This window comes from Nocardia sp. NPDC059195 (assembly GCF_042754695.1).
Lineage (GTDB): Bacteria > Actinomycetota > Actinomycetes > Mycobacteriales > Mycobacteriaceae > Nocardia.
Map to the genome: position 1 here is coordinate 1 of NZ_JBHZBG010000037.1, position 56,736 is coordinate 56,736.

Sequence of the window (56,736 nt, forward strand, 5' to 3'; positions counted from 1 at the left end):
CACACTATTGAGTTCTCAAAGAACACACGCACACACTTCTACCCACAACATCTAGTAGGGGTTTCGGTGAGGCAAGGGTTCAAACTTAGCTCAGAGAACCAGCCGGAAGCAAATCCGATCCGAGTTCCTCTGAACACATGATCAGTCAGGCGCTCAACGTCCTACCTCGTGTCTCAACCGCTGGGCGGCTGAGTCGGTGTCCGTGTCGCTCTGACTCGAATAAAGTTACGTGCCGACCAACACGAAGTCAAATCGCCTGGACAATCCGGCGTTTCCCCAGGAAAAGACGAACAACGCCGCTCCGATGACCGGGGCGGCGTTGTCGGATGGATCAGGACAGCTCAGGCGTTCGGTCGCCAGGTGGCCACTGCCCAGATCACCACGATGTCGACGGCGATGATCAGGATCGACCACCACGGGTAGTAGGGCAGCCACAGGAAATTGGCGATGATCGACAGTGCCGCGATCACCATCGCTGATACCCGGCCCCAAGTCTGGCCGGCCAGCAGGCCGATCGCGATGATCACCGCGAGCGCGCCGAGCACGATGTGCCACCAGCCCCAGCTGGTGAGGTCGAACTGGTAGGTGTACTCCGGTCCGACGACGATGAGATCGTCGTTGGCGACCGCGGAGATTCCCTGGAAGATCTGCAGGACACCGACCACCGCCAGCAGGATGCCAGCGCCGATGGAGGTTCCTGCCGCGATCCCGTCGCGCAGGTGGTGCTGATTCGTGTCTGTCATCGCTGGGCCTTTCCCGTCAGGTCAACGCCACGTGCCACCACGGCACACGACAACGGTAGGAACCCGACGAGCCGCGCGCCTCACCCGTTGCGGGTGAACTCCCCTACCCGCCGCGACACCGGTCGCAGGGTTTTGCCGAGGTCGGTACGCAGGGTGATCAGCGCGTCGAGCAGGTAGTTCTGCCTGACCTGCCACGGATGACGGTCGCCCTGACGGGGAAACGCGGCGATCGAGCGCAGGACATAGCCGGCGTTCAGGTCGAGCAAGGGGCGTTCGGCGAGCGCACCCTGGGGTTCGGGGACGACCGCGGCACTGCCGGTGCGGTCGAGGTGGGTGAGGACTTTGCAGACCAGACGGGAGGTGAGGTCGGCGCGCAGTGTCCATGACGCGTTGGTGTAGCCGACGCAGATGGCGAAGTTGGGCAGGCCGGTGAGCATGGCGCCCTGCCAGACGAACTGGTCGGCCAAGGGCACGGGGGTGCCGTCGACCGAGGGCGCGATGCCACCGAAGGCCAGCAGGCGCAGGCCCGTGGCGGTGACCACGATGTCGGCGGGCAGCGTCTGCCCCGATACCAGGCGAACCCCAGCGGGGACGAAGGCGTCGATATTGTCGGTGACCACCGAGGCCTTGCCCTTTTTCATCGCCTTGAAGAAGTCCGCGTCGGGGGCGGCGCACAGGCGCTGGTCCCACGGGTCGTAGTCGGGGGTGAAGTGTTCGGCGACGAGCTTGTCGTCTTTGAGGATGCGCGTGGTGAGGTCGGTGAGCAGTTTGCGCGCGGCGGCGGGGCGACGGCGGCAGAACTGGTAGAAACCGATGTTGAACAGGATGTTCTTGGTCCGGATCAGCCGATGGGCGAGACCGGCGGGGAGCAGTTTGCGGATCTTGTCGGCCTGCTTGTCGCGGCCGGGAACTGCGCTGATCCAGGTGGGGCTGCGCTGCAGCATGGTGACGTGCGCGGCGTCGGCGGCGAGGTTGGGCACCAGGGTGACAGCGGTGGCCCCGCTGCCGATCACGACGATCCGCTTGTCGCGGGTGTCGAGGTCGGCGGGCCAGAACTGCGGATGCACCACGGTGCCCGCGAAGTCTTCCTGGCCACCGAACTCGGGGGCGTGCGGCTGCTGATAGTCGTAGTAGCCGGCGCAGGTGTAGAGGAAACCGCAGGTCAGGGTGCTCAGTTCGGGGCCGTCGGGGCCCTCGTGGGCGATGGTGAGTTGCCAGCGGGCCTGCGCCGATGACCAATCCGCGCCGATCACCCGGGAACCGAAGCGGACGCGCCGGTCGATGCCGTTCTCCTGCGCGGTCTCGCGGATGTAATCCAGGATGGCGGCGCCATCGGCGATGGAACGCGCCGCGCGCCACGGCTTGAACGGGTAGCCGAGGGTGAACATGTCCGAATCCGAGCGGATGCCCGGGTAACGGAACAGGTCCCAGGTGCCGCCGAGGTCGGCGCGCGCCTCGAGGATGGCGTAGCTGCGATGCGGGTGCTCGGTCTGCAGCCGGTAAGCGGCCCCGATGCCGGACAACCCGGCGCCGACGATGACTACGTCGAGGTGTTCGGGGGCAACGGCGGTGTCGGTCATGGGCTCCAGTGTGCCTGGCCTACGACCGCGGCAGAAGGCCGCGTGCCTGGTCGATCGCGGGACCGCGGCCACCGCCGAGATTTCGGTATCGTCGGTGCCGTGTCGATCTTTCGGCGTGCGGGATGGTTGCTCGTCGGCGCACTGGTCACCGTGCTGGCTGCCGCGTTCGCTGGATGGCCGGTCTTCGTGCACCCCCAGATCGACCCGTTGCGGCCCGCTGACGTGATCGTGGTGCTCGGCGGCACCGCCTACGAACGGTTCGACCTCGGCATCGAACTCGCCGAGCGCGGCCTTGCCCCCGAGGTGCTGATCTCACAGTCCACCGGAGCCGACGATCCGGTGATGGACAAGTACTGCGGCGGCCGATTCGCCTTCCGTGTCTCGTGTTTCGTGCCCGACCCGTGGACCACCGACGGTGAGGCACGCGAAATCGTCCGGCGCGCAAAGATTTACGGGTGGCGCCACATCATCGTAGTCACGTTCACGCCGCATGTGTCGCGCGCCAGATACATCGTCGAGAAGTGCTATGACGGCGAGATCACCATGGTCGCCAGCCCGTCGGACTCCGGTCTGGAGTTCTGGTCGTGGATGTATGTGCGCCAATCCGCCGGGTACATCAGAGCTTTCGTCAATCAGCATTGCGAGACCGACTGACACACGGTGGTCCGGCTCCTACAGTGAGACCAGCGGTGCCTCCACCGACACTGTCCATCGCCGTCATCTATCCGACGGCGCACACCGCACTTCGGGGGCAGCGCTGGTGAGAGGACCGCCGATGCTTGTCGAGGATCTGCGCACTGCCGGAGACGACGCGCTGCGCACCCAGATCTGCGTCATCGGGTCGGGCCCAGCGGGCCTGACGGTGGCTACCGAACTCGCCGCCGCCGGACTACAGGTACTGGTGCTGGAGAGTGGTGGTCACGAGATCACCGCGGACGAAACAGCATTCGCCGCGATAGAGAGCGTCGGCGCTCCGCGCGCGGAGCAACACCGGATCGCGGGCAACCGGGTGCTCGGCGGGAGCTCACACACCTGGGCCGGACGCTGCGGTGTGCTCGACGACCTCGACTTCGCCAATCGGCCCTGGGTCACCCGGTCCGGCTGGCCGATCGACACGGGTGCGCTGCGGCCCTACGCCGAACGGGCGGCCGCGCATGCCGGGCTCGGGCACGGCACCGGCTTCACCGAGCACGAGTTCTGGCCGCTGTCCGGACGGCAGGCACCCGCTGACGCGCTCGACACCGGCTCGTTGCGCCCCTACTTCTGGCAGATCAGCCGCGACCCGGCCAACCGGTTCGACTGCAAGCGGTGGGGTCCGCACGTGCGTGACATCGTCGCGCCGACCGCGCGGGTGCTGGTGAACGCGACGGTGACCCATATCGACACCGATGCGACCGGCGCGCATGTGAATTCGGTCGAGGTGACAGGTGCGGGTGGGCGCGTGCGCACCGTCGAGGCGCGGATGTTCGTGCTGGCCGCGGGTGGGATCGCCACGCCACGGCTGCTGCTGGCCTCGCGGCGGACCGTCGCCGGTGGGATCGGGAATCGGTACGACCAGGTCGGGCGGTACCTGATGGATCATCGCTGCGGGGTGGTCGCGACGCTGCGCCCCGCCGACGCCGGGGCGGCGCTGGACCGGTTCGGCAAGTACGTGGTCAAGAGCGCGCGGGGTCGGCACACCTTTCTGCACGGGTTGGCGTTGTCGCCCGCGCTGCAACGGCACGAGTCGCTGGTGAACTGTGCGCTGTGGTTGCAGGAGGTCACCGCCGACGACGATCCGTGGGAGTCGGTGAAGCGGGTGCTGCGCGGGCGAGTGCGGTGGCAGGACGTGCGAATCATGATGTCCGACACCGGCCTTCTGCTCGACGGTGCGCGACGCAGGCTGATCGACGGTGTCGGGATTCCGCATCGGCTGGCCGGTGTCGAGGTGCGGGCGATGGTGGAGCAGACCCCGGACGCGGACAGCCGGGTTCGGCTTTCGACGCGGACCGATCCGGTGGGAATGCCACTGCCGCAGGTGGATTGGCGGATCAGCGAGCAGGAGGATCGGACGGTGCGGCGGGCTACGGCGTTGCTCGTCGGCGAATTCGCCCGGCTCGGATTGCCCGCGCCGCAGGTGGTTCCCTCGGCCCTGCCCGACAGCACCGACCCCTTACCGTTCACCGACTGGGCGCATCCCAGTGGCACCACCCGGATGTCGGCCGATCCGCGGCACGGGGTCGTGGACCAGCACTGCCGGGTGCACGGAGTGGACAACCTCTACATCGCGGGTAGTTCGGTGTTTCCGACGAACGGGCACGTCAATCCGACGCTGACCGTGATCGCGCTCGCGGTGCGCTTGGCCGACACGCTGCGCGCCGGGCTGTCGGCCACTCCGAACCCGACGGCGGGTCGATGAGCTGAGCGAATGCAGGCTCGTCGACAACCGAACGATGATGTGCCGGTGCCCGACCGAGCTGAACCTACCGGACACGCTCTCGGCGAACCACTGACCCCTCAGCACCCCCTATCGAGCTGGCCGTGCCCGACTCGCCGTCGGTGAACCGCTGATCCCGCCGTGCCCGATTAAGCTGGGCCGGTGCCGGACCCGTCATCGACCAGCCATCCTCACGAACCCCATACCGAGGGCCTTGCGACGCGGTTGAACTGGCTGCGCGCCGGGGTGCTCGGCGCGAACGACGGCATCGTCTCCACCGCGGGGCTGGTCGTCGGTGTCGCCGCGACCACGAACGATGCCCAGACGATCCTCACTGCGGGTATCGCGGGACTGGTCGCGGGTGCGATCTCGATGGCCGCGGGCGAATACGTGTCGGTGAGCACCCAGCGGGATTCGGAGAAGGCGCTGCTGGCCAAGGAACGCCGCGAACTGGCCGACGAACCCGATTTCGAACTGGCCGAACTGGCCGGGATCTACGAGAAGAAGGGGCTCAGCCCGGCCACCGCCCGCACGGTGGCCGCCGAGCTCACCGCCCACGACGCGTTCACCGCGCACGCCGAGGCCGAACTGGGCATCGACCCGCGCTCGCTCACCAACCCGTGGGCGGCCGCGATCTCCTCGGCGATCTCGTTCACCTGCGGTGCGCTGCTGCCGTTGCTGGCGATCGTGCTGCCGCCCACCGAATGGCGGGTGCCGGTGACCTTCGCCGCGGTGCTGATCGCCCTCGCGATCACCGGCTCGGTGAGCGCGCGCCTCGGCGGTGGCAATCGCGCCCGCGCGGTGCTGCGCGTGGTCGTCGGTGGGGCGCTGGCGATGGCGATCACCTACGGGATCGGTGCGCTCACCGATTCCATGACCGGCTGAACCGCCGCTCATCGATCGATTCGACCTGCCCACAATGGCCTGGTCCGCGGGGGGTCAGTGCGTCGGGCCGAGGTCGAGGCGCCGGGTGACCCGGTCGACAACGTCCGGGGGCATGCCGGGTTCGCGGCGGGCAGCCTGGGCTTCGCGGCGGCCTGCTTCGGTGACGGCGGCGCGCACCGCGCGCATCTGGGAGGCGAAGGTGCGTTCCTTGTCCAGAGCCGCTTTCGCGTCGGCGTCCGCCGCTTCGGGATCGGCCTTGGCGGACAGGCGACGCAGCAGCGCCTTGAGGTCCTCGTAAACGTCTTCGGGGAGATTGTCGCGGGCGGCGATCGCCTTGAGTTCGGTGAGTTCGGCATTCACCACCCGGGTCCAGAGCGCCTGTTCGACGGCGCGTTCCTGCCGGGTGTCGGCGTGCACACCAGTGAGGCGCACCACCAGCGGGAGCGTCGGGCCCTGGACGAGCAGGGTGAACAGTACGACCCCGAACGCGATGAACAGGATTTCCGAGCGGGCCGGGAAGTCGGCGCCGGTGTCGAGGGTGAACGGCACGGCCAGCGCCAGCGCCACCGTCGCGACTCCGCGCATACCGGCCCACCAGGTGACGATCACCTCGCGCCAGGTGAACGGTTCGTCGGTGTAGGGCAGTTTGCTGCTGATCGCCCAGGTGGCCATCAGCCAGACCAGGCGCAATCCCACGACGACCGCGATCACCGCGACGGTGACCCCGGCCAGCCCCGGCCAATTGTGTCCGGTGGTTTCGATCACCACCCGCAGTTCCAGCCCGATCAGGGCGAACGCGAAACCGGTGATGAGCATTTCGGTGATGTCCCAGAACGAGTCGGCGACCAGGCGATAGTCACGGTCGCCGATTTCGGTGACGGCATCGGTGAGGTACAGCGCGCAGACCAGCACGGCGAGCACCGCCGAGCCCTCCCAGTGTTCGGCGATGCCGTAGGCGGCGAAGGGCAGCAGCAGGCTCAGGGCGACTTGGGCGGTGGCGGTGTCGAGGATCGTGGTGAGTTTGCTGCCGAGCCAGCCGAGCACCAGTCCGACGACAACCCCGACCACCGCGGCGATCGCGAAGTCAGCGAGCGCGTGCCACGGGCTGAACAGGCCGGTCATGACCACCTGGATACCGACGGTGTAGATCACGATCGCGGTGACATCGTTGAACAGGCCTTCGCCGCCCAGGGTGACGATCAGTCGGCGTGGCAGGCCGAGGCGGCCCGCCATCGAGGTGGCCGCCACCGGGTCGGGCGGCGCGACAAGGGCGCCGAGCACCACGGCCGCGGCGACGGCGGTGCCAGGACTCCAGGCCTGGAAGACCGCGGCGACCGCGATCGCGGTGGCGATCACCAGGCCGACTGCGCGCAACGCGATGGTCTGCCAGTTCTCCGCGAACTGCCGCCACGAGGTGCGGCGGGCGGCGGCGTAGAGCAGGGGCGGCAGGACCAGGGGCAGGATCAGCTCGGGCGGGATGTGCAGGGTCGGCACGGCCGGAATCAGGGCGAGCAGGCAGCCGAACAGGGTCATCAGGATCGAGGGCGCGAGACCGATGCGCGCTCCGAGCGGTTCGGCGAGCACGGCCGCGAGCAGGATCACCAGAGTCAGTACCAACTGGTCCATAGCTGACCAGTCTCACCGACATCGGTGACGCGCGGGGATCGACCCGCCGCCGGTCAGGGCTGCGTCCGGCGGACACGACTCACCTGCGCCGACTGCGCCGGACCGGCCAGCTCCACTCACCCGTGTCGACCGCGCAAATGGCCGACTCGGCTTACCACCGTCGACTGCACTGGATGTCTGGTCCGAACGTGATTCACCGCGACATCGACGGCGCGGTGTGATCGAGAGTCACAGCTCAGGGTAGGACGGCTACCGCCGGCGGGAGCAGAATCGGCGGGAGGGGGAACGGGAGTTGCAGAACCGGGGGCGGGGGCGGCGGTGGGGGTGGCGCTGGGGCTGGTTCGGGTTCGAAGACAGGTGGTGGTTCGACAGGCGGGGGCGGCGGCTCGTAGGCGGGCGGCTCGTAGACCGGAGGCGGCGGCGGGGGCTCGAAGGCAGGTGGCGGCGGTGCCTCGACAGGCACGGGCTCAGGGGCCGGTTCGGGTCCGGGCGGCGGGGGTGGTGGCGGCGGGGGTGGCGCGGGAACCGGTGCTGGAGGCTGGACATCGGGAGTGGTCACCGTGCATTGCCATTTGCCGTCGTCGTGGACGCGCCAGTGCGCGGTGATGCCACCGGCCGAGCAGTTTCCGCCGATCCGGCGGGCGGGCCACGGTGGCGCGAATTCCTTGGCTTCGGAGGCTTGTTGATCGGCGCCGGCGATCGGGGGTCCGTTGGCATCGGATCCCATCGGGTTCACCGACGGGTTGTCGTCACCCTGGTCGGCGCGCAGCACCAGACCGAGCGCGACCACCAGCGCGAGGATCGCGGCGAGTACCGCCGCGATCGCGATCATTCGAGTACTGCTGCCGGTCCGTGTTTCGGGACCCTCGCTGCTCTCTGCCATCGCACCGCCTCCGCCGCGGACCAGGTCCCCCGTCCAGCACGCTACCGCAAGGTTGCTCGCAGACCACCGATCTCGGCCGAACAACTACTGGCCAGGGCAGATACCTATATACGATGGTTGCCAGATATTTACTTGATCGCGACCCGCACCTTCACAGCGTCGGCGTCGGTGTTGTGCAGTGCCTGGGCGATCAGCGCGTTCAGATCGAGCTGCGGAGCGGTCGCGGTGACCGATTCGGTGAGTGGGCGCAGCCCGGGCAGCAAGGCCGAGAGCTCGGGGCCGAGCTCGTTCAGCTTGGCGGTGAGCTGCTCGAGCAGCGGCACCAGACCGCCGTCGCGCAGGTATATCTGCGGATCGCCGCCGCTGGCCCGGCCCACCGCCTCGACGAACTGATCGAGCACCTTGCTCAGGCGGATGAACTCGGGCGCTGCCGCGGAGGTGGCAGGTCCCGCCCAGCCGATGTCGCCGGATACGTATTCGAAGTTGTTCTGTAGTTGGCCGATCGCCGGGGCGCGGCTCATGAGCGCCGCGGCGAGCAGGTCGCCCGCCCTGGCCAGCTCGGGGACCACATTCTCGGTGCCGACCATCGCCGTGCCGAGCGTGTCGACCAGGGAGCCGACAACCGCGGGATCGAGCTGCTCGACGGTCTTGGTGACCAACCGCGCGACCTCGGGGATCGACATCGGGGTGCGCACGTTCTCCCCGGTCAGGCGCTGCCCGTCGGTGAGATAGGGCCCGTTGGCGTCGCGCGGTACGAACTGCACGTACGGCTCGCCGAGCGCGGACAGATGCTCGATGGTGACGACGCTGCTCATCGGCACCTTGTGGTCGGCGCCGAACCGGAAGCCGACCTGCACGCGGCCGCTCGCCGAGGTGTCGACCCCGGTGACCTCGCCGATCTCGATACCGGTGAGCAGGATCGGCGAACCGACGCTGAGGCCACCGGAATTCGCGATCTCGATCGAGGCCGCGGTGTAGTCGGCGAGCGGGTCGACGCGCACCACCCCGAAGGTCAGGTAGCTCGCGCCGAGCGCGGTGATGACGGCGATGCCGCCGAGGGAGGCCAGTGCACCGATCTTCATCGCACCATTCCGATCATCCGTAGCGCGGTGACGATCTGCGCCAGCTGGTCTTCCTCGGACACCTCGACACCGGTGACGTTCACCTTCGGTCCGCGCTCGGCGAAGGGAATGATCTTGTCGCGCAGCAGCGCGGTGAGCAGCGCCATGTTGGTCGAGGAGCGCAGGTCGGCCGAGCCGCCGGTGGCCAGCGGCAGGAACGCGTTCGCGGCGGCATCACCGGAGCTCGCGATCGGGGCCAGCCAAGTGAGCGAGGAACCGACCGGGCCCAGTGCCTCGAAGATCTTCATGGTCTTGGCGATCGAGTCCTGTGAGTCCGTGAGCGAAGCCACGGCCGCGGGGGTGAGGATGTTCGTCAGCGCGGTTTCGGTCTCGTCGTGCAAGATCGCCGCATTGCGGGACAATCCGTTGACCAGCAGGTCGACTTTGTCCAGATTCGCGGCCAGGTCGGCGGCGTCAGCGCCCATCACGGCTGAGATGCGCGCGGTTTCCCTTGGATCCTGTGGCATCACCGCGTTGATCCGGCCGAGCATCTCCTGCAGCTGACCGATCGCCCCACCCTGGACGAACAGGGCCATGGTGGCCATCGTGTCTTCCAGTTGCACAGGCGGTTTCGTGCGTTCGATCGGGATCGTGCCGCCGTCGCGCAGCAGCTCACCGAAGCCGTCCTTGGGGGTGGTGAGCGAGAGGTGGATGTCGCCGAGGATGGTGTCCTGGCGCAGTTCGGCGATGGACTTCGCCGGCAACGCGACTGTGTCGAGGATGTCGGCCTCGACGATGACGTAACCGCCGCGGCCCGCGGGGGCGTCGGCGGGCTGGACCACCCGCACACCGTCGACGATGCCGATCTCGGCGCCGTTGGCGATCACCTTGGACTTGGCGGGCAGGTTCAGCGCGCTGCTGAACTCGATCTGCACGCGGTAGGTCGAACCGCTGACAGTCGAGCCGGGCACCGGCACCTCGGCGGGGTCGAAACCACAGCCGCCGACCGCTAGCCCGGCCGCGACCACGAGGGCTATAACACTGTGCCGCAACATCTTTCGGGGGTTCATCGAGCACCTGCCATTCCCAGCACAACCTGCACGAGATTCACATCGGCCAGTCCCTGCGCCGGATCGGGGCACTGTCCCGGAATCAGCGCGTTCACCGCGGTACACACCTGGTCGGCCTCGCCGCTCGGCAGTGCGACCTTCGGCGGCGCGTAGGTGATCGCGGTGCCGCCCGCGGGATCGGTGGCGCTGCGGAACGCCGAGGCGAGCGCGGGCATCTTCGCCACGATCTCGCTCAGGGATCCGACGTTGGCGCGCAACAGCTTCACCAGCGGGACCGCGTCGTCGAGCGCGCCGATCAGCGGGTCGCCGAGGATGATGGCGATGTCGTTGAGCATCGGCAACACCTCGCTGAGACCGTCGAACAGCGAGGTGGCCGGGATGAGCAGGTCGTCGGAGGCCATGTTCAGCAGTGGCGCCAGCCGGACGAGCATCGTCTGCAGGTCACCCCAGTTGGCGGCGACTTTGTTCGACACCGAGGCGAACGCGTCGAAAAGACCGGCGAGATGACCGATATCGGCGTCGGGCTTGTTCATCGCCGAACCGAGAGTGTGGATGAGTTCGTTGATCGTCGGGCCGGTGCCCTCGGTTGCCCGGTTCAGCGAGGACAAACCGTCGGACAGGACGCTGGGCTGACCTGCGGCACCGCCGGCGAGCTGATCGGACAGGCTCGCCAGCGCCGTGAGTGTTTCGGTGATGCTCTTGGGAGTCAGCGTTTTGGTGAGGCAGCCGCCGTCGAGCGGGGGCGCGGTCTTGCCGGTGGTGAGCACCGCCAGATTGCGGTCCGCCGCGATCGAATACGCGACCGTGGTCGCGGAAGCGTCGGAGTAGACCGGGAATTCGGCGTCGACCTCGAATTCGACCCGCACCTTGGCGCCCTCGTTGCGCACCGCGGTCACCTCGCCGACGTTCATGCCGCGCATGGTGACGTGATTGCCAGGGTAGAGGCCGATCGCGTCGGGCATGAGCGCGCAATAGGATTCGGTCTTCTTCATCGGATCGAAGGCGACGAAGTAGCCGCCGGTCACCAGCGCGACGAGCACCGCGACACCGGCGATCGACATGAACGCCTGGGATCCGAGCAGTCGTTTCAGCATCAGCACGCCTTCCCGGGCAGCGGTACGCACACGCGGGCGCTGGACTGGTCGACCACGACACCGGCTTCGGGGGTCGCCAGCTGCGACAACTTGGTCTGCAGCTCGTGGACAGTCCCGATCACCGGCTCGAGTCGGCCGCTGAGTTCCCCCAGTCGCGGCAGCGCGTCGGCCAGCGCCTGCGCCTGCGGTTTCAGCGTGGACTCCCAGCTCGGGGCCAGGGCGGCCAGACGATTCACCACCGAGGTGAGCAACCGAATCGCTTCGGCCAGTTCGGCCTTCTTGCTCAGCAGCAGGTCTTCGAGGAGGTTGACGTTGTCCATCAACCTGCCCAGATCGGTCTTGGCGCCGTCGTACATGGTGACGTACTCGTCGACGACCGCGATCGACTTCGACACCTGGGTGCGCTGACGATCGAGCATGTCGACGTACTTGCCGACGGTGTCCAGCGTGGTGCGCAGCGCCTCCGGCGAGGTCTCGATCGCGGAGTTCGCGGCGGCCAGGTTGTTGCGCACGGTATCGCCGTCGACGGCGGCCAGCGGCGCGGTCGCATCCTGGAAGGTCTCGATCAGGCTGTAGGGCAAGCGAATTCGATCGGAAGGAATCGCCTTGTCGCCCAGGGGTGCCGAACCGGCCGGGTAGAGCGCGACGTAGTGGCCGCCGACCACGGTGAGCATGCGGACATCGAGCGAGGACTTGTCCCCGACGAACACCTCGTCGTTCACGGTGAACTGCATGAGCACCTTGTCGGGCTGCAGTTCCAGGGAGGTGACGCTGCCGACCGAGATGCCGGCCAGACGCACGTCGTCGCCCTCGCGCACCGACTGCGCTTCGCTGAGCTCGGCGGTGTAGGTGTGCTTGCCCAGCGGCACCACGTAGACCACGCCCGCGGCGATGATGAACAGCACGACCAGGCTCAGGCCGATGATCCCCATCCGCAGTTCCCGTGCGCGTTTGCTCGGTTCGTCGAGGATCGGCCGATTACCGGCGAAGAGCCCGGTCAACTTCGTCAGCGGTTGCATACGGTCACCTTCTGTCCGGCGATCAGCACCCGCAGCGGCGCGGGCACCTCGGCGGCACCGTTGCTGCAGTGCGGCGTGAAGTCGGCGAAGCCGCGCGCGAGCGAGGCGTCGACCGTGGCCAGCAGACCGGGGAGCTTTCCGAACACCTCGACAGCTTCCTGTGGATTCGGGAAAAGCCCGCGGATCATCGCGTCGACATCGGCGCCGCCGCCTTCGACCAGGCCGAGCGAGGCGAGCAACCGGTCCACCGGTGCCAGCACCGAGGGCGCTGTCATCGCGAACTGCGCGACGCCACCGATATTGCGCTGCATCGCCTCGAAGACATCAGTGAGCCGGGCCAGCAGCGGTACCAGGTGTCCGACCCGCCCGCCGTGGCGATCGGACAGTTCGGACAGGTTGTGGATCAGCGTGCTGATCACCTGCTGGCGGTCATCGGCATAGCTCGCGAGCTGGTCGATCGCGGTCAGGGCGGGGCCGAGGCCGGTGCCGTCACCCTCGATCACGGCGAGCATGCTCGCGGTGAACTGGTTGATCGCTTCCGGCGACAGCGTGGCGAGCACCGGCTTGAGGCCGCTGAACAGGCTCGTCACGTCGAAGGACGGGACGGTCATGTTCGCGCCGATCCGCGCGCCCGCGGCGATCGGCGTGCCCGGATCGGGCGCCTGCTGCAGGTCGATATAGCGCTGGCCGGTGAGGTTCTGGTACCGGATGGCCAGCTTGGAGTTGTCGTAGATCGGGGTGTCGGTCTTCACGGTGATCGCGACCTTGGCCTTGTCGCCCTCGAGGCTGATCTTCTCGATCTTGCCCACCTGCACGCCGAACATCCGCACGTCGTTGCCGACCTTGAGACCGTTGGCATCGGTGAACAACGCGTCGTGGGCGTTGGTGTCGCCGTCGACCGGACGCTTGATCAGGGTGAACACGAACCCGAGGATGGCGACCATCACCAGGGTAAAAACGCCGAGGCGCAGTGCGGTTCCGCGAATCTTCATCGCCCACCGTCCTTTCCGAACAGCGGCACCGCGATGCCGGGGACACCGCTGAGCTCGACGTCGAGGTTGAGGACCGGACCGTCGGGTCCGTCGGGCATGGCGCCGCGCAGGTTCTGCAGCAGGGCGGTGAGGTCGGCACCGGTCTGGCGCGGGTTCGGCGACATCTGCGCCAGTGCCACCAGCATCGGGGCGAGCATGTCGGTGGTCTCGGCGAAGTGCCCGCCCGCGGTACTCAAGGTGGTGCTGAGGGCTGGCAGGATGCCGCCGCCGATCACCCCGACACCGATGTCGTAGCGCTCCTTGTCGACTTGAACCACCCGGATCTCGCGGAGCTCGTCGACTACCTTCATGGCGGCGCCCGCGAACTGCCCGCCACCGTCGAAGGCGGGCCCGAGCTTGCCGAACATCTCCGAGGGCATCACATCCTGGTTGTCGGCGATGGTCTTGGAGACGGTGATCAGGGCCTGCACCAGCGGGGTGAATGCCTTGAAATCGGCGGCCAGCTGGGAGATGACGGTCGCCATCTGCGGGCTGGTCACGGTCATGCCGACCTGCGAGAGGCTGCGCAGGATCGCGCTCATCGTGGCGTCGTAGACCCGGTCGCCGTTCGCGCCCGTGAGGTCGAGCACCGCGCCCTCGCGCAGCGGCGAACCGCCCGCACCACGGCGCAATTCGATCTCGGCGATGCCGAACAGGTTGGTCGGGGCGTAGTCGATCGCGAGGCTGTCGTCGATGCCGACCAGCCGGTCGGAGTCGAGCAACAGTGCGATCTGCTGGGTGCCGCGCTCGCCGGGGGTCACCTCGGCGACCTCGCCGACCGTCACGCCGTCGACGCGGACCTGGCTGCCCGCGCTGATGCCGTCACCGAGGTGTTCGGTGTGCAGGGCGATGCGCAGGCCGTCTTCGGTGCGCAGGTTGTTGTAGGTGGCGGTCGCGAGGACTACCACCGCGATGAGGCCGAGGATGATCGCGCCGGTCAGTCGCGCACTGCGCCGATCGGCGGCGACTCCGGGCATTCCGTAGTTAGGCACTAGCTCACCCCGTAAAACTGATCGCCGAGTTGAAGCCCCAGAGCATGATCGAGAGCACCATGTCGATGGCGATGATGGCCACCGTGCTCGCGCGCACGGCGCGGCCCGAGGCGATGCCGACTCCTTCGGGGCCGCCGGTGGCGAAGAACCCGAAGTAGCTGTGGACCAAGATCACGACAGTGCCGAACACGGCCACCTTGATCACCGCGGCGATCACGTCGAAGCCGGTGACGAACTGGAAGAAGTAGTGGTCGTACACGCCGGCCGACTGCCCGTAGACCATCGTGAGCAGCCCGCGGCAGGCGCCGTAGGACAGGATCAGCGCGATCAAGAAGGTGGGCACGATAGCGATGGCGCCCGCGATCACGCGGGTGGTGACGACGAACGGCACCGAACGCAGGCCGAGCGCCTCGATCGCATCGATCTCCTCGGAGATGCGCATCGCGCCGATCTCGGCGGTGATCCGGCAACCGGCCTGGGCGGCGAAGCCGATGGCCGCGGCGATCGGAGCCAGCTCACGCGTCGTGGCGTAGGCCGAGACCACGCCGGAGACCGGGCCCATGCCGAGCATGTCGAGCGTGGCGAACGATTCGACGCCCACTGAAGCGCCCATCACCAGGCCGAGCACGATCATCATCGGGACAGTGCCGCCGCCGACGATGATCGACCCGCGGCCCCAGGTCATATCGGTGACCGCGCGCAGCGTTTCCTCGCGATAACGACGCAGTGTCAGCGGCACCGAGGACAGCACCTGCCAGACGAACACCGCGACGAAGCCGAGCGATTCACCGGCGGTGACGATCCGCTTGCCGATGCCGGCGAGGTTGCGGAGCCAGTGCAGGGAGGTGGGGATATACGAAGAGGCAGCCATCACGCCAACTTCGTCGGTAGGAACATGGCGGTGATCTGGCTGGACAGCAGGTTGACGACCGCGATCGAGACCACCGAGAGCACCACCGCCGCGTTCACCGCGTCGGCCACACCGCGCGGTCCGCCCTTGGCTTCCAGTCCGCGCTGGCACGAGATGATCACGACCAGGAAGCCGAAGATCAGCGCCTTGAGCAGCGACACCCAGACGTCAGCGGCGGTCGCGAACGAACCGAAGGTCGACCAGTAGCTGCCCGGCGTCACACCCTGACCGCCGACGGCGACCGCGTAACCGGCCAGCACGCCGACGAAGATGATCAGCACATTGAGCATCGGGGCGACGATCAGCATCGCGACCATGCGCGGGATGACGAGCCGGTGCACCGGGTTGATGCCCATGGTGTTGAGCGCGTCGATCTCCTCGCGGATGGTGCGCGCGCCGAGGTCGGCCGCGATGGCCGCCGCCCCAGCGCCACCGAGCAGGAAGCCGGTGGCGATGGGCGCGCCCTGCTTGATCACGCCGAGGCCGCCGGTGGCGCCGAGCATGGAATCGGCGCCGAGGCTGTGGATCAGGTTGCCGACCTGGACCGAGACGATCACGCCGAACGGGATCGCCATCAGGACCGCGGGAATGGCGGTGACCATGATCAGGCGCCAGGCCTGCACGAGGGTCTCACGCCACTGGAACTGCCTACGGGCGATGTCGGAGAACGAGCCGCCGACCGATTGCTGTGCGAGATCGACCGCACGCCCGAAGGTCCGCAGCGACGACACGACGGTGTCGGTGAAGTTCTTGCGGACGATCTGGGTAGCGGAATCCGGCTTCGCGGCGTGCAGGTCGAGGGACATCAGGGATGCCTCCGGGCCGCTCGTGAAGCACGGGGCTTGGTGATTTTCATACCGCACTCTCTGGCTTCGGCGTCTTTGCCAACTCCAGCAAGCTAACCGGTACTCTGCGTCACAACAAAATTTCCAGTGGGTGACCCTCGTCGCTTTTCCGCGGTTTCCATGACAGATTCACAGGCCGTGTGATCCGCAACACCCCAGCTACGGGCTTGCGGCGAGGAACACAAATGCCGCGAACAATGCCAGGTGAACGCCACTGTGCAGTAGGGTCGCGCGGCCTGGGACGATCGTCAGCGTGCCGACCACGACGGTCAGTGCGAGCAACACCATCTGGGTGGCGCCGAGACCGAGCACCAGCGGACCACTGAGCCAGATGGTCGCGATCGCGATCACCGGAATGGTCAGGCCGATACTCGCCATCGCCGAACCGAGCGCCAGGTTCAGCCCGATCTGCACCTGATTGCGGCGCGCCGAGTTCACCGCGGCGAGGGTCTCGGGCAGCAGCACCAGCATCGCGATCACCACACCCACCGCCGACTGCGGCAAACCGGCCGAGGCAATCGCCGACTCGAGCGCGGGCGAGACCACCTTGGCCAGGCCGACCACGCAGACCAGGGCCAGCACCAGCATGCCGAGACTGATCAACGCGGCCCGGTTGGACGGTGCGTGACTGTGGGTGTCGCTGTCGTCGACCGCGCCGCCGTCCTCCACCGGGAGGAAATCGTCGGGGTGACGCACCGTCTGCACCATCACGAACAGCCCGTAGAGCGCCAGCGAGGCGACCGCGGCGAAGGCGAGCTGCGCGGGCGAGAACTCCGGGCCCGGCGCACTGGTGGTGAACGTCGGCAGCACCAGACTCAAGGTGGCCAGGGTCGCGACGGTGGCCAGGGCGGCACCGGTGCCTTCCGCGTTGAACACCGCGACCCGCCTGCGCAACGCACCGACGAGCAGCACCAATCCGAAGATGCCGTTGCAGGTGATCATCACCGCGGCGAACACGGTGTCGCGGGCCAGCGACGCCGCCTTGTCGCCACCGGAGATCATCATCGTGACGATCAGCGCCACCTCGATCACGGTCACCGCCACCGCGAGCACCAGCGAACCGTAGGGCTCACCGACCCGGTGGGCCACGACCTCGGCGTGATAGACCGCCGCCAGCACCGCGCCGACCAGGGCGACACTCACCAGCGCGACGATCAATCCCGGTACCGAACGACCCCAGCTGAGTACGAGCACGAGCGCGGCGAGGATGGGCACGTACATGGTCCATTTAGTCGTCAACGCGGCAATCATGGCCCCCATCCTTCCAGCTACGGCCGGGTACACCCCGATCCGTCGACGCCCGATCTCGGCGATGGATTCACTCACACCCGCTCGATGGGGAACAATTCAGCGCGTGCGGACCCAGTTCACCCTCGAGCTCGTCGCTCTGGCCAACGATCTCACCCTGATGTCGCGCGTCGCCCATGACGCGACCGAGCGGGTCACCGCGGCACTGGCCGGCGCCGACCTCGCCGCCACCTACGAGGTGTTCGCGCTCGACGAGCAGCTACAGCTGATGTTCGCCGCCTGCGAATCCCGCACCATGGCACTGCTCGCATTGCAGGCGCCGGTCGCCCGCGATCTGCGTCATGTAGTGACCGCGATTCAGGTCGCCGGTGAGCTGTCACGGATCGGTCGACGCACCGAAACCGCTGGGCAGTACGTATATCGGGCGCATCCGGGCGTGGTCGCGCCCGCATCGGTGATCACCGAACTCGTGTCGATGGGCACGCTCGCGGCCGAGTGCGTCGCGCGCGTGAGTTCGTCGGTGGCCAGCGGTCGGTTCGCCGCCGAAGACGGCAGCGATATCGCGGCGATGGAGACGCTGTGCAAGCAATTGCGCACCGCGCTCACCGAGGCCGACGTGAGCACCGAGGCCGCGATCGACATGGCGTTGCTCGGCAGTCAGTTCCAGCGGTGTGTAGACCATGCCGCCCGCATCGCACGGCTGATCCGGTTCCTGGACACCGGGATTCCGCCGGAATCGGGATCACTGCCCGACTGATCGATTGTGATGTCGATCACCATCCGTTTGCCCTCCTGGATCACTGGTCATCTCCGTCGATAGAGGAACGCTATTGAGCCGCACCCGGTTCGCACTGTGCTGTGCGGAACCTCATAGCGGACAATCACTGACGACAGCTGGTGCGGCCGTTAGGTTGTGCCGGTTCATTTTTCGACGAAGCATCTGGGTGGTACGGGCATGAAGTGGTCTTCGATCAGCGGTTCTCCCCTGGGTCGAGCCCTGCTCGCCCTCGCCGCGGCGGTGTGTCTGGCCGTGGTGGTCACTATCGCGAACTCGTTGCTGGACAAGGTGAGTCCGACCGCGCCCGGCCCTGGTTCGGCGGGTGCGGCGACGGTGTCGGGCAAGGAAGTCGGCGACCTGGTCGCCACCCTCGTCGTCGCGAAGGAAGGCCCGATGACGGGCTACACGCGCGAGAAGTTCCCGCACTGGGACACCAACAAGCCCGAGCACGGCTTCACCGGCGACCTGGCCGAGTACGCGAAATGCACCAGCCGCGAGGTGATGATGCTGCGCGACGCCACCGGCAAGGTCAGCCTCGACGCCAAGACCTGCGATCTGAAAGTCGAGTCCGGCGGCGGCTGGCAGGACCACTACGGTTTCGTCGACAAGAAGACCGGCGAACTCGGGCCGTACAAGTTCATCACCGATCCGTCCAAGGTCGACGCCGAACACATTGTCGCCCTTGCCGAAGCCTGGCGATCCGGTGCGGCCGACCGCGACGAGGACACCCGCCGCCGCATCGCCAACGACTCGATGAACCTGGTCGCCGCCGACCCGTCGGCCAACCGATCCAAGGGTGATCAGGATCCCGCGAACTACTTGCCGCCCGGCAACTTCCGGTGTGCCTATGTCGAGCACTACGTCAAAGTGAAGGTAAAATACGCCTTGACCGTTGATACCGCCGAGCACACCGCGTTGCGCACCGCAGTCGATGACTGCCTCCGCCGAGGAGAGTTCACATAAGCGAGCCCATCGAGATCACCGCCGAGAGCGCCGTCATGACCGAAGAGGAAGGGACGGTGTCCGGCGAGCTCGATGTCATGCTCGACGATGCGGGCAAGGGCCTCGTCCGCTACCGCGGCACCGATACCTGGTACACGATCGGCAACATCGACTGCGAACCTCCGCGCACCTGGGACTGCGTCGCCGACTTGGTGAAGGCGATCAAGAAGGACGCGGGCACCCGCGATGTCGCCGGGAACACGGTCGTCTTCGAAGCCTGAGGCTCCAGCTGGCAATCTGGTAGCCATGCCGACTGCCTATCGACAGCCTCCGCCCCCTGACGTCGCGTGGACCTCGCTGTGCCGCCGGACGCCGATCGTGGCAGCTCTGATCGCGACCGCGGCGGTGCTGATCACCGCCCTCACCTGGCAGGTCACCAGCGGCATCAGCGGGATGGACACCGGGGTACTCGACTGGATGATCGCGCACCGAGGCGAACCGCTCACCAGCATCGCCGCGGTGATCACCGACCTGGGCGACACGCTGTCGATGGCGATTCTGGCGGCGCTCGCCGTCGGCTGGTTCGTGCTGCGGCGCAATCTACCGGTAGCCACTCTGGTCGCGATCACGTCGCTGGGAGCGGGTGTACTGGTGTGGGTGATCAAACGTCTCGTCGGGCGCAATCGGCCGCCCGAAACGTCGCGGATGGTCTTCGAACCCAGCCTGTCCTATCCGTCGGGGCACACGCTCGGCTCCACGGTGGTCGTCGGCATCGTGGCGATCGTCCTGATTCCCCAGATCACCAAGCACTGGGTCCGGATGGCCGCGACCGTGCTGGCGGTCGTCTTTCCCGTCGCCGTCGGGTTGTCGCGCATCTACCTCGGCGTCCATTGGACCACCGATGTGCTGGCCGGTTGGATCATCGGGCTGCTGTGGCTCGTCCTGTGTGTCACCGCCTTCACCCGCGGGTGGCAGACACCGGAGCGCGGATAGCCCTCGGTCGCCTGCCGTGACCGAGGGCGGTGCGGGTCAGCCCGCGGTAGCGGCCGATTCCGCCTGCACGGGCGCGTTCCAATCGATGCGGTAACGCCGTTCGGCGCCCATCGTCTTCTCCGGGTTCATCACCGTTCTGACCATGAGCGGCATCATCGCGTTCATCATCTTGCGGGCGAACGGGCCAGGGGTCTTGCTGTGGTTGATCTTCGCCGCGCGCGCCGCGACGCCTTCCACGCGCGCCCGGCGCAACCGCTCGTAGACCGCGAAAGCCTCGGTCGGCGCGGCGATATCGCGCAGGCAGCGCGCCAGCTGCACGGCGCTCTCGATCGCCAGTGACGCACCCTGTCCCGAGCTGTTCGACGGTGCGTGCACCGAGTCACCGACCAGCACCATGCGGTCGCGATACCAGTGCGGCACCGGCGGCATGATGTGCAGCGCACCGGTTATCTCGAGGTTTTGTGCCGTGGTGCGGCGGGCGAATTCGGCGCCGGGAGAGTCGGGGGCGTAGGTCTCGCGTAGCACCTCCAGCCAGTGCTCGGCGGGCAGGCCACGTGCTTCGGTGAGCGAAAGGTATTGCTTGCTCGGCAGATTCGCACCCCACGCCACCCGACCGTCGGCCAGCTTCCAGTACAGGTAGTAGGCCTTGGCGCCGAAGGCGAACACCATGGTGTCGTCGGGCAGGTCGAGACCGGATTCGACCAGGGCACCGAAGCCGAGCATGCCGGTGTAGTCGGGTCCCGGCGCGGCCGGGTCGATCAAACTTCGTACGGTGGAACGGATTCCGTCGGCTCCGAGGAGGACGTCGGCGGTCGCGGTGGAGCCGTCGGTGAAGTGCGCGGTGACGCCCTCGGGATGTTCGTCGACGCTCGTCAGCCGCTTGTCGTAGCTGAACGGCACGCCCGCGGCGACCGCGTGATCGTGCAGGGTCCGGTGCAATTCACCGCGGTCGACGGCCTGTAGCGGCGGCTGATCGGCCAGCACCGGCAAAACGTGTTCGCGACCGCTGACGCGCAATCGCATCTGCGCGACCGGCAAGGCGATCTCGCGCACCGCGTCGCCTGCACCGATGATGTCGAGCGCCGCGACGCCGTTGGGTGCCAGCGCGAGCCCGGAGCCGATGCCCTCGGACGGACCGGAATAGGCCTCGTAGACGTGGGCGTCGATGCCCGCTTTATGGAGGGCGGTGGCGGCGACGGGTCCGGCGATGCCGCCGCCGATGATCAATGCGGAACGGGTGGTGGACATGGGTGATCTCCAGATCAGTGTCGGCGCCACCCAGCTATCCTGTGGTTGCCTCACCTCGAGGCCGGGCGCGCCTGGTTTCGGGACGGTTTCTCGGGCTCGGTGGGGTGTTGCCGCACACCACCGGGTCCGGGTCTTGGGCGGAGCTAGTCGTTCCCCCTCTCGCCGAGTTCGGGAATCTTGTCGGCGGGCATGCCGTCGACATGCCACTGCCGCCAAAGCTCGAGGCCCTCGAAGGTGCCCGCGGCGAGTTCGTCACGCAGGGAGCGCGCCCAGCTCGCCTCGGCTTCCAGCATCGCCAAGCCGAATTCGGATTCGACGAGAAACAGCCGCGGCAGCGTCAGTTCGGTCAGCTCGGCCCTGGTGGTCGCGATGGTCTGCTCCAAGGCCGCGATCCGTGTGCCGAGCAGGACGGCCACCTCGTCCGGTGGCAGCACCGCCAGAATCGACAGGCCCGCGGTGAACCGGTGGTGTTCGGGCTCGGGCGCGGCGAGCAGTTCGCGGGTCCAGTCCGCCATCTCGGCGCGGCCCGCGTCGGTGATCCGGTAGATCACCCGCTCGGGGCGCGCGCCGTCACGTTCGCTGCCGATCACCTCGAGGAATCCGGCTTTCTCCATGTTCTGCACGACGGTGTAGAGCGAGCCCCACTTGATGTCCATGTCGCGGTCTTTGCCGTGGGCGCGCAGGGTGGCGGCGATCTCGTAGCGGTGCATCGGACGCTGCACGATCACCGAGAGCACGGCGAGCGCCAGCAGGTTGTTCACTTTGCGCTTCGTAGCCATCACTACCTCCTTACTCGTCTACGAATATACGTCTACGAGTATTCGGCGGCAAGGTTTGTCCAGCGGAGTGAACAGCCGAATTCAGACTTTCGATACCTCGCTGCTATCAGCGCCCTGGTCGAGCAACTGGGCCGCGATCTTCGACAGCGCCTCGTCCAGCAGTGCGCGGTCTACCGGATCCTCGGAATTCCAGTCGTCGAGACGGTCGCCGAGCCAGCGCCGCCAGCCCGCTCGCAGCTTGTCGACCTCGGCGCTACCGTCGCCGGTCAGCGTGAGGGTGCCCGCGTCATCGCGCAGCAGACCCGCGTCGGCGGCCTGCCGGAAGACCGGCGAGAGCACCTCTACCGGCAGCCGGTGTCGGTAGGCGATGGCATACACCGAGGCAGGCGCACCCTCCTTGGCGTAGAGGTACACCTGCCCCAGCGCCCACGCCGCGTCCGGCCGCAGCGTGCTGCCGGAGGCCGCGATGAGCTCGGGGATGAGCGGTTTCTCCGCCCTGGCCTTGCGCACCGTCGTGGCGACCGCACGTTCGAGCTGCACCACCCGGTCGGGCGAATCGGGCACCGAGAATCCCTCGCCGACATCGCCTGCACCGTGGCGGGCGCTGTCACGCAGCCGCACCTGCGGCAGGAACCAGGCGACGACGAAACCGACCAGCGCCACCGGAACGACCCAGCGGAACACGTGGTCGATCGACTGCGCGTAGGCGTCGACGATGGGCGCCGCCTGCTCGTGGGGCAGTTCCCGCAGCAGCTTCGGATTCGCCGCCACCTCGGGCGAGACGCCGGGCGTCTGTCTCAACGCGTTCTCCAGCGCGGTCGTGCTCTGGTTGGTGTAGAGCGTGCCGAAGACCGCGGTACCGAACGCGCTGCCGAGGGTGCGGAAGAAGGTGACGCCCGAGGTAGCGGTGCCGAGATCGGCGTAGGGCACGGTGTTCTGCACGACGATGGTGAGCACCTGCATCGACAAGCCGAGTCCGGCGCCGAGAATCAGCATGTACAGCGATTCCAGCCAGATGCTCGTCTCGTATCCCATCGTCGACATCAGGCCAAGACCCACCGCCATCACGGCCATGCCGACGACCGGGAAGTACCGGTACTGCCCGGTCTTTCCGACGACCTGACCGGAGAAGATCGACGTGATGAACAGCCCGACCACCAGCGGCAGCGTTCGCACGCCGGAGATCGTCGCCGTCGCACCGTCGACATATTGCAGGTAGGCGGGCAGGTAGGTCATCGAGCCGAGCATCGCGAAGCCGACGATGAAACTGAGCACCGACGACACCGTGAACACCCGGCTGCTGAACAACCGCATCGGCAGCATCGGTGCCTTCGCCCGGTTCTCCACCAGCACGAACCCGGTGATCAGCAGCACGGCCAGCACGAACAAGCCGATGATCTGCCAAGAGCCCCACGGATATTCGTTGCCGCCGAACTCGAGCCCGAGGATCAGCGCCGAGACCCCGAGCGCGATCAGGCCGATGCCGAGGTAGTCGATCACCGGCCGGGCGACCGCGCGCAGGTGCGGCAGCGTACGCGCCGCCATCACCACCATGATGATCGCGATCGGCACATTCACGTAGAAGCACCAGCGCCAGCTGGCGTGGTCGGTGAACAGGCCACCGAGGGTTGGCCCGATGACGGTGGTCACGCCGAACACCGCGCCGAGCGCGCCCTGATATTTGCCGCGTTCACGCAGCGGAATGGTGTCGGCGATCAGGGCCATCGAGGTGACCATCAACCCGCCAGCGCCGACACCCTGGATCCCGCGCGCCACGATCAGCATGACCATGCCGCCCGCGACACCGGCCAGCGCCGAGCCCGCGATGAAGATGATGCCGCTGATCTGGAACAGCAGCTTGCGGCCGAACAGGTCACCGAGTTTGCCCGCGAGCACGGTCGCGACGGCCTCGGCGAGCAGGTAAGCGGTCACCACCCAGGCCATGTGCCCCGCGCTGCCGAGGTCGGCGACGATCGAGGGCAGCGCTGCCGACACGATGGTCTGGTCGAGTGCGGCCATGAGCATGCCGAGCACGACCGTCGCGAAGACGATGTTGATCTTCGCCTTGCTCATCGGTTCGACGGGCTTGTCTACAGCAACACCATCCGGCATTGGCCCAGTATGGGCTTTCAGGTCCGGCACCGGAGCCCAGTGACACGGCAGCAATCGCCGCCGATCACTCAGCGCACGGCGTAATTTCCCAGCCCGGGCTCGAGCGCGTCGAAGGCGATCTCGGCATCGCGGGTCAGCGCAGTGGCGATCTCGGTGGCGGATTCACCGTCGAGCGTGCGGCGTGTGATCTCGTCGAACAACACCCGCTGGACACTGGCGAGTTGGGCCGCGGCGACGCGCGGGGTGATATCGCCCGGGTCGGCGCCCGTCTCCGTGGCGAGCGCTTTCGCCAGCGCCACCTGACGGTCGTCGTGGAACTCGCGCACGCGCGCCGTCAGCGCGGGGCTGTCGGCGATCATTCTCGCGAACGGCTCTCCGCTGAAGCCGATGATTTGGCTCTGCGCCGCCACCGCCGCCAGGTAGGCGTGGCGCAGCGCGGCCAGTGCCGATTGGCCCGGCGCGCGTTCGCGCACGATCGCGGCGAGCTGGTCGATGTAGATCTCCCCCAGGTCGAGGGCGAGGTCTTCTTTGCGGGGGAAGTAGTTGGTGACCGTCATCTTGGCGACGTCGGCGGCTGCCGCCACCTCGGCGATGGTCACCCGGTCGAATCCGCGAGCCAGGAACAGCTCGGTCGCCCGGTCCGAGATCTGCTCCCTGGTCTGCTGCTTCTTCCTCGCCCGTAGGCCCGGTTGCGTCGTCATGTCTCCAGCGTATCTGAATTCGTCCTAAATTTGTTCTTGACATATTTTTAGGTTCGTTCTAAGTTTGTGTTCGTCGCCGCAAGCGACACGATCGAAGGAGACAGCGCATGCCGCACGGAACCGATATCGCCGCCGAGCCCCTCAGTGCCCGTTCCACCCACGAAGGAGCAGCCGATATGGCCCGATACACGACATTCCGCGACGCACTCTCCGCGCCGGAGCCGCTGACCTTGCCGACGCCGCGCCGGGCCAGCGCGGCCGCACAGTTCCCGTCCACGCGCCGAAGCGGCTCCGGTTCGGCGATCCGCGGTGCGCAGACCCGCTCGACCACCGTGCGCCGTCCGATCCGCATCCCCGGACGCTGACCAACCCGACCGGCGGGGCGATCCACTCGCCCCGCCGGTTGCCGGCCCACCCTGTTCGTCGCACACCCCGGGAGCTCTCTTGACCGTCACCGCCGACCCCATTCGCGACTACCTGACCGCCATCGGCCGCACTCCCCTGCTGACCGCCGAGCAGGAATACGCCCTCGGAGCACGCATTGCCACCGGTGCCGCCGCGCGCGCCGAATTGGCCGAAAATGATTCAGCCGGTGTCGAACTCACCGCAGCACGACGAGAGCTGTTGCGCCGCGACGAACTCGACGGTCTGCGCGCGAAAGATCAGATGGTGCGGGCGAATCTGCGCCTGGTCGTCTCCATCGCGCGCCGGTTTCCGACCAACACCGGCATGTCGCTGCTCGATCTGATCCAGGAGGGCACGCTCGGGCTGATGCGCGCGGTGGAGAAGTTCGACCACGAGCGCGGACTCAAGCTCTCCACCTACGCGACGTACTGGATCCGGCAGTCGATCGGTCGCGCGCTCACCGATCAGGGGCGCACGATCCGGCTGCCCTCGAATGTGGCCGACGTGCTGCACCGGGTGATCCGGGTGCGGCGCGAGCTCACCCACCGGTTGGGGCGCGCGGCCACGACGGAGGAACTGGCCGCGGGCGCCGAGCTCACCGTCGCGCAGGTCGAGGCGGTGCTGCGGCACGAAGCCGAGCCGGTATCGCTGCACGCGCCCGTCGGCGAGGACACCGACCTGGGCTCACTACTGCCCGACAACACGCCCGCGCCGGCGGATGTGGTCGCGGATCGGATGCTCGGCGGCTACGTCGAGGCGGCCTTGGCGGTGCTCACCGAACGCGAATCCGCCGTCATCCGGCTGCGTTTCGGCCTCGACCGCGGTGAAGGCCGCACGCTGGAGGAGGTGGGCTCGGTGCTCGGCTTCTCCCGCGAACGGGCACGCCAGATCGAGGCGAAAGCCATGACCAAGCTGCGCAAACCTGCCTGCGCCCGTACGCTGACCGGATTACTCGGCTGACGCTTCCCTCCTATCTTACTCCGGAGTAAGATAGGCGCATGGCATGGAAACCAACTGACATCGCGGACCAGTCCGGGCGCACATTCGTGATCACCGGGGCCAACGGCGGCCTCGGTGCCGAAACCACCAAGGCGCTGGCAGGCAAAGGCGCCACCGTGATCATGGCCTGCCGCAATGCGAGCAAGGCGCAGCCGATCGCCGACGCCATCCCCGGCGACGTACGGGTGGCCACGCTAGACCTGGCCGACCTGGCTTCCGTGCGCGAATTCGCCGACCAGCAGGGCGAATTCGATGTGCTGATCAATAACGCGGGCCTGATGAACATCCCGTTCTCGCGTACCGCCGACGGGTTCGAAACCCAGTTCGGTGTCAACCACCTCGGCCATTTCGCGCTCACGGGACTGCTGCTCGACCGCGTCCGCGACCGGGTGGTGTCGATCGCCAGCATCGCGCACAAGCAGACGCCGAAGCTATGGATCGACGACCTCAACTACGAGAACCGTCGCTACCAGCGCAATCTCGCCTACGCCCAGGCCAAGCTCGCCAACCTGATGTTCGGCCGTGAACTACAGCGCAGGCTCACCGAAGCCGGCTCGGCGAAGAAGTCCTACGCCGTGCACCCCGGGGTCTCGGCGACGGACCTGTTCGCCCGCACCGAGACCCCCCTCGACAAGGTCAGCAAGCCGTTCATCAAGCTCATCGGCCACCCGCCGCACAAGGCCGCCCACTCCACCCTGTTCGCGGCGACCGAACCCGACGCCGACCCCACCACCTATTGGGGCCCCAATCGGTTGATGCAGTCGCAGGGGCCGGTCGAGGCGTGCCCGTCGAGCAAGATCTCGCGCGACCCGGAGCTGCTGCGCAGGCTGTGGGAGGAATCCGAGCGGATGACCGGGATCAGCTACAAGTTCTGATAATTCTCATTCCACAACCGAGAGCACGATCTTGCCGCGGGTGCGCTGATTGTCGCTGATCTCGTGGGCCTTGCTCACGAGATCCAGCGGCAGAACGGTCGCCACGTGAGGTCGCAGCGCACCTGTTTCGACCAGGTCCGCGATGGCGCGCATGCCCGCACGGTCGGCTTCGACGATCATGAACCCGGCACGCAGGCCGAGCGGGTGGGCAACTTCCACCAAGGCGGCTTCCGCCGGGGAAGCCAGCGAGACGACGATGCCGCCGGGGCGCAGGGTCCGCAGGGAACGCGGGCCGTATTCGCCGCCGATGGTGTCGACGACGATGTCGATGTCCGCGGCCGCGTCGACGAAATCTGTTGTCGTGTAGTCGATCACCTCGTCGGCACCGAGATCGCGGACGAAGTCGTGATTGTCGGCGCGTGCCGTGGCGATGACGTACGCGCCGCGCGCCTTGGCGATCTGCACCGCGACGTGGCCGACCCCGCCCGCGGCGGCGTGGATCAGGACGCGCTGTCCTGGCTGTACGTCGGCGGTGTCGACGAGTGCTTGCCAGGCGGTCAGTGAGACCAGCGGCAGGGCAGCCGCCTCGACGTGGGTGAGGTTCGACGGCTTGTGCGCGAGATGGCGGGCCGGTGAGGTGATGTACTCGGCGTAGGCGCCCGCGGCGCGCGGCTGACGCGGCATGCCGAACACCTCGTCGCCGGGCACGAACAGGGTGACCCCGGTGCCGACGGCCTCGACCACGCCGGACACATCCCAACCCAGTGGTGCGATCGCGCCGAGCAGTCCGCCGGTGCCGCGATGCCACGAATCGGTGGGGTTCACCCCGGCCGCGTGCACGCGGATCAGCACCTCGGCCGGTCCTGGACTCGGCTTGTCGACCTCGATCACGCGCAGCACCTCGGGTCCGCCGAAGGTGTCCTGACCGATTGCCCGCATGGCTTGTCTCCCTGTGTATCCCAGGCCGATTCGGAGCGATCCGACCGTGTGGAGACCACGATGCCGGGTCAGTGATCCGGCGACGAGTGGCAAGAAAGCCAAGATGTGCAAGGATCTTGCCATGCATCGCGTGGTGGTTCTGGCCGTAGACGGCGTGTATCCGTTCGAACTCGGCATTCCCGCCAGAATTTTCGGCACCGCGGCCGCGACCGATGGCGCGCCGCTCTACGAAATCCGTACCTGCAGCTTCGACGGCGCCCCGGTGCAGACCAACGCTGACTACTTGATCTCGGTGTCCGGTGACAGCACCACGCTCGACGAGGCCGACACCCTGGTAATTCCCCCGTTCTCCGGTTGCGACGGTGCCGAAACAGACTGGATGCCACCGGAATTACCGGACGCGCTGGCCAGACTGCCTCCCGGAGCCCGCATCGTCAGCTTCTGCACGGCGGCCTTCGCACTGGCCAACCTCGGCCTCCTCGATGACCGGAAGGCAACCACCCACTGGGCACAAGCCGACCGTTTCCGCGCGCTGTTTCCGCAGGTACGCATGGACGCCGACGTGCTGTTCGTCGACGACGACCGCATTCTCACCGCGGCGGGCAGCGCCGCGGGCATCGACCTGTGCCTGCACCTGGTGCGCCGCGATCACGGCAGCGCCGTCGCCAATCGGGTCGCTCGCTTGTGCATCGTGCCGCCGTGGCGCGACGGCGGGCAAGCCCAGTTCATCGATCGCCCGATCCCGGAAACCGCCGCCGAGAGCACCGCCGAGACCCGCGCGTGGGCGATGACCCACCTGGACCGTCCGCTCCCGCTCACCGAACTCGCCGCCCACGCCCGCATGAGTGTGCGCACCTTCTGCCGCCGCTTCCGCGAGGAAACCGGGCTGCCACCCGGCCGGTGGTTGATCCGCCAACGCGTCGATCATGCTCGTCACCTGCTCGAAGTCACCGAGCTGCCGATCGACCGCGTCGCCGCCGAAGCAGGCCTCGGCACCGCCGCCTCCTTGCGCCAGCACCTCGCGGCCACCATCGGTGTCTCCCCCACCGCCTACCGGCAGACCTTCCGTACGAGGGCACCGCACTGACTACTCGACCGGAACCACCCGACCGCACGCCATCACCACCGACCGAGGCTCACGTGTGGCATCGATTCCGGCCCACGGGCGACGGTCGCGGCGCAGCGGGCATGAACGCTGGTCCCCCGAGCACCGAGCACGGTGGTCCGGCGTGCACCCCGGACCACCGTGCTGTGCTGTGACGTCCGCCTCCGGGGTTCGCCGCGGCTGCGACCTGCCCCTACGCAGCCTGTAGTAGGCGGGTACCGTGGAGCGCGTGTCCGTTCCACCTCCTCGCCCGGCGTACAACCGTCCGGCCCTGATCGCGCTGGTCTGTGTCGTCGCGCTCGGCTGTCTGGCGCTGGCCTGGTGGCAGTGGGAGCGGTTCGATTCGGTGTCGGGGACCGGCAAGAATCTCGGCTACGCACTGCAGTGGCCGCTGTTCGCCGCGTTCGCGGTGTTCGCCTATGTGCGGTTCGTGCGACTGGAACGCGAGGCCGACGAGCCCGCGCCGCCGAGTACGGGCAAAGCCGAGGCGCCACGCGAGATCCCCGCGGGCATCCTGCCCGAACGCCCGAAGGCCGCCCCGGCCGACGACCCGGAAACGGCCGCCTACAACCAGTACCTGGCGCAACTGCACGCCAGCGACATCGATGCGCAGGTCCGCACCGCCGGCTTGCGCTCCCCCGAGAGGAACGCCGGGTGACCGACAACAACACCACCGCACCGTCGCTGGACAAAGACATCGCCGCGCCCGCGGGCAGCGCCCCTGCGGGCAGCGCCCCCACCGCCAAGATCGCCTCGGCGCTGCAGCGCTACCGCGTGCTCGCCTGGGTCACCGGCCTGTGGCTGCTGCTGCTCACCATCGAGATGATCGCCAAGTACGGCTTCGGCGTCGACACCCCCAGCTGGATCGCGGTCGTGCACGGCTGGGTGTACTTCGCCTACCTGCTGGTCACCGCCGACCTCGCCGTGAAGGTTCGCTGGCCCATCGGCCGCACCGTCGGCACCCTCATCGCAGGCACCATCCCCCTGCTGTCGTTCTTCGTCGAGCACCGCAACGCCAAGGACGTCAAGCAGCAATACAGCGTCTGACCTAGCCGAAAAGCGCCGCCGCCCCGGTAATCCGGAGCGGCGGCGCTGTCGTTGTACGGTTATCTGCCTGGACGGGGGATCACCAGGCCTTCACGCAAGCAACGCCTGAGAGAGATTCTGCAGCAGAGCCTGTTGATCTTGGTTCGAGACGTCAGGCAAGGCCGGCCAGGGCCGGGATCAGTTGGGTGAGGGCGCGGCCACGGTGCGAGATCGCGTCCTTCTCGGCGGGGGTGAGTTCGGCGGCGCTGCCGGTGCCGCCCTCAGGGAGGAACAGCGGGTCGTAGCCGAAACCGCCGTCGCCGTTGGGTTCGCGGGCGATGGTGCCCGGCCATTCGCCGCGCACCACCGTGGTCGTGCCGTCGGGCAGTACCAGCGCGCAGGTGGAGACGAAGCGGGCGCCGCGACGGTCGTCGGGGACGTCGCCGAGCTGAGCGAGCAGCAGGGTGTTGTTCGCGGCATCGTCGCCGTGGCCGCCTGCCCACCGGGCCGACAGCACACCGGGCATCCCGTTCAGCGCATCCACTTCGATGCCGGAATCGTCTGCCACGCACGGCAATCCGGTCGCGACAGCACCGTCACGCGCTTTCGCGATCGCGTTCTCCTCGAAGGTGGCGCCGGTTTCGGGTGCCTCCTCGTAGGGCGGCACCTCGTTCAGGCTCACCAATTCGACGCCGGCCACACCGGCTTCATCGAGAATTCGGCGAAGCTCCTTCAGCTTCTTGGCATTTCGGCTGGCCACCAGCACGCGCGCGGCCACGACTACTTCTTCGCGGACGGCTCGGGCAGGGTGCCCGGGTACGGCAGCGCCAGCGCCGCCTTCTGGATCGCGAACAGCTGCTCGGCGCCGGCGAAGGCCGAGTCCAGCATCTTGTCCAGGGTCGACCGCGGGAAGGTCGCGCCCTCGCCGGTGCCCTGGATCTCGACCAGCGTTCCGGTGTCGGTGGCGACCACGTTCATGTCGACCTCGGCGCGCGAGTCTTCCTCGTAGGGCAGGTCCAGGCGAACGCGCCCATCGACCACACCCACGCTGACCGCGGCGATCATGCACGAAATCGGCTGCGGGTCAGCCAGTTTGCCCGCGGCGGCCAGATAGGTCACCGCATCCGAGAGCGCCACATACGCGCCGGTGATCGCGGCGGTGCGGGTGCCACCGTCGGCCTGCAGCACATCGCAGTCGAGCGCGATCGTGTTCTCGCCCAGCGCGGCCAGGTCGATGCAGGCCCGCAGCGACCGCCCGATCAGCCTGCTGATCTCCTGCGTCCGCCCACCGACCTTGCCCTTCACCGATTCCCGCCCACTGCGGGTGTGCGTGGCGGCGGGCAGCATCGCGTACTCCGCGGTGAGCCAGCCGAGGCCCGAATCCCGGCGCCACGGCGGCACCCCCTCGGTGACGCTCGCGGTACACATCACCCGCGTCTGCCCGAATTCCACCAGCACCGACCCCGCCGGGTGCGTGGTGAAACCCCGAGTGATCTTCACGTCGCGGAGTTCGTCATCCGCCCTACCATCAGCTCGTCTAGACACGCTGGACAGACTAACCCGCACTCCCCCACCCACACCGCACACCCCAAATCCGCCAGGCAATCCCCGCCTACAGGTCGAACGTCTCCCCCGGCGACACCGCGTGCACCGGCCCCGAAAACGCCGCCTTGGCCTCCGCGATCACATCCTCGCGCGAAGTCCACGGCGGAATGTGGGTCAGCAACAGCTCCTTGGCCCCGGCGCGGGTGGCGATCTCGCCCGCCTCGGTGCCCGAAAGATGAATCCCCGCAGGACGATTGGCCGGATCGTGGGTCCACGACGCCTCAGCCATGAGCACGTCGGCACCCTGCGATAACTCGACAACGGCATCGCACATCGCGGTGTCGCCGGTGTAGACGAAGACCCGACCGTCGGCCGCGGTGATCCGCAGCCCGTAGGACTCCGGCGGGTGGAACATCCGCCGAGCTTCCACCGTGTGACCGGGCCCGAACGGGATCGGCGTGTTCTCGACCCACGCCTGCGAGTCGATCACATCGGACCAATCGTCGGTCTCGCCCCCGATCTCCGCGGACGCGTTTCCGATCCGCAGCGGCGCGTCGGACGGCCCGCGCACCAGCGCCTTGCCGGTCGGCGGATTCGGGTGATAGCGACGCCACACCAGCAGCGCGGGCAGATCCAAGCAGTGATCCGCGTGCAGGTGGGTGAGGAAGATGTCGACATCGGCCGGGTTCATGTGCTTCTGCAACGCGCCGAAAATGCCGGGACCGAAGTCGATGACGGTCGGCCGCATATCAGGAGCCGTCAGCAAGTAGCCCGACGCTGGAGAGTCCGGGCCGGACACGCTGCCCGAGCACCCGAGAACGGTGAGGCGCATGCCCCCATGCTGCCACGACGTGCTGGTACTCACTGCAGGATCCCCCCAATTTCCATACCGGATCCCCGGTTACCGCGTTGGTATTGCGCGGCCGACCGAGGCTCCACGGCGGCGTCGACGTTCATCTGACGAGAGTACCCAGCCCGCGAGGACTCCACCCACCGCCCCGAAAAGATGCCCCTGCCAAGAAATTCGAGGGTCGCTCGGCAGCACCCCCCACAGCATCGAGCCGTAGAACACGAGGATCACCAGCCCCACCACGATCTGCCCCACATTGCGCGCGAACCACCCACGGCAGATCAGATAAGTCAGCCAGCCGAACACGATCGACGACGCTCCGACGTGCACACTCCCCGCCGACCCGGTGAGCCAGGTGCCGATGCCCGCGATCACCCAGATGATCGCCGTCGCCGCGATCCCACGCCCGATCCCGGAGAGCAACACGAGGAACCCGAGCACCAGCAACGGCAGCGTGTTGGCGAACAGATGTTCCCACCCACCGTGCAGCAGCGGCGCCCACAGAATGCCGTCCAGCCCCGCTACCGCACGCGGCTCGATGCCTGCCGCGTCCAGTTCGCCGGGCGCCCCGGGTGGCCGATCGTGGGAGAGCACCATGTCGACGCCCTCGATCACATACAGAGCCCCCACAAAGCCCAGAATCGCCACCGCCGCCCGGACCCACGACCCACCACGCGAGGCACCGGTCCCGGGACTCGCGCTACCGCGCAACCCCGAGATCCGGTCGGGATCGAACGAGGCTCCCACCCCACCGCTCATCGACATCGCCTCCACTCCGGCAAGGGACCGTCGAACAGCCCATTGACCTGAGCGTACCGAAGCCGGGTGACATCGGGTCAGGCCCAGAGTTGCCCGTCCAGCTTCTCCTCGGCTTCGTCCAGCGTGCCGTCGTATGCCCCGGTAGACAAATACTTCCAGCCACCATCGGCGACCACGAACGCGATATCGGCCCGCTTCCCGGCCTTGTGCGCCTTCTTGGCGATACCGAGCGCGGCGTGCAGGATCGCCCCGGTGGAGATCCCGGCGAAGATTCCCTCCTCGCCGACCAGTTCGCGTGTCCGCTTCACCGCGTCGTAGGGCCCCACCGAGAATCGGGTGGTGAGCACTTTCTCGTCGTAGAGCTCGGGAATGAACCCCTCGTCGATATTGCGCAGGCCATAGACCAGCTCGCCGTACCGGGGTTCAGCGGCCACGATCTCGATTCCCGGCACCTGTTCGCGCAGGTAGCGCCCGGTGCCCATCAGGGTCCCGGTAGTCCCGAGCCCCGCGACGAAATGCGTGATCTCCGGCAGATCGGCCAGCAATTCCGGCCCGGTCCCCTCATAGTGCGCGAGTGCGTTGGCCGGATTGCCGTACTGGTACAGCATCACCCAATCCGGGTTCTCCGCCGCGATCTGCTTGGCCTTGGCCACCGCCTGATTCGACCCACCCGCCGCGGGCGAGTCGATGATCTCGGCGCCGAACATCGTCAGCAACTGACGCCGCTCCACCGAGGTGTTCTCCGGCATCACGCACACAATCCGGTAACCCTTGAGCTTGGCCGCCATGGCGAGCGAAATCCCGGTATTGCCGCTGGTCGGCTCCAGAATCGTGCACCCGGGTGTGAGCCGACCATCGGCCTCGGCCTGTTCGATCATCCGCAGCGCGGGACGGTCCTTGATCGACCCCGTGGGATTGCGGTCCTCGAGCTTGGCCCACAGCCGCACATGATCGTCGCCGTCCCATTGCGGTGACAATTTCTGCAATCCGACCAGCGGCGTATTACCGAGCGTCGCGATCAGCGATTCGTAGCGGGCCACGGTCTCAGGCGCCGCCGGCCACGGCGGGCAGGATGGTCACCGACGCGCCCGCGGGCACCTCGGCTGCCAGTCCACCGGAGAAGCGCACGTCCTCGTCGTCGACGTAGATGTTGACGTAGCGGTTGAGCTTGCCGTCGGACAGCAGCTTCTCGGCCAGCCCGGGGTGATTCGCGTCGAGGTCGGCGATGAGCGCGGACAGGGTCGAGCCCTCGCCCTGCACTCGCTTCTCACCTCCGGTGATACCACGCATGATGGTCGGAATGGACACGGTTACCGGCATGAGGGACTCCTCGGGGGTGGTGGCTTTTCTCGGACGGGTTCAGTAGGAATCGACGATGCGCACCGGTTCTTCGGTGACCTCGCCGTCGACGATGCGGTAGCTGCGCAGTTCGTGGGTCTGCGGGTCGCGCGTGGAGACCAGCACGTAGTGCGCGTCCGGTTCGGCGGCGTAGGAGATGTCGGTGCGGCTCGGGTAGGCCTCGGTGGCGGTGTGCGAGTGGTAGATGACGACCGGCACTTCGTCGGCGTCGTCCATCGCGCGCCACACGCGCAGTTGTTCACCGGAATCGAACCGGTAGAAAGTGGGCGAACGTTCGGCGTTGACCATCGCGACGAACCGTTCGGGCCGGTCACTGCCCTCGGGCCCGGCGATGATGCCGCAGGCCTCGTCCGGGTGGTCGGCGCGGGCGTGCGCCACCATCGCGTCAACGAGATCGGCCCTGATCACCAGCACTTCATCGACCCTTTCCACAACCTGCATGCGTGCTGTCGAGCACCTTCCTCGACAACCACTCACCCTATTCGGGTATTCCACGGGACACACACTCCGGTCCACCGCCGGTGCGGCAAGTCGCCGCGGGGCTGGTCAACAGGGGGCCGCACGGCGGCCGGGTCGACCGAGGGCGGGCGATGCCGACCGAATCGGGCGGAGCCGCCGATCAGTGCGGAAACAGGTCGTAGTAGGCGGGAATTCCGGCGATCGAAGTCGCGGTGAGCACGGCGTCGACGACCGCGCGTTCGACCACCACCGCCGCTGCCGTACACAGCTGGTCTAGCAGCAGCAGGTCCGAGGGGAACGCGGGCGGCAGCGCGAGCGGGGCGACGTCGATCGTGCCGGTGGACAGCGCGAACAGCGTGTCGCCGTCGAGCGGGGAGTGCACGGGCCGGATCGCCCGGGCGAGTCCGTCGTGCGCGGTGGCGGCCATCCTCCGACAGCCGGCCGGGTCGAGGGCGGCGTCGGTGGCGACGACCCCGATCGTCGTGTTGAGCACGATGGTCTTGGCCGGCAGCGCGGCAAGCGCGGCGATCTCGTCCGGCGTCCCCGTCCGCAGCCCGAAGAAGTCAGGTCCGTCGGTGCCGACTCCCCACGGCAACCCGGTGCGCGGATCGACGACCGATCCGACCGGATTGACCACGATCACCGCACCGACGGTGACACCAGCACCCGGACCGTCACCGAGAACCACACTCGCCGAACCGATTCCACCCTTGAGCGCACCCGCCCGCGCACCGACACCGGCCCCGGCGGTGCCCCGGGCGAACTCGGTCGACGCTGCCGCTGCCGCGCGATAACCGAAGTCCGCGCCGGGCCGGATGCCCCAGTCGCCGACCGGCAGATCGAAGATCACCGCGCCCGGCACGATCGGCACCACGCGGCTCGGATCGGTCGGGTCCATCGGAATGCCCTCGCCGTGTTCCTCGCACCAGCGCATCACACCGTCGGCGGCGGCCAGGCCGTACGCACTGCCGCCGGTGAGGAGCACCGCGTTGAGTCGGCGGACGGTGTTGGCCGGGTCGAGCAGGTCGGTTTCTCTGGTACCCGGTCCGCCGCCGCGCACGTCGACCGAGGCGGTCGCGCCACCAGGGACCCGCACGACGGTGCAGCCCGTCGCGGCACCGGCACCGGGCGTGGCGTCTGCGTCGAGCGCCTGGTGGTGGCCTACCAGCACACCGGCGACGTCGGTGATCGAGTTGCGTACCCCGGGGCCGCTGCGCATCGTGTCGTCCTTCGTTCGATCAGCGAATCCGGCCATCGCACGCGGGTCAGCTCACCCGCGAGAGCAGGTCAGGGAGCGAGCGCCTGAAGCAGGGAATCCTGCATCCAGGTCAGCCAGTGGTAGACGTCCAGATGCGGAGCGCGCGGATCTTCCGGATCGAAATGGTCGGGCGTGTCGTCGTCGATGTCGAGCAGGGTGCCCAGCGCGAGACGGACATCGGTGAGGGCGGCCAGCCACGCGTCGGCCTGCTCGGGCGTGAGCGCGATCTTGCCGCCCACTTCCGGGCAACTGTCGAGCACAGCCTGTCCAGCGGCCAGTTTCGCGTCGATGATCTCCGGCTCGTGCAGGCTGCGCAGCGCACTGTTGAGATCGGCGCGCTTGGCATCGGGGGAACCCGGTTCGGCGCGGTGGAAATCGGGCAGCAGGCGCAGCAGTTGCGGATCGTCGGGCGGGGTGGTGTTGCCGGTACGCAAGCCGGTGAGCGCGGCGAGTTCGTCTTCGGGGGCGTCGGCCGCGCGGTCACTGAGCAGTCCGGACACCGCGCCGATCAGGGAGCGAAGGACGGTGGCCTCGTGCTCGTCCATTTCGGATCGAAGCTTGAGGCCACTCAGTGAGTTCTTCCTGCTCCACTTACGCACAGGGCCCAGGTTAGTCCAGTGCTCAGTCGCGCTGCATGGTTGCCCAGAGGCCCGCCGCGTGCAATCGGCGCACGTCCTGCTCCATTTTGTCGCGCGAACCCGAGGACACCACCGCCTTGCCCTCGTTGTGCACCTGCATCATCAACTCGGTCGCCTTGGCTTTGCTGTAGCCGAAAAGCTTCTGGAAGATGTAGGTGACGTAGTGCATGAGATTCACCGGATCGTCCCAGACGACGGTGACCCAGGGCCGGTCCTCGGCCTCCAGGATCTCGGTGTATTCGGTGGTTTCCGGCGTCGCCTGCGGTGCCGACAGTGCGGCGTTCACAGCGTCGGTGACGGCGCCGGCCCGAACGGAATTGCACACGGCCATGAAAACCAGGGTACGACGAGGCCCCCAGGAAACAACACCCGCGGTGACTAGAGTTTCTGGTGTGCAGATCCGTGACGAGTTCGCCAGCACCGCGCTGCTGACCGACCAGTACGAGTTGACGATGCTGGCCGCGGCGCTGGCCGACGGCTCGGCCCGTAGACAGTGCACCTTCGAGGTGTTCGCCCGGCGGTTGCCGAACGGTCGCCGCTACGGCGTGGTCGCGGGCACTGCTCGCCTGCTCGACGCGCTGGCCCATTTCCGTTTCGGCCCCGACGAGCTGGCCGTGGTCGCGAAGTTCCTCGACCCAGCCACCGTCGAATGGTTGCGCGAATATCGCTTCGCCGGCGATATCGACGGCTACGCCGAAGGTGAGCTGTATTTCCCCGGCTCGCCGATCCTCACCGTGCGCGGCAGTTTCGCCGAATGCGTGCTCCTCGAGACCCTCGCGCTGTCGATCTTCAATCACGACAGCGCGATCGCCTCGTCGGCCGCGCGCATGGTGAGCGCGGCGGCCGGTCGGCGGATGATCGAAATGGGCTCGCGGCGTACACACGAACTCGCCGCACCGTCGAGCTCGCGCGCCGCCTATCTGGCCGGATTCGACGCCACCTCCAACCTCGAGTCCGTGCGCGGGTTCGGCGTGCCCGGTGCGGGCACCAGCGCCCACGCGTTCACCCTGCTGCACAGCGGCGCCGACGGCGAACACGAGGCAGCGGCGTTCCGCAGCCAGATCGACACGCTCGGCATCGGCACCACCCTGCTGGTCGACACCTTCGACATCACCAGGGGCGTCGCCACCGCCATCGAGGTGGCCGGTCCCGAACTGGGCGGTGTGCGCATCGACTCCGGCGACCTCGGCGTGCTCGCAAGACAGGTCCGCGACCAGCTCGACGAGCTCGGCGCCACCGGCACCCGCATCGTGGTCTCCGGAGATCTGGACGAGTACGCCATCGCGGCGCTGCGTGCCGAACCGGTCGACGTGTACGGCGTCGGCACGTCGGTGGTCACCGGTTCGGGTGCCCCGACCGCGGGCATGGTCTACAAGCTGGTCGAGGTCGACGGCATCCCGGTCGCCAAACGGTCGAGTCACAAGCAGTCGCGCGGGGGTACCAAGAAGGCCGTGCGATTGGCCCGCGCCACCGGCACGATCGTCGAAGAGATCGTCTACCCCGAAGGCGGAGAAGCACCGGCTACCAACGGTTTTCAGGTGCGGGAGCTGCAGGTTCCGCTGGTTCGTGGCGGCAAGGTGGTCGACAATGTCGCGACGCTGGCGCAGAGTCGCGAACTGGTCGCGCGCGGCCTGGTCAGCCTGCCGTGGGAAGGTCTCAAACTCTCCGCCGGCGAGCCCGCCGTGCCGACGACGTTCCTCGGCTGAGGACCGCTGTTCGCCGAGCGGTGGCGCCCCTCGGCGATGTCCGCCATCCTCGGAGACCGGGTGGCCGCTCGGCGTTTCGCGGCGGAGAATGGTTCTGCTCGAACAAGGTGGAGGATGACATGGCACGCGGCCTGATAATCGTGGATGTACAGAACGACTTCTGCGAGGGCGGCTCCCTCGCGGTAGCAGGCGGCGCGGCAGTGGCCGCCGCGATCACCGACTTCGTCGCACGCGAGCACTACGCAGCCGTAGTGGCCACCCGCGACTGGCACATCGATCCCGGCCCCCACTTCTCCACCGACCCCGACTACGTCGACTCGTGGCCACCCCACTGCCGAGTGGGCACCCCCGGCGCCGATTTCCACCCGGCTCTCGACGTTTCGCCCATCCAGGAAACCTTCTCCAAGGGTGAATACACCGCCGCGTACTCCGGCTTCGAAGGCGCGTCGGCGGACGGCACCACCCTCACCGATTGGCTCCGAGCCCACAACATCGACGCCGTGGACGTAGTCGGCATCGCCACCGACCACTGTGTCCGAGCCACCGCTCTCGACGCCGCCGAAGCCGGATTCGACACCACCGTCCTGCTCGACCTCACCGCGGGTGTCGCCCCGGACACCACCGAGACCGCCCTGACCACCCTCCGCGATGCGGGCGTACAACTGCGTCCCTGAATACTTCTCCCATGGATTATCGATTCCCGGCGCACACCCGACCAGCCCTGACGAAGGCACTCGCCGAGACCGACAGCATCCACGACGCCGCCGACACCGTCTTCTGGTCGAACCCCGCCACCGACGATCTCCAGCGCCTCGGCATCGGCGCGTTCGGCAAGCTCCCCCCGGCCTTCTCGAACCTGCTGGCACTGTCGAGCCTGCACACCAGCGTCCTCGAAGCGGGTTTCTCGAGCTACCTGAAATCCCGCCGCAGCGAACTCCCCTGGGCCACAAGAGGTCTCCGCGCAGCAGGCATGCCCCAACTGGCCGCCGCGGCCATCATCGCCGCCCGCGACGCCTCCATGAGCTCCCCCAACGACGACCTAGACCGCTTCTGGGAAGACGAACACCAAACCCTCGCCACCCCCGACCAGATCCGCCGCCCCACCGGCGACCGCGCCGAAGACCCCGACGAGATCTACGACATCAACGAACCGCAAGACTTCGAACAGCGAGTCCTCGACTACGTCCGCGACCACATCAACGACTTCGTCCGCGAGTCCTGACCGGGCTCGCCGCAGCTCGGGCGAACGTGTCCGAGGGTGCGGATAAGCTGCCAGCGTGCCCGAACTTCCTCCCGTCGCCGACCTGCTCGTCACCGCCGTGCATGCCCTCGGCGGGAAGGAACGCACCGGGCAGACCACCATGGCCACCGCCGTCGACCACGCGATCGACACCAAGGAGCACCTGGCGGTCCAGGCGGGCACCGGCACCGGTAAATCGCTGGCCTACCTCATCCCGAGCCTGCGCCACGCGGTACGCACCGGCCGCACCGTGGTGGTCTCCACCGCCACGATCGCGCTGCAACGCCAGCTCGTCGACCGCGATCTGCCGCGGCTGGCGGAGGCGCTCACCACACCACTCGGCCGGGCGCCCAAGTTCGCGATCCTCAAGGGCCGCAACAACTATCTCTGCCTGAACAAGATCAACAGCGTCATCCCGGAGGACACCGGCGGCGAGGCCGAACTGTTCGACGCCTTCGCCATCTCCCGCCTCGGCCGCGAAGTCCAGCGCCTCAACGAATGGGCCTCCGACACCGAAACCGGCGACCGCGACGAACTCGCCCCCGGCGTCACCGACCGCGCTTGGCGCCAGGTGAGCGTCGGCTCGCGCGAATGCCTCGGCAAGTCGCGCTGCCAGTTCGGCCAGGACTGCTTCGCCGAGAAGGCGCGCGCGGAATCGGCCCAGTCCGACGTGGTGGTGACCAACCACGCGCTGCTGGCCATCGACGCCATCAGCGGCATCCAGATCCTGCCCGAACACGACGTGGTGGTGATCGACGAAGCGCACGAACTGGTCGACCGCGTCACCGGCGTCGCCACCGCCGAATTGGCCGCGACCGCGATCAGCGCCGCCGCCCGCCGCTGCACCAAACTGATCGACGAACGCGAGGTCGACCGGCTCGAAGGCGCCGCGGAAGCTTTCCACCAGGCTCTCGAGGACCTGCCGCCAGGCCGCTGGGATCAACTGCCCGACGGCATCGCACCCGTGCTCGCCCTGGTCCGCGATGCTGCCTGGAACGCGCGCACCGCCATCGCTCCGACCGGCAGCGTCAAAACCCAGGACGACCCCGACAACGCCGCCGCCCGCACCATGGCCGTGGCCGCCATCGACGACGTGCACGAGGCCGCGGTCCGCGCGCTCACCGCGTTCGAGGAGGCCGATCCCGCCGCCCGCCGCGATGTCATCTGGTTGTCGGCCGACGAGATGCGCGGCGTCGCCCGCCGCACCTTGCGGATGGCGCCGCTCTCGGTCGGCGGACTGCTGCGCAGCAGGTTGTTCGGCACCGCGACGGTCGTGCTCACCTCGGCCACCCTGCAGATCGGCGGCTCGTTCGACGGGCTCGCGATCACCTGGGGCCTGCCGTCGCAGTCGGGCGGCAAGGTCGATCCGGCCATGGCCAACGGCGCCACCGCACCCGCCGACCTGGAATCGGTGCGCTGGAACGCCCTCGACGTCGGTTCCCCGTTCGACCACGCCAAGTCCGGCATCCTCTACGTGGCCAAACACCTGCCCGCGCCGGGCCGCGACGGGCTCTCACCCGCCTATCTCGACGAGATCGAACAGCTCATCACCGCCGCCGGTGGCCGCACGCTCGGCCTGTTCTCCTCGATGCGCGCCGCCAAGGCCGCCACCGAGGCGCTGCGTGAACGGCTCGACACCCCGGTGCTGTGCCAGGGCGACGATTCGATGGGCGCGCTGGTGCGCAAATTCGCCGACGACCCGGCCACTTCCCTGTTCGGCACCCTCACCCTCTGGCAGGGCGTCGACGTGCCCGGCCCGTCGCTGAGTCTCGTTATCCTGGACCGCATTCCGTTCCCGCGCCCCGACGACCCGCTGCTCACCGCGCGTCAGCGGGCGGTGGAGTCGCGCGGCGGCAACGGTTTCATGACCGTGGCCGCCAATCACGCCGCGCTGCTGCTGGCCCAGGGCACCGGCCGGTTGCTGCGCAGCGTCGACGACCGCGGCGTGGTCGCGATCCTCGATTCCCGGCTGGCCACCGCCCGTTACGGCAGCTACCTGCGCGCATCGCTGCCGCCGTACTGGGAGACCAGCGATCCCGAAGTGGTCGCCAAGGCACTGCGCCGGCTCACCGACACCGCCTGAGCGAAGCCGACATTCGCAAGTCGAGTCTTGCAATCGCGATGACCACACTCGTGAATCCGCGAGCGTGCGAACGCAACTCGTGAGAACGTGTGGTGATGATGCACCACGCCGATGGCGAGGTACTCGGCGAATTTCTGGTCAGTGCACGATCTTTGGCCGAGTACCGCGCGATGTTCCATCTCTCCGACGATGATCTTTCCGGTCGTCGTGTCCTCGATTGTCCCGGTGGCGCAGCGAGTTTCGCGGCCGAGGCGAGCGCGCTGGGCGCGGAAGTCACCGCGATCGATCCCATCTACGCCACTCCACCGACCGAACTGGCCGCTCGCGCGACCCCCGAAACCGAACGGGCGGTGGCCTGGGCGCACTCCCACGCCGATCGCTACCGCTGGGACTGGTACGGCTCCACCACCGAGCACGCCACGATCCGCCGCGGCGCCGCCGTCCGCTTCGCCGACGACGTGCGCGCCGCACCTCACCGCTACCTGGCCGGCTCCTTACCCTCGCTCCCCTGCCCCGACGACGCGTTCGATCTGGCCCTGAGCTCGCACCTGCTGTTCAGCTACGCCGACCGGCTCGACGCCGACTTCCACCTGGCCGCCCTGCTCGAATTGGCCCGCGTCGCCACCACCGAAACCCGCGTCTACCCGCTGCTCGACTACACCGGCGCCCCACTCGACGACCTCATCGACCACCTGCGCGCCGAACTCCACGACAAAGGCATCACCACCGCCCTGCAGAAGACCGGCTATGAGTTCCATCACGGCGCCGACACCATGTTGACGTTGCGTCCGGCCGCCTGATGGGCGCGAACTCAGCGCGCTCCGAGGTTGTTCGCGCTTGGCCGGTGCGACCGAAACGGCGGGCCTGACCGTGCGGGCCCGGCCCGCCGAGAACGGTTCGCCGCCAGCCGTACCCGCTTTCATGTCGTTTTCCTACCGAAGTCGGTCCGCCGCCGAGCGCCGTCGACCCCGCGCGGTAAGTTCTTAGTCGTGCATACGATGCGGGCCGGCCGGTAGTACGGCCGTGGCGGAGAGATCTCGAGGCGTGGCACTTCCACGCACGACCCTGACGCTACTTCTGCTACTCGGCACCGCCGTCTCAGGCGTAACGCTGCTGTTCACCACCATGGATCCGTGGATGGACAGTGGCGGCATTCTCGTCGGCGGTCTCGACGTGCACATCTACCGCGACGGCGGCTGGCGCGTGGTGCACGAACGAGCGCTCTACATCGATCCGACGCACTACGGCTTGCTCTACACCTACACACCGTTCTCGGCCCTGGTGTTCCTGCCGCTGCTGCTGATTCCGTGGGCGCACGTCACCACGACGTGGTTGGTGCTCAACCTGCTGGTGCTGTTCGGGGTTGTGCTGCAAAGCTTCCGGATGCTCGGCTACCGCGTCACCCCCAAACTGGCCGCCGTCAGCGCGCTGCTCACCCTGGCCTGCACGTTCGCCGAACCGGTGCGCACCACGCTCTACTACGGGCAGATCAATCTGGTGCTGATGCTGGTGGTGCTGTGGGACTTCTCCCGCGCCGAGAACAGCACCTTGCGCGGTGTCGGCGTCGGCATCGCCGCGGGCATCAAACTGACCCCGCTGTACTTCATCGCCCAGTACCTCGCCCAACGGCAGTGGCGCGCGGCCGCGACCGGTGCCCTCACCTTCATCGCGTCGATCGGCCTGACCGCGCTGGTACTGCCGAGCGATTCCTATCAGTACTGGACCTCGACGTTCTTCCATTCCGGCCGCATCGCCCCCGACGTCCACCCCGCCAACCAGTCTCTGCGCGGCGCCATCGCCCACCTCACCCACGGCCCCGCGCCGGTGTGGTTGTGGCTGTTGATCGCCGTGCCGATCGCACTGGTCGCGCTGTGGCTGGCCGCGGTCCTGGCCCGCCGCGGCGAACCCCTGCTCTCGGTCACCCTCGGTGGCCTCACCGCCTGCGCCATCTCCCCGTATTCCTGGGGCCACCACTGGGTCTGGTTCGTCCCACTGCTCGTCTACCTGATCCACCGCGCCCAGACCCGCGCTCGCTGGTGGCTCGCCGCGGCCGGTCTTTACGTGGCCGTCGCCGCCTGGACCTACACCTACACCCCCACCTGGGTGAGCGTGGGAACCTTCCTGCTGCCCCCGTGGTGGCCGCTGCCCCAGGTCCTGATGAACATCTACGTGATCATCTACCTGATCACGCTGGCAGGCATCGCCCTGCACATCCGCACGCGCAAACTACCCCCGGCCCCCATCGAGCCGGCCATCGATCTCCCTGCCCCTGAACAACTTTCACCCGAAACCCGGACCGCCGCCGCCCCGCACCCCGACGACGACCGCCCGGCGATGATGAACTGAACTACCCGCAGGACCAATCGAAAACGCCCGACTCCAAGTCGAGTTGGGCATTGCCGCCGCCGAAGTTCATGCCGGAGATCTCTTCGATCTCCAGGTAGTACGGGGTCAGCCCCTCGGGCAGAGCCTGAACGGGGAAGGCGGTGCCGCCGAGGTGGGAGCGACCGAAGAGGGGTTCGGCCCACGTGGTCCAGCCGGAGTCTTCGGTGAGGGGGTCCTGGTACTTGGTGTTCGGCTCGTATTCGACCGGGGGGATGCCGACGTTGGGGTCGGCGGTGCGCTCGGCGAGCCAGACGCCGACGGTGGGGTGGACATCATCCCAGGCATTGCGGCCTTCATCGCTCGCGGCCGGAGATCCGGGCCGGCGAACGTCGGCGGGCGGAGCGACCGGGCCGCCGGCGAATTCCTTCTCGGTGAGCCAGATCAGCGCGAAAGCCCCACCGATCTCGTCGTGCATGATCTGCGATTTCGGATGCGGGCGGGTGGCGACCAGATCGCGCGCAAGGGGGTCCTCCGATGCCGCGTCCGCCTCGACCGCGTCGGTCCCGGCGAACTGCCCCTCCCCTTGGAAGAGCGCGATGGCGGGAAACCCGGGACCGCGGCGCTGGAAATCGGTGGGCAGGCGCAAGGTGAGCGCGTGCATCATCGGCAGGCCGGTGACAGGCCCGCGCGGCCAGGTAGCCGGATCGATGGCAGGCCCTTCACTGCCGATCCACCCGGAACGCACCGGCGCGCCCAGCACCAACAGCTCACCGTCCGGCGTCTCGGCCAATTTGTCCGCCGAGTCTCCGAAACCCAGGTCGTAAGCCTTCATCGCAGCTCTCCTCTTCCATCCGCGGACAATGCGTGGCGCCGCTGAGAACAAGCGCCGCCACGAGGTTAATCGCTGCTACCGACTCCCCGCGCGTGCTCGGTGGAACCACGGGCATACGACCGATGACGAATCGGCTCGGCGTCGAACGAAAGAGGCGGCGCGGCAACCGAATCCCGGTCACCGCGCCGCCTCCCGACAACGATCGGATCAGAGCACAGCCTTGAAGATCAACGTCACCACCGCGGCCACGACGGCGAGCGCGACGGCCCCGCCGCCCCACACCACGCCCTGTCGCTGCCACGGCCGCCCGGCGTCGAGCGAAAATCGACCCGGCCCGGTGAATGCCAACGCGGTCGCGGCCAGCGCGAACAGCAGCGGCGTCGAGAAGCCCATCACCGTCGGATCGGCGGGGAACAGCCCACCGCTCCACAGCGCGTTGATGGCATTGATCATCGTCCCGAGCACGATGGCGGCGGCCAACGGCGTGAACAGCCCGAACACCAGCAACAGCCCACCGACCAACTCGGCGAGCCCGGCCAGTGTGCCGAAGAGTTCGCCGGGGTTGTAGCCCATGGCGGTGAAACCGTCGGCATTGGCGCCCCAGCCGGGTCCGTGCAACCAGCCGAACAGTTTCTGGGCTCCATAGGCGGCCATCAGTCCGCCGAAGCCGACGCGCAATACCAGCAGGCCGATACCTGCGGCGTTGGCCTCGTCGGTGGTGGTGGCGGTAGGAGTGATGCGGGTAGCGGTGTCGGTCATCGTTTCCTCATCTGCGATTCGAAACTTGCCCGCAACCGGACCGTGGTCCGATTGCCTTCCTCGATCACAACCCTGGGTCCGCTGCCACTATTTCACGCCATTCCTGGCAATTCTGTGATCCCAGTCACAAAAAATCGAAAAGGGCCGCCCCAGCGGGACGGCCCTGATCAAAAAACTCCTCAGATCACCACGCCATGGTGGCGTAGCTGACCAGGGTCTGCTCGGACTCCTGCGACAGCTTCCAGGTGCCGTCGATGTCCTTCCAGGTCACCGGGATCGGGAAGGCGTAGTCGCCGAGGCGGCTGTTCAGGGTGGCCGAGAGGGTGTCGCCGTCGACAGTGACCGGGCCGGAGACATCCCAGCTGTAGCCGGGGATGCGGTTCACGGTGTCGCGCACGACCGAGAGGCCGCCGGCATTGCCCGACTCGAGCTCGGCTGCCGAGCCGTTCATGGCCGCCTGCAGCTTGCCGTACAGCTGACCAGCCGAGGGCGTGGCCGGCGCGGCGATCGCGGCGGGGGCGGTGGCGACAACAGCAGCGGTGACCGGCGCGAAGATGGTGGCAAACGCCATCGACGCGGCAACGAGCGAGCGCTTCATAAGTGGATCTCCTTCAAGCTTGGCTAGGCTAGCCTAAGTATAGACACAGCTATGGCTCGAAGGCCTACTCGACCAAGAAGATGAAGTACGCGAGGAACAGCACCATCAGCGCCCACATAGCCGGGTGCACGTCCTTGATGCGTCCCTTGGCCACCATCACGATCGGGTAGAAGATCATGCCCATCGCCAGCCCGTTGGCGATGGAATACGTCAGCGGCATCATGATGACGGTGATGAACGCGGGCACCGAGTACTCGAGATTCTGCCAGTCGATATCACCGAGCGAACGCGCCATCAGGATGCCGACCACGATCAGCGCGGCCGAGGTGATCTCGGCCGATGCCGCGACCACCGAGAAGATCGGATAGCAGAACATCGCGATCAGGAACCAGCCCGCCGTGGTCACCGCGGTGAGTCCCGTTCGGCCACCCGCCGACACACCCGCCGTCGATTCGACATAGGCGGTGGTGGTGGAGGTACCGATGATCGCGCCCGCGGTGGTACCGACCGAGTCCGCCGCCAGCGCGCTCGCCGCGCGGGGCAGGGTGCCGTCCTTGTTCAGCAGACCGGCCTGGTTGGCGACGCCGATCAGAGTGCCCGAGGCATCGAAGAAGTCGACGAACAGCATGGTGAGGACGACCACGATCATCTGCCCGGTGAAGGCATCCGGCAGGTGGATGATCGCCTGGCCGAAGGTCTGATCCAGGCCCTTCGGCATCTCGGCGATGCCGTCCGGCACACCGACCAGACCGGTCACCATGCCCAGGATCGTGGTCGCGACGATGCCGTAGAGCACCGCACCGTGCCAGCCGATCACCAGGAAGATCACGGTCACGATCAGGCCGAACATGGCAAGCAGGGTGGTGCCCTTGGTGAAATCGCCGAGCGCCACCAGCGTCGCGTCACTGTTGACGACGATGCCCGCGTTCTTCAAACCGAGGAACGCCACGAACAAACCGATACCCGCGCCGACCGCGAATTTCATCTGCAACGGAATCGCGTTGAGGATCCGTTCCCGGACCTTTGTGACCGCCAAGATGAAGAAGATGATGCCCGACAGCAAGGTGCCCGACAGCGCCACCTGCCACGGGATGCCCATGCTGAGCACCACCGTGTAAGCGAAGAACGCGTTGAGACCCATGCCCGGCGCGAGCGCGATCGGGTACTTCGCCCAGATGCCCATGACGAGCGTGCCGAAGACCGCGGCGACGGCAGTGGCCGTGAAGACCGCCTGCATCGGGATGCCCTTGTCGCCGAGGGCACCCTCGTCACCGAGGATCGACGGGTTCACCGCCAGCACATACGACATCGCCAGGAACGTGACCGTGCCCGCCATCGCCTCGCGCTTGAAGGTGGACCCGCTCGACGAGACACCGAAGTATCCGTCGATGCGCCCTCGGACGCGGGTTACGACATCGGTGGCCATGACTCTCCTCTATGTTCGACCCCGGAACGGTAGCGGAAAGTTCACTGAATCGAACAACCCGGCACTGGTGTCACCGTGTACGGTTACGCGCCCGCGACAGCCACCAAGCCCAGTTCGGCGGCGGAGGCGAACGACCCGTGGTGCGCAAGCACCCGCACCGTGTACCCGACCGCGCCCGACAGCGGAACCGGAGCCTGGATCGAATACAGCTCGCTGCCGTCGTCGGTGCCGGTGTGGCGCATCTCGATGGTGGTCGTGTCGGAGAGGTCGTCGGTCGGCGAGACCCGGCCGAGCACCGCCTGCACCACCACATCCGACGGCGCGAGCCCGCCGAGGTCGATGCGCGCGTGCAGGGACAGTTCCGCGCCGATCACCGGGGTGTCGGGCAGGCCCGAGCTGTCCACCTGTGCGATCCGTACCGACGACCACGCGGCGTCGACGCGCTTGCGGTACTCGGCGACCTCAACGGCACCCGCGAACTTGTCGGCGGCGGCGCGGCCGAACGCGGCGGCCGCGGGTCCGTAGTACTGCTCGGCGTAGTCGCGCACCATCCGCGATGCCAGGACCTTCGGGCTGGTGGTCTGCAAGGTGTGGCGCACCATTTCGGTCCAGCGAACCGGCACACCGCTGCCGTCACGGTCGTAGAAGCGCGGTGCGACAGTGCGTTCGACGAGTTCGTAGAGTGCCGAGGCCTCGAGGTCGTCGCGGCGGGCCTCGTCGCGGATACCGTCGGCGGTGGGGATGGCCCAGCCGTTCTCGCCGTCGTACATCTCGTCCCACCAGCCATCGCGGATGGACAGATTGAGACCGCCGTTGAGCGCGGACTTCATTCCCGAGGTGCCGCAGGCTTCGAGCGGACGCAGCGGATTGTTCAGCCACACATCGCAACCCCAGTACAGGTAGCGGGCCATCGACATGTCGTAGTCGGGCAGGAACACGATGCGCTTGCGCACCTCGGGGTCGTCGGCGAACCGCACGACCTGCTGGATCAACGCCTTGCCGCCGTCGTCGGCGGGGTGGCTCTTGCCCGCGACCACCAGTTGCACCGGACGTTGCGGGTCTAGCAGCAGCGCGCGCAGACGTTGCGGGTCGCGCAGCATGAGGGTGAGCCGCTTGTAGGTGGGTACGCGGCGGGCGAAACCGATGGTGAGCACGTTCGGATCGAAGACATCGTCGATCCAGCCGAGTTCGGCGTCGGCGGCGCCGCGCTGTCGCCATGACTCGCGCAACCTGCGCCGTACTTCATCGATCAGTACTCCGCGCAACGTGTTTCGCGTCGACCACAGCTGACCGAGGTCGACATCGCTGAGCTTCTCCCAGCCCCGCGCCTCCTCGACCAGTTCGGGGCCGACGAGTTCGCGTGCCTTGTCGATCCACTCGCGCGCGGCCCAGGTCGGGGCGTGCACACCATTGGTGACCGAGCCGATCGGCACCTCGGCCGCGTCGAATCCCGGCCACAGCGCCGCGAACATCTCCCGGCTGACTTCACCGTGCAGTTTCGATACGCCGTTGGCGCGCTGAGCCATTCGCAGACCCATGTGCGCCATATTGAACACCGAGGGATCGCCCTCCCGACCGAACGCGAGGATCCGGTCGACGGAAAGCCCTGGCAGCAAAGCGGATTCGGACTCACCATGTGAACCACCGAAGTACCTGCGTACCAATGGCATCGGGAAACGGTCGATGCCCGCGGGAACCGGGGTGTGCGTGGTGAAGACGGTGCCCGCTCGCACCGCGGCGAGCGCGGTCTCGAAATCCAGTCCACCCGCGATGAATTCACGCATGCGCTCGACGCCGAGGAAACCCGCGTGCCCCTCGTTCATATGAAAGACATCGGGATCCGGGAGGCCGTTGGCACGGGTGTAGGCGCGCACCGCGCGAACGCCACCGATACCCGCCAGGATCTCCTGTTTGATGCGGTGGTCCTGGTCGCCGCCGTAGAGCCGGTCGGTGACGGCGCGCAGTTCGGGATCGTTCTCGGCGATATCGGAATCGAGCAGCAGCAGCGGAATTCGGCCCACCTGCGCGATCCACACCCTGGCTCGCAGCACCCGGCCCTCCGCCATGCCGACGTGGATGAGCACCGGCGAGCCGTCGCTGGTGAGCAGCCGCAGCGGCAGGCCCTGCGGGTCCAGCGCCGGGTAGTGCTCCATCTGCCAGCCGTCGGCCGACAGCGACTGCCGGAAGTACCCCGAGCGATAGAGCAGCCCGACGCCGATCAGCGGCAAACCCAGATCCGACGCGGCCTTGAGATGGTCACCGGCGAGAATGCCGAGACCGCCGGAGTAGTTCGGCAGCACCTCGGTGACACCGAACTCCATCGAGAAGTAGGCGATCCCCGCGATGTCGGTGCCGGTCTGCTCCTGGAACCAGCGCGGCCTGGTCAGATAGTCCCGCAAGCCCGCGGCGGCCGCGTCGACCCGCGCGGTGTACCCGGGATCGGCGGCGAGCGCGTCGAGCCGCTCGGCGGGTACCTCGCCCAGCATCCGCACCGGGTCCTGGCCGACGGTTCGCCACAGCTGCGGGTCGAGTTCGGCGAACAGATCCTGCGTCGGGCCGTGCCACGACCACCGCAGGTTCGTCGACAACTCACCCAGCGCGGCGAGCCGCTCCGGCAAATGGGCACGGACAGTGAACCGACGGAGTGCCTTCACCCCGGAAGAATAAACGATCGCGCCCGCGCAGGGGGCCTACGAAATCCGTTCGCCACCCGCCGACACTCCGTGCCACCATGCACTGATGCCGCACTGGGTCGATGTCCTCCCCGAATTCCTGGTCGCCGCCATGATCTTGGCCGCGCTTCCCGGGCCCGCGACGGCGCTGTTCCTCCAGCGCTCGGTGCGCGACGGGCGAACCGCTGGTCTGGCCGCTGTGGTGGGCAACGAGATCGGGATTCTCGGCTGGACGCTCGCGGGCGGCACCGGGCTGTCGATTCTGCTGGCGGCCAATCGCTGGCTCAACACCACCATGCACGTCGTCGGCGCCGTCGTGCTGATCTGGCTCGGCGTCCAGTCCTGGCGCCACGCCCGCGGCCGCCACGACGACTTCGGCGCCGCACTCACCGCGAAACTCCCCGGCGGCAACACCCCCGCCGCCGCCTTCCGCGCCTCGCTGATCTCGATCGCCGCCAACCCGAAGGCCGCCGTCTTCGGCATGACGATCCTGCCACAGTTCCTCCCGGACGAAGGCCCCGTCCTGCCCACCTTGCTCATCCTCGCCACCATCCAGGTCATCGTCGACGGCGCCTGGTGCGTGGGCGTGGTCCTGGCCGCCGACCGAGCGGGCGCCTGGCTCCGCCGCGCGACAATCCGCCAACGGATGGAAAGAACCCTCGCCGCGATCCTGGTTGCCCTCGGTCTGGGCCTGGCAGCCGATACCCGCTGAACCCAGCCACACCACACCCCGCCCACCAACGCTCCCACCCAGCGAAAATGCAGTAAGTTAGCCGAGTGACCGGCCGGATTGCCATCGATGACATCGCCCCGTCCATCCCCGGCGGCCGCCCGGCCAAAGCCGCAGTCGGCGAGGTGTTTCCCGTCCGCGCCGTCGTCTGGCGCGAAGGTCACGACGCGGTAGCCGCCACCCTGGCCGTCCGAGCCCCCGGCTCGTCCCGGATCACCCGTATCCGCATGTCCCCCGACTACCAACCCGACGTCTTCAACGCCCTGTTCACCCCCAACACCCCGGGCGTGTGGACCTACCGCATCGAAGGCTGGAGCGACCCCGTCGCCACCTGGCGCTCGGCCGTCGAAGCGAAATTGTCCGTCGGCCAGACCGCCGCCGACCTGGCCAACGATCTGGAAACCGGCGCCATCCTCTTCGAACGCGCCGCCCAAGCCGTCCCGAAGAAGCAGTTCGAACGCCTACGCGCCGCCGCCACCGCCCTGCGCGGCGACGAACAACTCCCGGCCAGGGTCGCCCCCGCGTTCTCCGAGGAGGTCGCCGAGATCCTGCGCGCCACCCCGCTGCGCGAGATGGTCACCCGCGGCACCCAGTTCTCGGTCCTGGTCGAACGCCGCCGCGCCCTGGTCGGGTCCTGGTACGAGTTCTTCCCCCGCTCCACCGGCGGCCGCGACGCCGAAGGCAACCCGGTGCACGGCACCTTCGCCACGGCGGCGCGCGAACTCCCCCGCATCGCGGGCATGGGCTTCGACATCGTCTACCTCCCCCCGATCCACCCGGTCGGCGAGGTCAACCGCAAGGGCCGCAACAACACGCTCACCACCGAGCCCGGCGACGTGGGCTCCCCCTGGGCCATCGGCTCGGCGGACGGCGGACACGATGCTGTGAACCCGCTCCTCGGCACCGAGGCGGACTTCGTCGAATTCGTCTCCGAGGCAACCACTCTCGGCCTCGAGGTCGCCATCGACCTGGCCCTGCAATGCGCCCCGGACCATCCCTGGGTCGCCACCCACCCGGAGTGGTTCACCACCCTCCCCGACGGCACCATCGCCTACGCCGAGAACCCGCCGAAGAAGTACCAGGACATCTACCCGGTCAACTTCGACAACGACCCCGACGGTCTCTACGCCGAGATCCTGCGCGTGGTCCGGCACTGGATCTCCTTGGGCATCACCATCTTCCGTGTGGACAACCCGCACACCAAGCCAGCCGATTTCTGGGAGTGGCTGATCACGGAGCTGCGCCGCACCGACCCCGACGTGATCTTCCTGTCCGAAGCGTTCACCCGCCCGGCCCGCCTCTACGGCCTGGCCCGCCGCGGTTTCAGCCAGTCGTACACGTATTTCACCTGGCGCGTGCACAAGTGGGAACTCACCGAGTTCGGCAACGAGATCGCCGCCAAAGCCGACGAAGCCAGACCGAATCTGTTCGTGAACACCCCCGATATCCTGCACGAAAGCTTGCAGTACGGCGGCCCTGGCATGTTCGCCATCCGCGCCGCCCTGGCGGCCACCCTGTCCCCCACCTGGGGTGTGTACTCCGGTTTCGAACTGTTCGAACACGAGGCGGTCCGCGAGGGCAGCGAGGAATACCTCGACTCGGAGAAGTACGAACTGCGTCCCCGCGATTTCGCCGGCGCCCTCGAACGCGGCGAATCATTGGAACCGTGGCTCACCCGCCTCAACGAGATCCGTCGCAATCACCCCGCGCTGCAACAGTTGCGCTGCATCCACTTCCATCACGTCGACAACGACGCGCTGATCGCCTACTCCAAGATCGACCCGGTCACCGGCGACGCGGTCCTTGTCATCGTGAACCTGAACCCCTATGCCGCTGAGCAGGGCCACATTTCGCTCGACCTCCCCGCGATCGGCCGCGAATGGCACGACCACCCGGTGGTCTTCGACGAGATCAGCGGCGAGGAATACCACTGGGGCCAGCATAATTTCGTTCGCCTCGACCCCGCGCGCGCGGTCGCGCACATCCTGTCGCTGCCAGCAGTTCCCGCCGCCGCCCGCGCACCGCTGGCCTACCGCGAGACACTGTGATGAAGCGCCGCGATCTCCTGCTGCTGGCCGCGGGCACCCATCCCGACCCGCACACGGTCCTCGGGGCACATTCCCATGCCGACGGCACCGCGGTCCGAGTCCTGCGCCCCCACGCCGACACGGTGACGGTGCTCGTCGGCGAGTCCGAACATCGGCTGAAGTCGTTGGGCCACGGCATTTTCGACGCCGTCCTGCCCTATCCGCAGATCGACGACTACCGGGTCCGTGCCGAATACCCGGGCGGCCAGACCGTGATCTCCGCCGATGGCTACCGCTTCCTGCCCACCGTCGGCGAATTCGACCTGCACCTCATCGGCGAAGGCAGGCACACCCGCCTCTGGGAGGTACTCGGCGCCCACCCACGCCATTACACCACTCTCGACGGCGAGGTGGACGGCACCTCCTTCGCGGTGTGGGCACCGAATGCCCGCGGTGTCACCGTCTTCGGCGATTTCGACCACTGGAGCGGCACCTCGGCGCCGATGCGCGCACTGGGCGGTTCCGGGGTGTGGGAGGTGTTCGTGCCCGGCGTCGGACCGGGCACGCGCTACAAGTTCCGGATCCATGGTGCCGACGGTCGCGTCGTGGATCACGCTGATCCCCTTGCCTTTTCGACCGAGGTACCCCCCGCGACCGCGTCGGTGGTCACCCGCGCCGACCACGTCTGGACCGACAGCGACTGGCTCGACCAGCGCGCGAAAACCGACGCGGTCCGCTCCCCCATGAGCGCCTACGAGATCCACCTCGGTTCCTGGCGACCCGGCCTCGGCTACCGCGAACTGGCCCACCAGCTGGCCGATTACCTGCGCGCGACCGGATTCACCCACGTCGAACTGCTGCCGGTCGCCGAGCACCCGTTCGGTGGGTCATGGGGATACCAGGTCACCTCGTATTACGCCCCGACCTCACGTTTCGGCAGCCCCGACGACTTCCGCTACTTCGTCGACCACCTGCACAACGCGGGCATCGGGGTGCTGCTGGACTGGGTCCCCGCGCACTTCCCCCGCGACGAATGGGCACTGGCCCGTTTCGACGGCACCCCGCTCTACGAGCACCCCGACCCGCGTCGTGGCGAGCAACTCGACTGGGGCACCTACGTTTTCGACTTCGGTCGCAATGAGGTCCGCAACTTCCTGGTCGCCAATGCCGCCTTCTGGATCGAGGAGTTCCACCTCGACGGCCTGCGCGTGGACGCCGTCGCCTCGATGCTGTACCTGGACTACTCCCGCCCCGAGGGCGGCTGGGAGCCGAATATCTATGGCGGCCGGGAGAATCTGGAAGCGGTCGAGTTCCTGCAAGAACTCAACGACACCGTGCACGGCGCCCATCCCGGCGTGGTGACCATCGCCGAGGAGTCGACCACCTGGCCCGGCGTCACCCGCGGCACCGACGTCGGCGGCCTCGGTTTCACCATGAAGTGGAACATGGGCTGGATGCACGACACCCTCGGCTACCTGGGCCGCGACCCGATCCACCGCTCCTGGCACCACAACGAGATGACGTTCTCGCTGGTCTACGCGTGGAGCGAGAACTATGTGCTGCCGATCAGCCACGACGAGGTCGTGCACGGCAAGGGCACGCTGTGGACCCGCATGCCCGGCGACGACTTCGCCAAGGCCGGTGGCGTGCGCGCCCTACTCGCCTACATGTGGGCCCACCCCGGCAAGCAACTGCTGTTCATGGGCCAGGAATTCGGTCAGTTCCGCGAATGGGACAACGACCGCGGCCTGGACTGGCACGAGCTGGAAAACCCACTCCACCTGGGCATTTCAACCATGGTCGCCGACCTGAACCGCACCTATACCGCCCACCCCGCCCTCTGGACGCAAGACGCCACCCCCGGTGGCCACTCCTGGATCGAAGCCGACGACAGCACCGCCAACGTCTTCGCCTTTCTCCGCTGGGGCACCGACGGCAGCGCGGTGGCGGCCATCTTCAATTTCTCCGGCTCCACCCGCGAGAACTACCGCATCGGATTGCCCCACCCCGGTTCCTGGCACGAGATCCTCAACACCGACGCCCATGAATACGCGGGCTCCGGCATCGGCAACCTCGGCATCGTCACCGCGGGCAACACTCCCAGCCACGGCCACCCTGCCTCGGCCACCGTCACCATGGCCCCCCACAGCGCCCTCTGGCTGTCCTCGAACCCCTGATTCGCGCACAACCGAGCATCCCTGCGCCGGAGGTGCGCTCAACGCTCCAGGTCGACCCGAATCGTCAGCAGGTCGGTACCGAATGCCCGCACCGCGGTGCTGTTGTAGCGCGGCAACTGCCGCAGCCTGGCCCGCGCATCGTCGTCGGGCAGTAGCACGGCGCTCCCCGGGTACCAGCGTCCGCCGAGGCGCACCCGGACCGAGTTGTCGGCCTTGATGTTGCGCACATACTGCGAACGATCCCCGAACTCGGAGACCAGCCAGAACTCGTCGCCGACGCGCCGACCGCCGATCGGCGTGACCCGTGGCTGCCCACTCACCCGTCCGACCGTCTCGAGCAGCTGCTGACCTGGCAGCCTGCCGAGGATCGGATTCAGCCGCCGCTGCAACGCGGTGACAATCCGATGCTGAATATCATTCTTGGACGCCATATTTCGACCGTAGCACCGCCAACCAGGTCAACCCTTGTGCGCGATGTAGTAGGTGTTGAGCGGGTCGCCGTCCACGTACCGGGTCAGCACATCGGTGAATCCCGCGTCGGCCAGCATCGACAGCGCGCGCTGCTCACCCCAGACCGTGCCGAGCCCATCGCCACCCTGACCGAGCGAAACCGACATGCAGTGCATCGTCGACACGGTGTAGAGGAACGGGCCGAGCGGCAGGTCGATGTTCTCCTCGAGCATGCTCGACGCGTGGATGTCGACCATCAGGAAGACCCCACCCGGCCGCAGCGCTTCCGCGATGTTGGCGAGCACTCGCGCCGGGTGCGCCTGATCGTGAATGGCATCGAAAACGGTGATCAGATCGCAAGATTCGGGCCTATGCAGCTCGGCGACGTCGTGCACAGCGAACTCGACATTGGTCAGGCCCATCGCGGCCGCCTCGGCCGCACCCACCTCGACCGCGTCCTCGGAGAAGTCGTATCCGGTGAACCGGCTGGCGGGAAAGGCCCGCGCCGCCAGATTCACGGCATGCCCACTGCCGCAGC

57 protein-coding genes (1 of these 57 only partly in view) are annotated in these 56,736 nt (G+C 67.6%); 22 read left to right on the forward strand and 35 right to left on the reverse strand.

The genetic code is table 11. The features are described from left to right. Positions 1-341: 341 nt before the first annotated feature. Together ACFXKN_RS30215 and ACFXKN_RS30220 are read right to left on the reverse strand one after the other, a co-directional pair. Complete coding sequence (locus ACFXKN_RS30215; protein ID WP_378973808.1) at positions 342-743, reverse strand: hypothetical protein; 402 nt, start codon at positions 741-743, stop codon at positions 342-344. 80 nt (positions 744-823) lie between these two features. Continuing rightward, positions 824-2,323 (reverse strand): flavin-containing monooxygenase, encoded by a 1,500-nt coding sequence (locus ACFXKN_RS30220; RefSeq protein ID WP_378973803.1) that lies wholly within the window; start codon positions 2,321-2,323, stop codon positions 824-826. Positions 2,324-2,422: 99 nt separating this feature from the next. On the opposite strand from ACFXKN_RS30220, the gene ACFXKN_RS30225 reads away from it, so the two are divergent. The 3 genes from ACFXKN_RS30225 to ACFXKN_RS30235 all read left to right on the forward strand — a co-directional run bounded on the left by ACFXKN_RS30225 (position 2,423) and on the right by ACFXKN_RS30235 (position 5,624). Further along, positions 2,423-2,977, forward strand: coding sequence for a YdcF family protein (locus ACFXKN_RS30225; protein WP_378932472.1), 555 nt, complete (start codon positions 2,423-2,425; stop codon positions 2,975-2,977). A gap of 121 nt (positions 2,978-3,098) precedes the next feature. Then, positions 3,099-4,721, forward strand: coding sequence for a GMC oxidoreductase (locus tag ACFXKN_RS30230; RefSeq protein WP_378973796.1), 1,623 nt, complete (start codon positions 3,099-3,101; stop codon positions 4,719-4,721). Positions 4,722-4,901: 180 nt separating this feature from the next. Next, positions 4,902-5,624, forward strand: a complete 723-nt coding sequence (locus tag ACFXKN_RS30235) for a VIT family protein (RefSeq protein WP_378973791.1) — start codon at positions 4,902-4,904, stop codon at positions 5,622-5,624. Positions 5,625-5,678: 54 nt separating this feature from the next. Here the strand turns inward: ACFXKN_RS30235 and ACFXKN_RS30240 are convergent, their stop codons facing one another. The 11 genes from ACFXKN_RS30240 to ACFXKN_RS30290 form a co-directional block, all read right to left on the reverse strand. Then, positions 5,679-7,250: a Na+/H+ antiporter gene (locus tag ACFXKN_RS30240; protein ID WP_378973785.1), complete on the reverse strand. Its 1,572-nt coding sequence runs from the start codon at positions 7,248-7,250 to the stop codon at positions 5,679-5,681. A gap of 235 nt (positions 7,251-7,485) precedes the next feature. Further along, a complete protein-coding gene (locus ACFXKN_RS30245; RefSeq protein WP_378973778.1) occupies positions 7,486-8,133 on the reverse strand; it encodes a hypothetical protein in 648 nt (215 codons plus the stop codon). 128 nt (positions 8,134-8,261) lie between these two features. After that, the gene (locus ACFXKN_RS30250) at positions 8,262-9,215 is read right to left on the reverse strand and encodes an MlaD family protein (protein ID WP_378973774.1); all 954 of its coding nucleotides are present in this window, start codon (positions 9,213-9,215) and stop codon (positions 8,262-8,264) included. Further along, a complete protein-coding gene (locus ACFXKN_RS30255; RefSeq protein WP_378973769.1) occupies positions 9,212-10,264 on the reverse strand; it encodes an MlaD family protein in 1,053 nt (350 codons plus the stop codon). The genes ACFXKN_RS30250 and ACFXKN_RS30255 overlap by 4 nt, the downstream gene beginning before the upstream one ends. Continuing rightward, entirely contained in the window at positions 10,261-11,358 is a 1,098-nt protein-coding gene (locus ACFXKN_RS30260) for an MlaD family protein (RefSeq protein WP_378973761.1), read from the reverse strand. Before ACFXKN_RS30260 ends, ACFXKN_RS30255 begins: the two co-directional genes overlap by 4 nt. Then, the gene (locus tag ACFXKN_RS30265) at positions 11,358-12,377 is read right to left on the reverse strand and encodes an MlaD family protein (RefSeq protein WP_378973754.1); all 1,020 of its coding nucleotides are present in this window, start codon (positions 12,375-12,377) and stop codon (positions 11,358-11,360) included. The genes ACFXKN_RS30260 and ACFXKN_RS30265 overlap by 1 nt, the downstream gene beginning before the upstream one ends. Next, complete coding sequence (locus tag ACFXKN_RS30270; RefSeq protein ID WP_378973745.1) at positions 12,365-13,369, reverse strand: MlaD family protein; 1,005 nt, start codon at positions 13,367-13,369, stop codon at positions 12,365-12,367. Before ACFXKN_RS30270 ends, ACFXKN_RS30265 begins: the two co-directional genes overlap by 13 nt. Then, complete coding sequence (locus ACFXKN_RS30275; RefSeq protein ID WP_378973740.1) at positions 13,366-14,400, reverse strand: MlaD family protein; 1,035 nt, start codon at positions 14,398-14,400, stop codon at positions 13,366-13,368. Before ACFXKN_RS30275 ends, ACFXKN_RS30270 begins: the two co-directional genes overlap by 4 nt. A 4-nt stretch (positions 14,401-14,404) precedes the next feature. Beyond that, on the reverse strand, positions 14,405-15,271 hold the full coding sequence (locus ACFXKN_RS30280; RefSeq protein ID WP_378973737.1) for an MlaE family ABC transporter permease: 867 nt from the start codon (positions 15,269-15,271) through the stop codon (positions 14,405-14,407). Beyond that, positions 15,271-16,116, reverse strand: a complete 846-nt coding sequence (locus tag ACFXKN_RS30285; protein WP_378973732.1) for an MlaE family ABC transporter permease — start codon at positions 16,114-16,116, stop codon at positions 15,271-15,273. Before ACFXKN_RS30285 ends, ACFXKN_RS30280 begins: the two co-directional genes overlap by 1 nt. A 198-nt stretch (positions 16,117-16,314) precedes the next feature. Next, positions 16,315-17,406 carry a calcium:proton antiporter gene (locus tag ACFXKN_RS30290; protein WP_378973726.1) on the reverse strand — a complete coding sequence of 364 codons (1,092 nt, stop codon included), beginning with the start codon at positions 17,404-17,406 and terminating at the stop codon, positions 16,315-16,317. A gap of 103 nt (positions 17,407-17,509) precedes the next feature. On the opposite strand from ACFXKN_RS30290, the gene ACFXKN_RS30295 reads away from it, so the two are divergent. The 4 genes from ACFXKN_RS30295 (at position 17,510) to ACFXKN_RS30310 (ending at position 20,116) form a co-directional block, all read left to right on the forward strand. Then, positions 17,510-18,160 carry a phosphate uptake regulator PhoU gene (locus tag ACFXKN_RS30295; protein WP_378973720.1) on the forward strand — a complete coding sequence of 217 codons (651 nt, stop codon included), beginning with the start codon at positions 17,510-17,512 and terminating at the stop codon, positions 18,158-18,160. Positions 18,161-18,358: 198 nt separating this feature from the next. Next, positions 18,359-19,144, forward strand: coding sequence for an HNH endonuclease family protein (locus tag ACFXKN_RS30300; RefSeq protein ID WP_378973717.1), 786 nt, complete (start codon positions 18,359-18,361; stop codon positions 19,142-19,144). Between the two features lie 35 nt (positions 19,145-19,179). Further along, the gene (locus ACFXKN_RS30305) at positions 19,180-19,404 is read left to right on the forward strand and encodes a hypothetical protein (RefSeq protein WP_266296076.1); all 225 of its coding nucleotides are present in this window, start codon (positions 19,180-19,182) and stop codon (positions 19,402-19,404) included. Positions 19,405-19,501: 97 nt separating this feature from the next. Beyond that, complete coding sequence (locus tag ACFXKN_RS30310) at positions 19,502-20,116, forward strand: phosphatase PAP2 family protein (protein WP_378973712.1); 615 nt, start codon at positions 19,502-19,504, stop codon at positions 20,114-20,116. 36 nt (positions 20,117-20,152) lie between these two features. Here the strand turns inward: ACFXKN_RS30310 and ACFXKN_RS30315 are convergent, their stop codons facing one another. The 4 genes from ACFXKN_RS30315 to ACFXKN_RS30330 form a co-directional block, all read right to left on the reverse strand. Then, positions 20,153-21,364 carry an FAD-dependent oxidoreductase gene (locus ACFXKN_RS30315; protein WP_378973705.1) on the reverse strand — a complete coding sequence of 404 codons (1,212 nt, stop codon included), beginning with the start codon at positions 21,362-21,364 and terminating at the stop codon, positions 20,153-20,155. Between the two features lie 143 nt (positions 21,365-21,507). Then, positions 21,508-22,143: a PadR family transcriptional regulator gene (locus ACFXKN_RS30320; RefSeq protein WP_378973700.1), complete on the reverse strand. Its 636-nt coding sequence runs from the start codon at positions 22,141-22,143 to the stop codon at positions 21,508-21,510. An 81-nt stretch (positions 22,144-22,224) separates the two neighbouring features. Then, the gene (locus tag ACFXKN_RS30325; protein WP_379434288.1) at positions 22,225-24,255 is read right to left on the reverse strand and encodes an MDR family MFS transporter; all 2,031 of its coding nucleotides are present in this window, start codon (positions 24,253-24,255) and stop codon (positions 22,225-22,227) included. Positions 24,256-24,323: 68 nt separating this feature from the next. Further along, positions 24,324-24,956, reverse strand: a complete 633-nt coding sequence (locus tag ACFXKN_RS30330; RefSeq protein ID WP_378973686.1) for a TetR/AcrR family transcriptional regulator — start codon at positions 24,954-24,956, stop codon at positions 24,324-24,326. A gap of 107 nt (positions 24,957-25,063) precedes the next feature. On the opposite strand from ACFXKN_RS30330, the gene ACFXKN_RS30335 reads away from it, so the two are divergent. The 3 genes from ACFXKN_RS30335 to ACFXKN_RS30345 all read left to right on the forward strand — a co-directional run bounded on the left by ACFXKN_RS30335 (position 25,064) and on the right by ACFXKN_RS30345 (position 27,235). Then, positions 25,064-25,321, forward strand: coding sequence for a hypothetical protein (locus ACFXKN_RS30335; protein WP_378973681.1), 258 nt, complete (start codon positions 25,064-25,066; stop codon positions 25,319-25,321). Positions 25,322-25,400: 79 nt separating this feature from the next. Next, entirely contained in the window at positions 25,401-26,321 is a 921-nt protein-coding gene (locus tag ACFXKN_RS30340) for an RNA polymerase sigma factor RpoD/SigA (protein ID WP_378973678.1), read from the forward strand. 38 nt (positions 26,322-26,359) lie between these two features. Further along, entirely contained in the window at positions 26,360-27,235 is an 876-nt protein-coding gene (locus ACFXKN_RS30345; protein ID WP_378973673.1) for an oxidoreductase, read from the forward strand. A gap of 6 nt (positions 27,236-27,241) precedes the next feature. Here the strand turns inward: ACFXKN_RS30345 and ACFXKN_RS30350 are convergent, their stop codons facing one another. Continuing rightward, entirely contained in the window at positions 27,242-28,174 is a 933-nt protein-coding gene (locus ACFXKN_RS30350; RefSeq protein WP_378973669.1) for an NADP-dependent oxidoreductase, read from the reverse strand. A gap of 121 nt (positions 28,175-28,295) precedes the next feature. On the opposite strand from ACFXKN_RS30350, the gene ACFXKN_RS30355 reads away from it, so the two are divergent. From ACFXKN_RS30355 to ACFXKN_RS30365, 3 genes are all read left to right on the forward strand, one after another. Next, the gene (locus ACFXKN_RS30355; RefSeq protein ID WP_378973663.1) at positions 28,296-29,261 is read left to right on the forward strand and encodes a GlxA family transcriptional regulator; all 966 of its coding nucleotides are present in this window, start codon (positions 28,296-28,298) and stop codon (positions 29,259-29,261) included. 247 nt (positions 29,262-29,508) lie between these two features. Beyond that, a complete protein-coding gene (locus ACFXKN_RS30360; RefSeq protein ID WP_378973658.1) occupies positions 29,509-29,937 on the forward strand; it encodes a transcriptional regulator in 429 nt (142 codons plus the stop codon). A gap of 38 nt (positions 29,938-29,975) precedes the next feature. Next, positions 29,976-30,326 (forward strand): DUF3817 domain-containing protein, encoded by a 351-nt coding sequence (locus tag ACFXKN_RS30365; RefSeq protein ID WP_378973832.1) that lies wholly within the window; start codon positions 29,976-29,978, stop codon positions 30,324-30,326. 151 nt (positions 30,327-30,477) lie between these two features. Here ACFXKN_RS30365 and rdgB read toward each other — a convergent pair whose 3' ends face one another. From rdgB to clpS, 10 genes are all read right to left on the reverse strand, one after another. Next, positions 30,478-31,083, reverse strand: a complete 606-nt coding sequence (gene rdgB, locus ACFXKN_RS30370) for an RdgB/HAM1 family non-canonical purine NTP pyrophosphatase (RefSeq protein WP_378973653.1) — start codon at positions 31,081-31,083, stop codon at positions 30,478-30,480. A 2-nt stretch (positions 31,084-31,085) separates the two neighbouring features. Further along, positions 31,086-31,850 carry a ribonuclease PH gene (gene rph / locus ACFXKN_RS30375; RefSeq protein ID WP_378638916.1) on the reverse strand — a complete coding sequence of 255 codons (765 nt, stop codon included), beginning with the start codon at positions 31,848-31,850 and terminating at the stop codon, positions 31,086-31,088. A gap of 67 nt (positions 31,851-31,917) precedes the next feature. Beyond that, complete coding sequence (locus tag ACFXKN_RS30380; RefSeq protein ID WP_378973827.1) at positions 31,918-32,682, reverse strand: cyclic nucleotide-degrading phosphodiesterase; 765 nt, start codon at positions 32,680-32,682, stop codon at positions 31,918-31,920. A gap of 69 nt (positions 32,683-32,751) precedes the next feature. After that, positions 32,752-33,459, reverse strand: a complete 708-nt coding sequence (locus ACFXKN_RS30385) for a rhomboid family intramembrane serine protease (RefSeq protein WP_379434289.1) — start codon at positions 33,457-33,459, stop codon at positions 32,752-32,754. Positions 33,460-33,536: 77 nt separating this feature from the next. Further along, a complete protein-coding gene (locus tag ACFXKN_RS30390) occupies positions 33,537-34,499 on the reverse strand; it encodes a PLP-dependent cysteine synthase family protein (protein ID WP_378973633.1) in 963 nt (320 codons plus the stop codon). A gap of 4 nt (positions 34,500-34,503) precedes the next feature. Next, positions 34,504-34,779: a MoaD/ThiS family protein gene (locus tag ACFXKN_RS30395; RefSeq protein ID WP_378973626.1), complete on the reverse strand. Its 276-nt coding sequence runs from the start codon at positions 34,777-34,779 to the stop codon at positions 34,504-34,506. Positions 34,780-34,818: 39 nt separating this feature from the next. Further along, positions 34,819-35,232, reverse strand: a complete 414-nt coding sequence (locus tag ACFXKN_RS30400; RefSeq protein ID WP_378973823.1) for a Mov34/MPN/PAD-1 family protein — start codon at positions 35,230-35,232, stop codon at positions 34,819-34,821. A 205-nt stretch (positions 35,233-35,437) separates the two neighbouring features. Further along, positions 35,438-36,496, reverse strand: coding sequence for a P1 family peptidase (locus ACFXKN_RS30405; protein ID WP_378973621.1), 1,059 nt, complete (start codon positions 36,494-36,496; stop codon positions 35,438-35,440). Positions 36,497-36,564: 68 nt separating this feature from the next. After that, complete coding sequence (locus ACFXKN_RS30410; protein WP_378973617.1) at positions 36,565-37,134, reverse strand: DUF2017 domain-containing protein; 570 nt, start codon at positions 37,132-37,134, stop codon at positions 36,565-36,567. Between the two features lie 22 nt (positions 37,135-37,156). After that, the gene (clpS, locus tag ACFXKN_RS30415; RefSeq protein WP_378921633.1) at positions 37,157-37,504 is read right to left on the reverse strand and encodes an ATP-dependent Clp protease adapter ClpS; all 348 of its coding nucleotides are present in this window, start codon (positions 37,502-37,504) and stop codon (positions 37,157-37,159) included. Between the two features lie 61 nt (positions 37,505-37,565). On the opposite strand from clpS, the gene ACFXKN_RS30420 reads away from it, so the two are divergent. The 6 genes from ACFXKN_RS30420 (at position 37,566) to ACFXKN_RS30445 (ending at position 44,548) form a co-directional block, all read left to right on the forward strand. Then, positions 37,566-38,879 carry a nicotinate phosphoribosyltransferase gene (locus tag ACFXKN_RS30420; protein ID WP_379434292.1) on the forward strand — a complete coding sequence of 438 codons (1,314 nt, stop codon included), beginning with the start codon at positions 37,566-37,568 and terminating at the stop codon, positions 38,877-38,879. 119 nt (positions 38,880-38,998) lie between these two features. Next, positions 38,999-39,553 carry an isochorismatase family protein gene (locus ACFXKN_RS30425; protein WP_378973603.1) on the forward strand — a complete coding sequence of 185 codons (555 nt, stop codon included), beginning with the start codon at positions 38,999-39,001 and terminating at the stop codon, positions 39,551-39,553. Positions 39,554-39,564: 11 nt separating this feature from the next. Then, positions 39,565-40,101, forward strand: coding sequence for a hypothetical protein (locus tag ACFXKN_RS30430; protein WP_378973600.1), 537 nt, complete (start codon positions 39,565-39,567; stop codon positions 40,099-40,101). A gap of 55 nt (positions 40,102-40,156) precedes the next feature. Then, the gene (locus ACFXKN_RS30435) at positions 40,157-42,202 is read left to right on the forward strand and encodes an ATP-dependent DNA helicase (RefSeq protein ID WP_378973596.1); all 2,046 of its coding nucleotides are present in this window, start codon (positions 40,157-40,159) and stop codon (positions 42,200-42,202) included. Positions 42,203-42,297: 95 nt separating this feature from the next. Beyond that, entirely contained in the window at positions 42,298-43,002 is a 705-nt protein-coding gene (locus ACFXKN_RS30440; protein ID WP_378973591.1) for a hypothetical protein, read from the forward strand. 244 nt (positions 43,003-43,246) lie between these two features. Beyond that, positions 43,247-44,548 carry a glycosyltransferase 87 family protein gene (locus tag ACFXKN_RS30445; RefSeq protein WP_378973588.1) on the forward strand — a complete coding sequence of 434 codons (1,302 nt, stop codon included), beginning with the start codon at positions 43,247-43,249 and terminating at the stop codon, positions 44,546-44,548. A 1-nt stretch (position 44,549) separates the two neighbouring features. Here ACFXKN_RS30445 and ACFXKN_RS30450 read toward each other — a convergent pair whose 3' ends face one another. The 5 genes from ACFXKN_RS30450 to glgP all read right to left on the reverse strand — a co-directional run bounded on the left by ACFXKN_RS30450 (position 44,550) and on the right by glgP (position 50,796). Continuing rightward, positions 44,550-45,359, reverse strand: coding sequence for a hypothetical protein (locus ACFXKN_RS30450; protein WP_378973582.1), 810 nt, complete (start codon positions 45,357-45,359; stop codon positions 44,550-44,552). A 207-nt stretch (positions 45,360-45,566) separates the two neighbouring features. After that, positions 45,567-46,118, reverse strand: a complete 552-nt coding sequence (locus tag ACFXKN_RS30455) for a DoxX family protein (protein ID WP_378973577.1) — start codon at positions 46,116-46,118, stop codon at positions 45,567-45,569. A gap of 184 nt (positions 46,119-46,302) precedes the next feature. Continuing rightward, entirely contained in the window at positions 46,303-46,716 is a 414-nt protein-coding gene (locus tag ACFXKN_RS30460) for a hypothetical protein (RefSeq protein ID WP_378973573.1), read from the reverse strand. 64 nt (positions 46,717-46,780) lie between these two features. Then, the gene (locus tag ACFXKN_RS30465; protein WP_378973570.1) at positions 46,781-48,142 is read right to left on the reverse strand and encodes an NCS2 family permease; all 1,362 of its coding nucleotides are present in this window, start codon (positions 48,140-48,142) and stop codon (positions 46,781-46,783) included. Between the two features lie 83 nt (positions 48,143-48,225). Next, on the reverse strand, positions 48,226-50,796 hold the full coding sequence (gene glgP, locus ACFXKN_RS30470) for an alpha-glucan family phosphorylase (RefSeq protein ID WP_378973565.1): 2,571 nt from the start codon (positions 50,794-50,796) through the stop codon (positions 48,226-48,228). A gap of 85 nt (positions 50,797-50,881) precedes the next feature. Here glgP and ACFXKN_RS30475 point away from each other — a divergent pair, with 85 nt between their 5' ends. The 3 genes from ACFXKN_RS30475 (at position 50,882) to glgB (ending at position 55,748) form a co-directional block, all read left to right on the forward strand. Further along, positions 50,882-51,526 carry a LysE family translocator gene (locus tag ACFXKN_RS30475; protein WP_378973560.1) on the forward strand — a complete coding sequence of 215 codons (645 nt, stop codon included), beginning with the start codon at positions 50,882-50,884 and terminating at the stop codon, positions 51,524-51,526. Positions 51,527-51,591: 65 nt separating this feature from the next. After that, a complete protein-coding gene (locus ACFXKN_RS30480; RefSeq protein WP_378973554.1) occupies positions 51,592-53,592 on the forward strand; it encodes a maltotransferase domain-containing protein in 2,001 nt (666 codons plus the stop codon). Further along, entirely contained in the window at positions 53,592-55,748 is a 2,157-nt protein-coding gene (gene glgB / locus ACFXKN_RS30485) for a 1,4-alpha-glucan branching protein GlgB (RefSeq protein ID WP_378973546.1), read from the forward strand. The genes ACFXKN_RS30480 and glgB overlap by 1 nt, the downstream gene beginning before the upstream one ends. 38 nt (positions 55,749-55,786) lie before the next feature. On the opposite strand, the gene ACFXKN_RS30490 is transcribed toward glgB, so the two are convergent. Both ACFXKN_RS30490 and ACFXKN_RS30495 read right to left on the reverse strand, forming a co-directional pair. Next, positions 55,787-56,179, reverse strand: coding sequence for a nitroreductase/quinone reductase family protein (locus ACFXKN_RS30490; RefSeq protein WP_378973538.1), 393 nt, complete (start codon positions 56,177-56,179; stop codon positions 55,787-55,789). Between the two features lie 27 nt (positions 56,180-56,206). Next, positions 56,207-56,736, reverse strand: partial view of a class I SAM-dependent methyltransferase gene (locus ACFXKN_RS30495; RefSeq protein ID WP_378973527.1) — the 3' portion only. The gene runs 556 nt beyond the window's last position; 530 of the gene's 1,086 nt are visible here — the last part of the coding sequence; its start codon lies off the right edge, out of view — the gene reads right to left on this strand; its stop codon occupies positions 56,207-56,209.

Bases quoted from the DNA above. Each gene is read 5' to 3' on its own strand.
- ACFXKN_RS30290 (WP_378973726.1), bottom strand. From the start codon at position 17,406: ATGATTGCCGCGTTGACGACTAAATGGACCATGTACGTGCCCATCCTC.
- ACFXKN_RS30475 (WP_378973560.1), top strand. From the start codon at position 50,882: ATGCCGCACTGGGTCGATGTCCTCCCCGAATTCCTGGTCGCCGCCATG.
- ACFXKN_RS30260 (WP_378973761.1), bottom strand. From the start codon at position 11,358: ATGCTGAAACGACTGCTCGGATCCCAGGCGTTCATGTCGATCGCCGGT.
- clpS (WP_378921633.1), bottom strand. From the start codon at position 37,504: ATGGCCGTGTGCAATTCCGTTCGGGCCGGCGCCGTCACCGACGCTGTG.
- ACFXKN_RS30440 (WP_378973591.1), top strand. From the start codon at position 42,298: ATGATGCACCACGCCGATGGCGAGGTACTCGGCGAATTTCTGGTCAGT.
- ACFXKN_RS30300 (WP_378973717.1), top strand. From the start codon at position 18,359: ATGAAGTGGTCTTCGATCAGCGGTTCTCCCCTGGGTCGAGCCCTGCTC.
- ACFXKN_RS30315 (WP_378973705.1), bottom strand. From the start codon at position 21,364: ATGTCCACCACCCGTTCCGCATTGATCATCGGCGGCGGCATCGCCGGA.
- ACFXKN_RS30345 (WP_378973673.1), top strand. From the start codon at position 26,360: ATGGCATGGAAACCAACTGACATCGCGGACCAGTCCGGGCGCACATTC.
- glgB (WP_378973546.1), top strand. From the start codon at position 53,592: ATGAAGCGCCGCGATCTCCTGCTGCTGGCCGCGGGCACCCATCCCGAC.
- ACFXKN_RS30460 (WP_378973573.1), bottom strand. From the start codon at position 46,716: ATGAAGCGCTCGCTCGTTGCCGCGTCGATGGCGTTTGCCACCATCTTC.
- ACFXKN_RS30465 (WP_378973570.1), bottom strand. From the start codon at position 48,142: ATGGCCACCGATGTCGTAACCCGCGTCCGAGGGCGCATCGACGGATAC.
- ACFXKN_RS30270 (WP_378973745.1), bottom strand. From the start codon at position 13,369: ATGAAGATTCGCGGAACCGCACTGCGCCTCGGCGTTTTTACCCTGGTG.
- ACFXKN_RS30425 (WP_378973603.1), top strand. From the start codon at position 38,999: ATGGCACGCGGCCTGATAATCGTGGATGTACAGAACGACTTCTGCGAG.
- ACFXKN_RS30280 (WP_378973737.1), bottom strand. From the start codon at position 15,271: ATGGCTGCCTCTTCGTATATCCCCACCTCCCTGCACTGGCTCCGCAAC.
- ACFXKN_RS30245 (WP_378973778.1), bottom strand. From the start codon at position 8,133: ATGGCAGAGAGCAGCGAGGGTCCCGAAACACGGACCGGCAGCAGTACT.
- ACFXKN_RS30320 (WP_378973700.1), bottom strand. From the start codon at position 22,143: ATGGCTACGAAGCGCAAAGTGAACAACCTGCTGGCGCTCGCCGTGCTC.
- ACFXKN_RS30240 (WP_378973785.1), bottom strand. From the start codon at position 7,250: ATGGACCAGTTGGTACTGACTCTGGTGATCCTGCTCGCGGCCGTGCTC.
- ACFXKN_RS30330 (WP_378973686.1), bottom strand. From the start codon at position 24,956: ATGACGACGCAACCGGGCCTACGGGCGAGGAAGAAGCAGCAGACCAGG.
- ACFXKN_RS30385 (WP_379434289.1), bottom strand. From the start codon at position 33,459: ATGAGCGGTGGGGTGGGAGCCTCGTTCGATCCCGACCGGATCTCGGGG.
- ACFXKN_RS30380 (WP_378973827.1), bottom strand. From the start codon at position 32,682: ATGCGCCTCACCGTTCTCGGGTGCTCGGGCAGCGTGTCCGGCCCGGAC.
- ACFXKN_RS30405 (WP_378973621.1), bottom strand. From the start codon at position 36,496: ATGCGCAGCGGCCCCGGGGTACGCAACTCGATCACCGACGTCGCCGGT.
- ACFXKN_RS30455 (WP_378973577.1), bottom strand. From the start codon at position 46,118: ATGACCGACACCGCTACCCGCATCACTCCTACCGCCACCACCACCGAC.
- ACFXKN_RS30325 (WP_379434288.1), bottom strand. From the start codon at position 24,255: ATGCCGGATGGTGTTGCTGTAGACAAGCCCGTCGAACCGATGAGCAAG.
- ACFXKN_RS30230 (WP_378973796.1), top strand. From the start codon at position 3,099: ATGCTTGTCGAGGATCTGCGCACTGCCGGAGACGACGCGCTGCGCACC.
- ACFXKN_RS30335 (WP_378973681.1), top strand. From the start codon at position 25,064: ATGCCGCACGGAACCGATATCGCCGCCGAGCCCCTCAGTGCCCGTTCC.
- ACFXKN_RS30250 (WP_378973774.1), bottom strand. From the start codon at position 9,215: ATGAAGATCGGTGCACTGGCCTCCCTCGGCGGCATCGCCGTCATCACC.
- ACFXKN_RS30285 (WP_378973732.1), bottom strand. From the start codon at position 16,116: ATGTCCCTCGACCTGCACGCCGCGAAGCCGGATTCCGCTACCCAGATC.
- ACFXKN_RS30305 (WP_266296076.1), top strand. From the start codon at position 19,180: ATGACCGAAGAGGAAGGGACGGTGTCCGGCGAGCTCGATGTCATGCTC.
- ACFXKN_RS30215 (WP_378973808.1), bottom strand. From the start codon at position 743: ATGACAGACACGAATCAGCACCACCTGCGCGACGGGATCGCGGCAGGA.
- ACFXKN_RS30350 (WP_378973669.1), bottom strand. From the start codon at position 28,174: ATGCGGGCAATCGGTCAGGACACCTTCGGCGGACCCGAGGTGCTGCGC.
- ACFXKN_RS30220 (WP_378973803.1), bottom strand. From the start codon at position 2,323: ATGACCGACACCGCCGTTGCCCCCGAACACCTCGACGTAGTCATCGTC.
- ACFXKN_RS30430 (WP_378973600.1), top strand. From the start codon at position 39,565: ATGGATTATCGATTCCCGGCGCACACCCGACCAGCCCTGACGAAGGCA.
- ACFXKN_RS30255 (WP_378973769.1), bottom strand. From the start codon at position 10,264: ATGAACCCCCGAAAGATGTTGCGGCACAGTGTTATAGCCCTCGTGGTC.
- ACFXKN_RS30395 (WP_378973626.1), bottom strand. From the start codon at position 34,779: ATGCCGGTAACCGTGTCCATTCCGACCATCATGCGTGGTATCACCGGA.
- ACFXKN_RS30355 (WP_378973663.1), top strand. From the start codon at position 28,296: ATGCATCGCGTGGTGGTTCTGGCCGTAGACGGCGTGTATCCGTTCGAA.
- ACFXKN_RS30450 (WP_378973582.1), bottom strand. From the start codon at position 45,359: ATGAAGGCTTACGACCTGGGTTTCGGAGACTCGGCGGACAAATTGGCC.
- ACFXKN_RS30490 (WP_378973538.1), bottom strand. From the start codon at position 56,179: ATGGCGTCCAAGAATGATATTCAGCATCGGATTGTCACCGCGTTGCAG.
- ACFXKN_RS30265 (WP_378973754.1), bottom strand. From the start codon at position 12,377: ATGCAACCGCTGACGAAGTTGACCGGGCTCTTCGCCGGTAATCGGCCG.